The sequence below is a fragment of the Corallococcus sp. AB030 genome (genome assembly GCF_003668965.1).
Lineage (GTDB): Bacteria > Myxococcota > Myxococcia > Myxococcales > Myxococcaceae > Corallococcus > Corallococcus exiguus.
The window spans coordinates 1-54393 of sequence record NZ_RAWQ01000038.1; the positions used below are offsets into that span (position 1 = coordinate 1).

Consider the following 54393-nt stretch of genomic DNA (forward strand, 5'->3'; position numbering starts at 1 on the left):
GGGGAAGCGCTCGGCGAATTCCTTCTTGAGCTCCGTGGGGGACTTCTCCGGGCTCCAGATGCTGTCGCGCAGCGACTTGTATTCCGTGGGGGACAGCTGGCCCCGCTCTTCCGCGTCGGCCAGGACTTCCACCACCTCGAAGGCGGGGGCCTTCTCCGGGAACTCGTGCTGCTGGAGCTCTTCCGGGGCTTCGTGCTTGGCCAGGAAGCTGAACGAGCGCGTGAGCTTGAGCGCCGTCTGCTTCTTGATGTGCAGCTCCTTGAGGCAGTAGGCCTCGAAGGAGGCGTGGCCCCACTCCTCGTACTTCGCTTCGTCCCGGACCTGGACGAGCAGCTTGCCCAGCTCCGCCCAGGTGGACTTGAAGCGCTTGGCGGCGAGCAGGACGGTGTGGCGGAACGTCCCCGGGGGGACGCTCATGGCCTTCTTGGCAATTTCGACTTCGGCGACAGAGGCGGACATGCCTGTTGTATCGGGCACGTCCGGAGGGTGGGCAAGAAAGTCGCCCTACCCTCGCTTGCCGATATTGAACGAAAGCCCCACGGTGGCGCGCTCGCCGTCGTAGGCCTTGAAGGGCCACTTCTTCAGCTCGGCGAAGAGGCACTCGAAGAGTGGGCCCTGCTTGAACTGGGGGTTGTCTACCCACAGCTTGTTCACGCGCCCGTCGTTCCCGATGACGAACTCCATGGGGATCTTCGCGGCCAGACCGGGCGTGCGCTCGGCCTCTTCCTTGAAGCAGCGGAAGAGCTTGGACTGGTTGCCCGCGACGACGCGGTTGATGGCGCCCTGGTCGAACTGCTGGGCCATCTCCAGGCCGTCCGGATCCGTGGAGACGCTGCCCGTGCGGGGCGGCGGCCGGTTGCCCGCGACGGCGGCGCTGGCCACCGCGCCACTTCCCGCGGGCTTGGCGGGGGTGCTGCCCTGCCCCGCGGGGCGATCCGGGCGGCGAGGGTCGTTGGACGGATAGGCGAAGAGGTCTTCGTCATCCCCGCGCGCCTGGGCCAGGCGGATGGTGGGCGGGTCCATGGTGATGCCATCGCCCTCCTCGGTCGCGCCGAACAGGCCATACACGGCGGCGTTGCGCGCCAGGTACCAGCCGGTGACGCCCAGCAGGAGCGCCACGCCCGCGGCGACGCCGGCCAGCACCTTCACCCGCTTCTGGTTGCGGGCCTGTTCGACGAGCATCGTCTGGGCGACGCGGCCCTGCGCCTCGAAGCGCGCGATGTGCACCTGGAAGGTGGCGGTGTCCCGGAGGTTGCGGAACTCCCGCTCTCCGGCCGGAGCCACCTGGCTGTCCGGGGTCAGCTCCCCCGTGTAGAGCTTCTCCACCACCTGGGACGCGGTGATGGGCCCCAGCACCAGGTCGCCCTGTCGGAAAAGCCACTGCCCATCACTGTCCATCGCGAGTTCTTGAGCGGCCAGCATTCGCGCGGGAGTATCGTGTTTCTCCCATCGACACCGCAACGCCGTGGCAAGGACCTCTCTCAGACGAATTCCCGCCGTACTGTGGACTTGGTATCGCGGCGGAAACTTCCGCGGCTTCCAGCGCCAGGTGGAAGGTCCCACGGTCCAGGACGCGCTCGAAAACGCCCTGGAGCAGGCAGGCTCACCGGCCACGGTGATGCCGTCCGGGCGCACCGACCGGGGCGTACACGCGCGGATGCAGGTCATCAGCCTGCGCCTCAATGAGGATGTCCCCCTGGATTCGCTGCCCGCGCGGCTGGCGCCGCACCTGTCCCCGGACGTGGGGCTGTGCATCGCGAAGCGGCCGCCGGGCGCCTTTCACGCGCAATGGAGCGCGAGCGGCAAGGAGTACCGCTACCACCTGACGCTGGGCACTCCGCCCCCGGAAGCCTGGAGGCCGTACGCGCTGGACGTGGCGGCGGATGTCACCCTCCAGGCAGGCCACCGGGTGACGCCGGAGAAGCTGGAGGGACTGCTCGCCCGCGCCGTGGGCACGCGGGACTTCACCGCGTTCCACGAGCGCTCCAGTCCCCAGAAGCCGCGCACGCTTCAGTCCGCCACCCTGCGGGAGCTGGGCGGTGGGCTCTTCGAGGCGCGGCTGGAAGGAGACGGCTTCGCGCGCTACCAGGTGCGGTACCTGGTGGGCAGCGCGCTGAAGGTGGCCGCGGGGCTCCTGTCCGAGGAGCAGTGGCACGCGGCGCTGGATTCGGGAACCGCCCTGCCCGGCTTCAAGGCCCCGGCGCATGGGCTGGTGTTGTGGGAGGTCCGCTATCCTTCCGCGGTGGACCCTTTCGGGCCCGGCGAGCGCCTCCACCCGCCCGGTCTGCCCGACGCGCCACCCTTCACGGGAGCGCCGCCGGGCTGACGTGGCGCTTCAGTCCACGAAGCGCGCTTCGTACTTCGCCAGCAGATCCGAGATGGCCTCCCGGAGGTACTCGCTCTGACGGATGCGCGTGGTGCGCGACAGCTCCTTCAGGGCATCCAACTTCTCGCGGTTGAGACGAAACACGACCGAGGTGAGGCGGGGATTCATGTCCAAGTGCGCAACCTCCGACAGATGCACACACCCTCTCACAATGTCGGACAACCTCAAGAAAACAACCTACGAGGCTGAACCCACCGGGATGATCCACTGCAACCCGGTGAAGAGCTCGGTGTCCGCGCGCAGTCCGGAGCCGAACCCGAACGTGAAGCCGAGCCCGCCGTACAGCGCGAAATGATCCGAGAGGGTGTGTCTGGCGCCGAACCCTATGCGAGGCCCCAGCCACGGCCCAGAAATCGGACGCACGGAAACGCCCAGGTCGAAGAAGGTCCGCCACGACTCGGATCCGAAGACGCTGCGGTAGCCGGTGATCAGCGCCAGATCCTCCCCCGGGCGGCCGGTGCTGCCGCGCGCGAGGAGGAACACCTCGTCCCCTCCGTAGCCCACGGTGATCGCGGCCCCCAGATCCAGGTGCCCGGCGAGTCCGGACACGGCGGAGTCCCCGCTGATCCGTTCGGAGTACGTGGCCCCGGGCCCCACCGTGAGGATCAGCGAGCGCCGGCGCGCGTACGGCCCATCATCCAGGTACTCCACGGCGGCGGCGGGGGTGGCCAGCGCCAGGCCCAGCGCGATCAGGAAACCCGAGGGGAGACCCTTCACCCCACCACCGGGAGCTTGAAGCCCTCGGACTTCCCCTGCCCTGCCCCGGCCGCAGGGGCGATGCCGGCGGCCTCGTTGAGGCGGCCGGAGCGGAAGGGCTCCAGATCCAGGGCCACGAACTTGAAGCCCAGGGACTTGAAGGCGCCGTTGATCCGCTCGCGGATGCCAGCCTCGAAGAAGCGGGGGTACTCCTCGCTGGCCAGCTCGATGCGCGCCACGTCCTGGTGGTAGCGGACGCGGAACTGCTTGAAGTCCAGCGCGCGCAGCTCCGACTCCGCGGCGGCGATCTGCAGGAGCCGGTCGCGCGTCACGGAGGTGCCGTAGGGGATGCGCGACGCCAGGCACGCCATCTGCGGCTTGTCCCAGGTGGGCAGCCCCAGCTTGCGGCTCCACGCGCGGATCTCATCCTTGGTGAGCCCGGCCTGCGCCAGGGGGGACACCACCCGGTGCTCCTTCGCGGCCTTGTGGCCGGGCCGGTGATCCTTGAAGTCGTCCGCGTTGAAGCCGTCCAGCACCACGGACAGCCCCAGCTCCGCGCGCTTCGCCTCGCAGAGGTCGTACAGCTCCGTCTTGCAGAAGTAGCAGCGGTTGGTGGGGTTGGCGGCGTAGCTGGGGTTCGCCAGCTCGTTGCTGGAGACGACGACGTGCCGGGCGCCCAGGCGGCCCGCCAGCTCGCGGGCCTCGCGCTCCTCCTCCGGGGCGACGGAGGCGGACAGCGCGGTGAGCGCCAGGGCGCGCTCGCCCAGCACCTCCGCCGCGATCGCGAGGACGAAGGTGGAGTCCACGCCGCCGGAGAACGCCACCAGCGCGCTGCCGTGGGCGCGCAGGGCTTCGCGCATCGCCTCCAGCTTGGGGCGGGACGCTTCACAGAGGGCTTCAATCCGCTCGGGGCTCAGCATGGGGGACTCCTAAAACGGAAGGGCCCCGGATTGCACGCGCATCGCGCGGGCAACCTGGAGCCCTTCGACAGTCAGGACAGCGGTGGGGACTACCGGGCCTTGCCCTTGGCGGCCTTCTTCTTCGCGGCCGGGGCCGGCTTGCCCACGCGGGCGGCGCGGGTGGCCGGACGCGCCTTGGCGCCCTTGGAGCCCTTGTCCGCCTTGGGGGCCTTGGCGGCCTTCACGGCGGCGACGCGGACCGGCGGGTCCTCTTCGTCGCGGCGGGCCTTCTTCGGCGGCAGCGGGTTGGCCTTCATCTTCTTGCCGGTGATGGTCTTCAGCTCGTCCGTGGACATCAGGCCCAGGTCCAGCAGCGCCTGGAAGATCTTCGTCCCACCGTCCTCCACCGACTCCGAGTCGGAGTAGATGGTCACCTCGGGTGAGGTGGGCGGCTCGTACGGCTCCGTGATGCCGATGAAGTTGGGGATCTCCCCGTTGAGCGCCTTCTTGTACTTGCCGGTGGAGTCACGCTCGATGAGCTTCTCCGTGGGGCAGTCGACGTAGACCTCCACGTACTTGCCCACCGCGCGGCGCACTTCCTCGCGGCTCGACTTGTAGGGGCTCACGCAGGGGACGAGCACCGCCACGCCGTTGCGGGCCATGAGGCCGGCGACGAAGCCCAGGCGGCGCACGATCATGTTGCGCTCGTCCTTGGTGTCGCCGATGCCAGCCCACAGGTCGTTATGGAGTTCGCCCTCGTCGAGGACCTCCACGTTACGTCCGACCTGGCGGAGCCGGGCCGCGATGTAGGCGGCCGTCGTGGTCTTCCCAGTTCCGGACATGCCGGTGAGCCAGAGGGTGAATCCGTTGTTGGTGGCCATAAGGGTTCTAACTCCCTGCGTCCGGAGCGCTTCTTGCACGCGGCGTGGGACGCGGCAGATCCAATAGACCACCGCTTTATAGACGAAAACCCAGTCACTTGACAATTCGGACCCACCTTTCCGCAGGTGGGGTCGGTTGCAGGGCAAGTTCCCGCCCTTACACGGTTTTTTCAAACCTGAAATCCGCCAATGCAAGCGGAACAGTCTGAAAATCGCCCGCGCTCCAAATAGACCGGGAGGCGGAGGCGGCACGGCCTCCGCGTATGGCAACCACGACGTAGGACACCTGGGGCAGCAGTGGGATTCCCGAGGGAGCGGCCTGGCGTCGGTCCTCGGAGGAGAACACGGCGGGCGCGTCCACGTGCGAGTGGAAGACGCAGACCGCCGCCTCCTGTCGCGCGTCCGCGTCCAGGCACACCTGGAGCCACACCTCTGGGGCGAAGGCGTAGGCGACGTGCGGCGTGGGAGAGGTGTTGGGCAGCGGGACGACCCGCCAGGAGTCACCCTCCCCCGCCCCGCTCCGGAGGATCACGCCGCAGCCTTCCTGGGGCCACGCGGCCTCCAGGTGGCGGATCATCGTGGCGAGGACTTCCGGCGGGGCGTGCTGGATCAGGGCTTCGCTTCCGCCGCGGCGCAGCGCGAGCACCGGCGGAGTCCCAGGTCCGTCATCGAGCCCGGAGCGCTCAACCACCGGCCGCCCAGCGACGGGCCCAGTCCCAACCGCAGCCGCTGGAAGACGAGCGCGCCCAGGGCGCCCAGGGCCACGCCCATGGCTCCATCCGGTGGCGTGCCCAGGTGGCGCACCGTTTCACCGAAGCACCAGACGCACCCGTCCGCGCCCCGGAACACCACCGCGCCACGCGCGCCGTCGCCCCCCAGCGCGACCCAGGGGGCCTCTCCGCTCCAGGCCGCTGGCAGTTCCGCGAGCAGCCCGCCGCCGGGAGTGCCCACCGCGTCCGGGTTCACCTCTGGCACCACGCGCGCCAGCACCTCCGCCACGGGCTGGCCCACGTCATGCGCGGACGCGAGGAACCCCGGCGACCAGGGCCCCATGGTCAGCGATCCCACGCCCGTCACGGGAGTACCGCCGCCCGCCAGGTACGCCGTGGCCGTGAGGCCGGAAGCGCCCAGCCCGTCCACGCGCGCGCCGCCGGCCAGCAGGGCCTCCTGCCCGCGCCCACCTACGTCCCTCAGGAGGATCTGCCGGGAGTAGCGGAGAATCTGATCCTCGCGCAGCGCCATGACGGCCCCTTCAGCCCCCCGCCATCGCGGGGATGAGGGTGATCCGGTCCGCGTCCTTCACGGGCGTGTCCAGGGCCTTGAGCGCGCGCACGTCCTCGTCATTGAGGAAGACGTTCACGTACCGGCGCACGGCGCCCTTGTCGTCGAAGAGGCGCGCGCCCATGCCGGGATAGCGCGCTTCCAGGTCGCGCAGCACGTCGCCCACGGTGGAGCCGGTGGCCTGGACCTCGGACTGGTTGCCCGTCAGCGTCCTCATGGGTGTCGGAATGCGAATCGTGGCCATTGGCTCATTTCCCCCGCTTGCGGATGATCAACCGGTGCGTGCCGTCCCCACGTGGATCCAGGGACACCACGTCGTGGCCCTCGTCCTTCGCGCTGCGGGGCACGTTCTTCAAGGGCTCGTCGCCCTTGAGCAGCACCTCCAGCAGCGTATCCGGAGGCAGCGACTCCAGCTTCAGCTTGGTGCGCACGTAGGTCATCGGACACACCTCGCGGGTGATGTCCAACGTCGCCGTCACGTCGGGCATGCGGTGTCCTCCTGGGATGAAGGGAACGGGGGCAGCGTCTGGATGGCGCACCCCGGGCAGTCGGGCGCGCGCGTCACCTTCACCGTGCGCCCCTCCAGCGTCTCGCCGTCGAGCACGTGCAGCGTGGCCTGACCGCGGGGGCCCGTGGCCGCGCCTGCCAGCAGCTCCAGCGCGAGCAGCGCCTGCACCGCGCCGATGAGCCCCGCCATCGCGCCCAGCACACCCGCCTGCGCGCAAGTGGGCACCGCGTCCGGGGGCGGCACGTCCTCATAGAGGCACCGCAGGCACGGGCCGCCGGGGTCGATTCGCAAGGCCTGGCCGTTCATGCGCAGCACGCCGCCGTATACGAGCGGCACGCCGGTGAGCACCGCCACGTCCGACAGGAAGAACTTGGTGGCGACGCCGTCGGTGGCGTCCACCACCAGGTCGTGCTCGCGGAAGAGCGCTTCGGCGTTGCCCGCGTCCAGCCGCTCCGGCAGGGCCTCCACGCTCAAGCCAGGGAAGGCGCGCAGGAGGCCGGCGGCGGCGGACTCCGCCTTGAAGCGGCCCACGTCCTGGGTGCGGTGCCAGAGCTGCCGGGGGAGGTTCGTCACGTCCACCCGGTCCGGATCCACCAACGTCAGGTGGCCCACACCGCCCTGCGCCAGCGCGAGCGACGCCGGACAGCCCAGGCCGCCCGCTCCCACGACCAGCACCCGCGCGCGCTCGATGCGGGTGGCGTGGGGAATGCGTGCGTGATGGTCGGTATCCGGCGAACCGTGCATGGGACTGGTGCTCCGTGAGGAACGAACGAATATGGTGCGGCGACTCCACGTCCTGACTTCAGGACGCTCCCGAAGCCTTCCCTACCCGCCGCCGTCACAAGCGGCCCTCACCAGCCAGGACATATGAAAAACCTGACCGGCGCGCTCGTGTTTTCCACCCTGCTGTCCCTGGCTGTCGGCTGCCACAAGAACACCGGGGAGAGCCCGGACGCGGCCACGCAGACCGGCACCGTGAAGGAGGAGCTCCAGTCGGGCCGCGAGGCCGCTCCCCCGGAGGCCACCGCCGAGGCTGGCACGAAGGACGCGAGCGCCGTGACCTATGACTCGGGTGCCAGCGACCGCCTGGCCCTGGAGGCCTGCGTGGACGGCTGGCTCAAGACCCACAACCTGGACAAGTACGGCAGCCAGAAGGGCACCATGTACGCGGGCGGCACGCCCCTGTTCGACGAGCGCACCGGAGAGACGAAGGACCGCCTGGACTTCGTCCTGGAGCGCCAGCCCGAGGCCAAGAAGGCGTGCGTGGACGAAGGCGCCCCCAAGTAGCGCGTTTCCCCTTCCGCACCCGCCAGGACGCTGACCTGGCGGCTTGCCGGGAATTCCGCTCCCCGGGAAGGTCCCGTAAGCTGCCGCTCGAATGGACAGCGACCTCCGACCCGGCGACGACCACCCGGCCCATGACCTGAAGGCCCGCGTCCGCGCCGTGCTGGAGCGCCGCAACCTCACGGACAACGTGTCCGCGGAGCAGGCGGCGGCCTCCTGGGAGCAGGACCGCTTCGTCGCCCGGGCCCGCGCGCTGTTCTACGCGCGGATGATGTTCCTCACGTTGGGCCTGCTCATCCTCGCGGTGCCCGCGTGGAGCGGCTACTTCGGCTTCAACGGGCCCATCTCGTTCCTGGGCTACTTCGCGATGCTCCTCTACAGCGTCGCGAACCTGCTCGTCATCGACCACCCGAAGGCGGGCCGGTGGGTGACGTACCTGTCGCTGTGCTGCGACCTGCTGATCACCGTGGTGCTCATCGCCCGGCCGCAAGTGGGCGGCGGTCTTCAAAGCCCGCTGCTGGCGACGCAGCTGCTCTTCACCACGCTCTTCGCCATCCTCTTCCCCAAGCCGCTGGCCATCCTGCCGCCGCTGCTGGCGCTGCCCATCACCACGCGCCTGGACCTGCTGCTCAACCGCTCCGTGACGGCGGTGGAGCTGCTCACGCTGCTCTGGTACCTGGGGCTCAACTTCATCATCGTCTACGTGCTCGTGTATCTGAACGAGCGCGAGGCCACTGCGCACCGCGAGGTGGTGTCCCTGCAGGGCGACCTGAAGGAGCTGGCGGTGGTGGAGGAGCGCAACCGGCTGGCGCGCGAAATCCATGACGGCCTGGGCGCGTCCCTGTCCTCGATGATCATCCAGGCGGAGTACATCCTGAACCTCGCGCGCGAGGACGGGCTGCGCACGGAGATCCGCGAGATGAAGGCCACCGCGGAGGAGTCGATTGAGGAGCTGCGCCGCAACCTGCGGATGATGCGCGACGACTTCGAGCTGGCGCAGGGCCTGGAGGACTACATCAAGACCTTCCGCGACCGCACCGGGCAGGACATCCGCTTCGAGCGCACGGGCCTGACGCGCAAGCTGCCCCCGGACGCGCAGCTGGCGCTGTTCCGCATCCTCCAGGAATGTCTGTCCAACGCCGCGAAGCACGCCGAGGCGAAGGAGGTCCAGGTGCGCCTGGACTTCAGCGCGGAGGGCGTGCACCTGGTGGTCCGCGACAACGGCAAGGGCTTCGACCCGGGCCGCACGCCGCGCGGACACTACGGCCTGCTCAACATGCGTGAGCGGGCGATGAAGCTCGGGGGTTCCATCGTGGTGGACTCGGCGCCCGGCGCCGGAGCCCAGGTGGCCTTCTCCCTTCCCTGCCTTTCCGCCTGACACGCACCGGAGCCCGCCCCGTGGACCCGACACCGAATGCCCCCGCCCTCCCCATCCGCGTGTTCGTCGTGGAGGACCAGACCAAGATCTTGAAGAACCAGCTGCGCCTCTTCGAAGGCCACCCGGACATCGACATCGTGGGCACCGCGTTGTCCGGTGAGGCCGCGCTGGTGGAGGTGGAGCGCGAGCAGCCGGACGTGCTGCTGCTGGACCTGGGGCTGCCGCGCATGAGCGGCATCGACGTCACTCGCGAGGTGAAGGCGCGCTTCCCGAAGGTGGAGATCCTGATCTTCACCATCTTCGACGAGGAGGACAAAGTCCTCGAAGCCGTGAAGGCAGGCGCGTCCGGCTACCTGCTCAAGGGCGCCACGGTGGACAAGATCGTGGAGGCCATCAAGGAGGTGCGCGCGGGCGGCACGGTCATCCAGCCGAACCTCGCGCGGCGCCTGCTGCGCCACTTCCGCGTGGAGCCGGACACCGCGCCCGTGCCCACGGAGCCCCTGGCCGTGGCGCCGTCCGCCTCAGAGCCCGCGGCTCCGGCATCCGCGCAGGAGCCGTTGCTCAAGCCGCTGTCGGACCGCGAGCGGGAGATCCTCCAGCTCATCGCCAAGGGCGTGTCCAACAGCGAGGCGGCCCGGCTGCTGTCGCTCTCCAAGGCGACCATCCGCACGCACCTGGAGCACATCTACCGGAAACTCGAAGTGACGAACCGGGTGGAGGCCGTCACCGAAGGCATCCGCAAGGGCCTGATCTCCGTCTAGAAGCGGGCCCTGATGGGCCGGGCCGCTTCTTTTCACGGACGACGCGGTGCGTGGCCTCTATGGTGGGGAGTCTTCGTTCCCCACTCACAGGAGCCCCACCATGGACGTCCGCGCCGCCGTCGCCTTCGAGGCCGGCAAGCCCCTGAGCATCGAAACCGTGCACCTGGAGGGCCCCAAGGCGGGCGAGGTGCTGATCGAGCTGAAGGCCACCGGCCTGTGCCACACCGATGAGTTCACCCGCTCTGGCGCGGACCCGGAAGGGCTGTTCCCCGCCATCTTTGGCCACGAGGGCGCGGGCATCGTCGTGGACGTGGGCCCGGGCGTCACCAGCGTGAAGAAGGGCGACCACGTCATCCCGCTCTACACGCCGGAGTGCCGCGGCTGTAAGTCGTGCCTGTCCCAGAAGACGAACCTGTGCACGGCCATCCGCGCCACGCAGGGCAAGGGCCTGATGCCGGATGGCACCAGCCGCTTCCGCCTGGGCAAGCAGGCCATCCACCACTACATGGGCTGCTCCACGTTCGCGAACTTCACGGTGCTGCCGGAGATCGCGGTGGCGAAGATCCGCGAGGACGCCCCCTTCGACAAGGTCTGCTACATCGGCTGCGGCGTCACCACCGGCGTGGGCGCCGTCGTCTACACCGCGAAGGTGGAGGCCGGCGCGAAGGTCGTCGTCTTCGGCCTGGGCGGCATCGGCCTGAACGTCGTGCAGGCCGCGCGGATGGTGGGCGCGGACATGATCGTCGGCGTGGACCTGAACCCCGCTCGCAAGGAGATCGCGGAGAAGTTCGGGATGACGCACTTCGTGAACCCGAAGGAAGTGGAAGGCGACCTCGTCCCGTACCTGGTGAACCTCACCGGCGGCGGCGCGGACTACAGCTTCGAGTGCATCGGCAACGTGAAGACGATGCGCCAGGCCCTGGAGTGCTGCCACCGCGGCTGGGGCGAGAGCATCATCATCGGCGTGGCGGGCGCGGGGCAGGAGATCAGCACCCGCCCGTTCCAGCTCGTCACCGGCCGCGTGTGGAAGGGCAGCGCGTTCGGCGGTGCCCGCGGCCGCACGGACGTGCCGAAGATCGTCGACTGGTACATGGACGGGAAGATCCAGGTCGACCCGCTGATCACGCACACGCTGAAGCTGGAGGAGATCAACCACGGCTTCGACCTGATGCACGAGGGCAAGTCCATCCGCAGCGTGGTGAAGTACGGATGAGCGCAGTGACGCCCACGCTCGTCAGCGAGCACGCGTGCTTCGGGGGGGCGCAGTCCTTCTGGAAGCACCCGTCCGAGGCCTGCGGCGGTGAGATGCGCTTCAGCGTCTTCACCCCGCCCCAGGCGAAGCACGGCAAGGTGCCCGTGCTGTACTACCTGGCGGGCCTCACCTGCACGGAGGAGACCTTCGTCACCAAGGGCGGCGCGCAGCGCGTGGCGGCGGAGCTGGGGCTGATGCTCGTGGCGCCGGACACCAGTCCTCGCGGCGCGGGCATCCCGGGCGAGGACACGGACTGGGACTTCGGCACCGGCGCGGGCTTCTACCTGGACGCCACCCAGGAGCCGTGGAAGGCGCGCTACCGCATGGGCACGTACATCACCCAGGAGCTGCCCGGCATCATCGGCGCGCACTTCCCCGCGCGCATGGACCGCGAGGGCATCTTCGGGCACTCGATGGGCGGGCACGGCGCGCTGGTGACGGCGCTCCGGAACCCGGGCCGGTACAAGTCCGTGTCCGCGTTCGCTCCCATTGGCGCTCCCATCCGCAGCCCCTGGGGCAAGAAGGCCTTTGGCGGATACCTGGGGCCGGATGAGCAGACGTGGCGCGAGTACGACGCCACGGAGCTCTTGAAGGCCGGCCGGCGCGTGCCGGCGCTGCTCGTGGACCAGGGGACGAAGGACAAGTTCCTGCCGGACCAGCTGCACCCGCACTTCCTCAAGGAAGCCTGCGAGGCGGCGGGCCAGCCCCTCACCCTGCGCATGCAGGAGGGGTACGACCACGGCTACTACTTCGTCTCCACGTTCATGGAAGACCACCTGCGCCACCACGGCGCGGCGCTGAACGCGGGCTGAAAACAGCCCCTGGCGCGCCCCGGGCCTACACGGTCCGGGGCGCTCTCCCCCTCAATCCCCCTTCCCTCTCCGGCCCGGACGTGGGAGGCGTGGGGCATGACTGCTTCCTTCAAGTCCCTGGGCCTGTCCCCCGAAACGCTGGGCGCCGTGAAGCGTGCCCGCTTCGGTACCCCCACGCCCATCCAGGCGCAGGCCATCCCGCCCGCGCTGTCCGGCCGCGACGTCATCGGCTGCGCGGCCACTGGCACCGGCAAGACGGCCGCCTACCTGCTCCCCATGATTGAGCGCTTCGCGGGCGAGAAGGGCACCCGGGGCCTCATCCTCACTCCCACGCGCGAACTGGCGCAGCAGGTGGAGGAGCAGGCCCGCTTCTTCGGTGAGCCCCTGGGCGTCATGCCCGTCCTCATCGTCGGCGGCGAGGACATGAACGCGCAGGTGGATGCGCTGAATTCACGTCCCACCCTCATCGTGGCCACGCCGGGCCGGCTCGTGGACCTGCTGGGCGTGAAGGCCGTGAACCTGTCGCGCATCCAGACGCTGGTGCTGGATGAAGCGGACCGGATGCTCGACATGGGCTTCCTGCCGCAGATCAACCAGATCCTCTACGCGCTGCCCCGCCAGCGCCAGACGCTGCTGTTCTCCGCCACCCTGGGCGCGGACGTGACGCGCTTCGGACAGCGCGCCCTGCACAAGCCGGTGCGCGTGGAGGTGACGCCCAGCGGTACGCCCGCGCCCCGCGCCGAACAGCACCTCTACATCGTGAAGCCCGAGGAGAAGTGGCCCCTGCTCCTCACGCTGCTCTCACAGGATCAGGCCAGCGCGCTCGTGTTCGTGCGCACCCAGCAGCGCGCGGACAAGATGAAGGAACTGCTCGCCGCCGCGGGCCACAAGTCCGCCGCCCTGCACGCGGGCCGCACGCAGGCGCAGCGGCGTCAGGCATTGGAGGGATTCCGCCGCGGGCAGTACCGCTGCCTCGTGGCCACCGACCTGGCGGCGCGCGGACTGGACGTGGATGACATTGGCCACGTCATCAGCATGGACGTGCCTCACGGGCCGGAGGACTACGTGCACCGCATTGGCCGCACCGCTCGCGCGGCGGCCAGTGGACGGGCTTCGTTGTTCGCGCTGGAGGTGGAGCGGCGCACGCTCCAGGACATCGAGCGCATCATCCGCCAGGAGCTTCCGCGCACGGAGGTGCCGCGCAGGGACCCCCTCTTCAAGCGGGAGATGGAGGCGTTCGCGGCGAAGCAGCGCGACCCGGGACCGCCCCAGGCCGACCATGGACGCTCCAAGCGGCCCGAAGGCGCGGCGCCCGGGCGGCATGCCCGGACGCACGGCAAGGGCCGGCCGAAGGGTCCCGCCGGTCAGTGATCGTGGTCGTCGTCGGGGCCGTGCGCGTGGCCGTGCTCGAGTTCCTCGGGCGTGGCGGCGCGCACTTCCTTGATGGAGACCTCGAAGTGCAGTTCCTTGCCGGCGAACGGGTGGTTGAAGTCCACCAGCACCGTGTCCTTGCGCACTTCCTTCACCAGGAAGTCGACCTCGTCGCCCTCCGGATCCGTGGCGCTCAGGATGCCGCCGGCCTTGATCTCCAGGTCCTCGGGGAACTCGGTCCGGGGGACCTCCTCGACGCCTTCCGGATCGTAGTCGCCGTAGCCGTCCGCCGCGGAGACGACCGTCTTCAGCGACTCGCCCGCGGACTTGCCCTCCAGCGCCTTCTCCAGGCCGGGGACGATCTCCTCGTAGCCGTGCAGGTAGACGAGCGGCTCGCCCGCCTCGCTCTCGTCCACGGTCTTCCCGTCGCCGAGGTGCAGCTTGTAGTCAATGGCGACAACACTGTCCTTGCCGATTTTCATGGGGCCCTCATAGCGCATTCAGTCATGTCGCGGTGGAAGGATGATGATCACCGTTACGGCGTGCACAGGGACGTCCTACCAGCGCATGTGCAGCTCGAAACGGCCGAGTCCGTCGTCGGACTCCAGCACCGCGTTGGCATTGGCGGCCCCGGCCTGACGCAGCGCCTCCTCGCAACACCCCGCCGCGGCCTCCGCCGGGAAGGGATAGCCCTGGAAGGTCACCCGCCAGTCCTTGGGGCCCAGCTCCGTGGAGGTGATCTCCACCGGCTCCATCACGGAGCGGAAGCTCAGCGCCACCCGCTTCATCGCGCGGTCCGGGCCCGCGACCTTCAGGGCCACGTTCACGACCTTGCCCACCAGCGTCTCGAAGTAGCCGCGCACCAGGTCCCGGCCCATCTGCCGCAGGGCCTCCTCGCGAGGCCGGCCCGCGTACGCGGCCTGCAGCACCAGGTTCTGGCAGCGCTGGAACACCGACGCCGGATAGCTGGCCCTGGGCCGGTCCGGGTCATAGCCAGCCGCCGCCATCCGCTCGCGCAACGCGTTGTCCAACCGCACGCAGCGCAGCAGCGATTCGAACAGCGTGGACTGGATGACGACCTCGGCCGGGGACATGGACGCTCGAATTGGGGAAACGCGTTGAAACCTGTAAGGCGCGCGACACTACCCTTTCGGGTCCTGGAAGCGAGCCCTCCGGCGATGTCACGTCCAGCGCTTGTCGTTTCAAGGCTTTGGAGCCTCCAAGGAGGCAATCGACCGCCCTTGGAAACGATTTCCGAGCAGGGCCGTCCGTGAGCCAGACGATGGAAGGCGTTACGGACGAAGTGCTCATGGACCAGTTTCGCCAGGGAGACGAGCCGGCGTTCGAGGCGCTGTTCGCCCGGCATGCCGGGCGTGTGCACGGCTTCCTCGCCCGCATGGTGAGGGACGGGCCGCTGGCGGAGGACCTCATGCAGACGACCTTCCTTTCCGTCATCCGCGCCCGGGGCCGCTACGAGCGCGGCACCCGCTTCACCCCCTGGCTGCTCACCATCGCGGCGAACGCGGCCCGGGACGCGCTGCGGCATCAGCAGCACGTGGACGCGCACGCGCACGCGCCGCAGGACGGACCCACGTCGGTGCCCGCGCCGGACGGGGACCCGGCCATGCGCCGGCGCATCGAGGACGCGCTCCAGCAATTGCCCGTGGAGCAGCGCGAGGCGGTGGTGCTGAGCAAGATGGAGGGCTGGTCCTTCGAGGAGATCGCCGAGATGCGCGGCATCCGCGCGGGCGCGGCCCGGCTCCGGGCACACCGGGGCTACGAGAAGCTGCGTGAGTTGCTGGGCGGACTGGAGGACGTGTCATGAGCCCTCCGAACGACCCATGGCGGTCCACCCCGCCCCGCCTGGACCCGAAGGCGATGGAGCGCGCGCTGGCGGCATCGCGCGCGGAGCTGGCCCTGAAGCGGCCGGTGCGGGGGTGGCGTTCGCAGGCGTTGGGCGTGTTCGCGGCGTCCGCGGGCATGGCGCTCGCGGTGATGGGCGTGTTCCTGGCGCTGGGGCGCACCACGGGCTCGATGCTGATGGGCCGCGCGCCCCTGCTGGCGATGCTGCTGTCCACGAGCGCGGTGTGCTCCTGGGGAGCGCTGTCCCCGCGAGGGCGCAGGCTGCGCTGGGTGGGCGTGGGCATGGCGCTGGTGAGCTCCGCGCTGCTGGTGCTGACGCGGGCCACCCCGCGGGGCCCTTCCAGCCTCCCCGAGTGGGTGTGCACAGTGAGCCACGTGGCGCTGGCGTTGGTGCCCCTGGTGGTGGCGCTGGTCGCGTTGCGGTCGGCGGTGTTCGACCCGCTGCGCGCGACGGTGGCGGGGCTGGCGGTGGGGACGGTGGGCGCGGTCGTGGGCGAGCTGGCGTGTGAGCAGGGCCCCGGCCACGTGGCCACCTATCACCTGGGGGCATGGGCGCTGTTGACGCTCGTGACCTGGGCGCTGTCGAAACGACTCAAACCCCGGACCTACGCACCATGAAGCACGACCCCTCGCTCATCTTGATGGAAGACGTGGACGGCGCGCCGGTGCGCATGGGCGCGGCGGTGATGATCGTCCGCACGGAGCCGGATGACTCCGTGTCGGAGCGCTTCCTGGGCCGCGTGGGCGTCGTCGTGGCGCTGGTGTTCGACGATCCGCCCATGCAGTACCCGAGCGACCCGCTCATCCAGGTGCGCGTGGCCGGCGTGGGCGAGGACCTGTTCTTCGCCCGGGAGATCGTCGAGGTGCCCCAGGGTCACTTCGTCGCGTTCGGGTCGTCCAGCTCCGGGTAGTGCCGGAAGATGCCGTGCGGGTTGAAGGGCTGGGCGCGCGGGGATTTCTTGTAGGCAGCGATGCGAGGGCGCTCCGCGACGCGCTGACGCAAGGCCATCACGCCGGGAACCTCCGGGGCGACGCGGCGCATGGCATTGGGAAAGGCATACAGCAGGCCTTCCACCAGTTGGTATAGCGCCAGTTCCGGATAGGAGAAGTCGCGGCCCAGGAGGAACTTCCCGCCGCCCTGCGTGTTTGCCTTCAACACGCGTTCGAAATAGCCCAGGAACTTCGGGATGCGCTGGGTGCGGAAATCCTCGGCGCGCTGCTTCGCGGCGTCCTTCTGCTCGTCGTAGTACTTCATCACGGCGAGCGGGTGGTGCGTGTCATGTGCTTCCGCGACCGCGTCCGCGACGGTGAGCTGAAATTGACGGGCATGGAGACGCGAGGCTTCGTCCGCGGGGACCAGGCCGAAGCGCTCACCCAGGTAGGAGCAGATGTTGGGCGCCTGGGAGAAGACGACGTCGCCCACCTTGAGCACGGGCGGCGCGTACGCGGGCACGGAGCCCTTGGAAATCATCGCCGTGATGGCCTTGGCGCCGCCGCCCTGGGCTTCGGGCAGGAGGCCCACGTCGACCCAGTCCGCGCCCGCCTCCTCCAGCACCAGCCGCACGAACTCGCCCCGGCCGGGGATGCCGGGCCAGTAGTACAGCTCGAACTTCGCGTCGCTCATCGCCGTCACCTCGCGTGATGGGAACCGGCGCGCATCCTGTGCTCGGGGGATGCGCGCTTTGGAAGCCCATCTACGAGGAGGGTTCACTCCCCCACGGTCTTGAGGTCAGTGCGTTCCGCTGGTGACCTTCAGCCCGATGATGGCGACGATCATCAGGACCAGGAAGAACAGGCGCGAGGGCGTGGCGGGCTCATGGAAGAGCACCATGCCCGCGATCGCCGCGCCGGCCGCGCCGATGCCCACCCAGACGGCGTAGGCCGTGCCGATGGGGAGCTGCTTCACCGCGAGGCCCAGGAGGCCCATGCTCGCGATGATGGCGGCCACCGTGAGCACGCTGGGCAGCGGTCGGGTGAAGCCCTGCGTGTACTTGAGGCCCAGCGTCCAGCAGACCTCGAGAAGGCCCGCGATGATGAGGAGGATCCACGACGGCGACATGACGCACGACTCCCGTTAAGGCGTCGTCTTGTCGTGACCGGGTACGGCGCACCTCGTCCGGGCTCAGAGGCCCCACCCTGGGGCTTCCGCACGCGACTCGAAAGCTAACCGGGATGGTCGCCGACCGCTACTCCTTCAGGCTTGCTCGTCAGGCAGCAACGTGAGGAGAAGCTCGTCGTTGGGACCGAGGGGACGCCAGCCTGGCGGGGGTGGATTGGCGCGGAGGGCTCGAATGGCCCGCTCGACCCGCTGCTCGTAGTTATCAGGAGCGTCAGTGGACCAGTAGGCGAGCGCCTTGGCGAGCTGAAATCGGGATTGATCATCCATCTCGGATGGCCATCCCTTCGGAAGGCTGTAGGCGAAGTGACGAACGAACACGTCGCGTACGAACCGTGTGACCTGCTTGCTCCGCTCCGCCTCTACAAGCAGTCCACGGAGGACCTGGACACCCGCGACATCGTCCTTCCCAAGCTCCTCCGCCAGCTCCACGAACGGCATGGCCGGATGCGCCTCTGCGAACGCGGTGAGCGACTTGAAACCACGCTCCTGAAGCCGCTCATGGATGCGAACCTTCCAGTTGCCATTCCAGGAACGCCCGTCCGTCATCGTCTGCTCCCTCGAACGAAATTCATGGAGATGTCGTAGGTCCTCATCCAGTCCGCCACGATGTCCAGGACCTCGTGGCGGGTCAACCTCTTGCCCGCTTCGACTTCAGCTTTGCGAAGCGCCTTCATGATCAGCTGATTCCATTCACCGGGCCAGGTGCGCCCCAGCCTCCAATCACCGCCACCATGTATGGCCTCATGGTGCGAACGCTCCAGGCGGACGCAGAACTGGTCGATGTCCATCGCCCCTTTGAAGCCGCGCTTCTCGAACCACTCCCGGTGCTCTCGCGGCATCACGTGGTGCCGCGGCGCATCCGACATTCCGGCCCCTGCCCTGCCGGTCTCGCGCATGCCACGGACCTCTGGCCCATCACCGAGCGCTTCGCGGACGCCCTTGGGCAGGTCCTGACCGCCCTGCGACATCAGCAGCTGTCCGGCGTGGACGCGGACCGCCGCGCTGACGACTGGCGCGGAGAGGACACCTGCCTGGACGAGCGCCCGCATCCGCTCCACCCACTCCGCAGAGACGACAATCCGGGAGCCCATCATCACGCCGCCCGACCCCATCACGAGCCCTACGCCAATGGTCGCGGGAGCCGCTGGCGGCAGTCGTGGCAGTGACGCCTTCAGGGACGACACCAGCGTGAGCATTTCCAGGAACCGCGCCGCCGCCACGACCTTCCCGCCCAGCTCCGCCGATGCACGGACACCTTCGCGGATGGACTGGAACTCACGCGTGAGGGCCCCCATCTGCCCTGGCAGCGCGACCGACGCGGACTCCACCTGCTCCGGATCCAATGACTGGAGCCGCTTCAGGCTCGGATCGATCCGCCCCTGCACACGGGCCAGGTCCACGAAGAGCTGCTCGACGCTGTAGAAAGGGCACTGCTCAAGCACGGCATCCGCGAGTTGGAGGAAGTCGAGCCACGCGGCCAACAGCATCGCGCTGGCGAGTGCGGCTTCGATTCGCTGGCCCGACATCCGGAGGAGCCCCTGCGCCAGCTCCGCGTCCGTTACCGCCTCCGAAGCCTCCTCAAGCAACGTGGCGTCCTCGATCAGACCGCGGATCCCGGCCAACTGCCCCGAGCCGTGTTCGAGGTAGCGCGTGAAGACACCGCCGTGCCCGCCGATGCCCGCGCCCCGGTCCTCCAGCCTGGCGAGCCCCCGGGCGATGCCATCCAGTGAGTCCGACACCTCCTGGATGGCATTCCGGACCGCCCGGAACTCCAAGGGAGCCGCCGTCTCTCCTCCCCTGGACCGGCCCTGCCACCCGAGACCCGCGCTCACTCGCGAGCCCTGATGCAGCTCACGCCCCCGCACGGGCGGCCCGGAGGCACACGCCAGGGACATCATCACGACACCCAGCAGCCATCGCATCGCTGTCATGGAGCCTCCTGGAAAGGGGAGCTCCACTCTAACGAGACAAACGAGGCACGAACCTGCTAAGCTTGAAAAACAAGCAATAGTGACAAAGCCGTAAAATTTCAGTGGAGGCTTTTCAATGCAGCCCAAGCATTTCGCCGTCGCCGCTAGCGTGTCGCTGTTCGCGCTGGGGCTGAGCGCGCAGGCGGCGGAGATCTTCCGCAACACCGGAACACTCACCGGATGGAACTCCATCAACCGCGAGCACAACGGCTCCGTGAACGAGGTCACCAACGTCACCTATGAGGGCCCCACCGCCATCAAGGTCACGCAGATCTACGACCCGAACTACACGGGCCGGTACCACTCGGAGGTGGTGAGGAACAACGTCTACCGCCGCGGCGACACGGGCTTCTATGGCTTCACGTTCCGCCTGCAGCAGGACTGGCAGTTCCAACCCCAGTCCTACAACATCGCGCAGTTCATCGCGGACTTCTCCAACACCGGCTGCGACGACTACATGCCGTCCACCATGGTGTGGCTGTCCGGCAACCAGCTCTACACGCGCGTCAAGCAGGGAACCGTCTGCAACCAGAAGACCGTCACCTTCCCCAGTCTGGCCACCGTGAGCGCGGGGGAATGGCACAAGGTCATCCTGCAGGTGAAGTGGGCCAGCGACAGCACCGGCTACATCAAGCTCTGGTTCGACGGCGTGAAGGTCCTGGAGCAGTTCAATCTGGCGACCACCGTGGCTGACGACCGCTACTTCCAGTTCCGCGTCGGCCTCTACGCCAATGGCTGGCACGACAGCGGCTCCATGCAGGGCTCCCAGCCCAACCGCAGCATCTGGTTCGACGAAATCGCCGCCGGCACGACGTTCGCCGACGCCGACCCTTCGCAGTGGTAGTCCCGGTGGGCGCGGCGAGGTCCTCCCCCCGCCGCGCCGCCAACCTCACGGCAGCTGTGACTGGAACGCGCCCCACCGCGTGTGCACCCACTGCCGGATGTATTCCACCTCCTCCGCGTGGGTCTTGAAGTCCTGGCGCAGGTGCCAGTCCGGGAAGTTGCCGTACCCTCCGTCGCTCCCCGCCTCCGGCTTCGCGAAGTCGCGGTACTCCGTTGCCCACCGCGCCTCGTCTCGCTGCGCGTTCGGCCCCAGCTCCTGCACGTAGCCGTCAATCAGGGCCTGCACCGCGGCCTCGCTCAGCTCGTTCTTCAGGGCCTGGCGGTAGCGCTCGCGCACGGGGCCCGCGATGGTGGGCTCCGCCAGCATCCGCTTGAAGAGCAGGTTGTCCGACGCGTAGGTGGGCCGCGCCGTGGCGCTGGTGCGCGTGGTGTCGTAGTTCTGCCCGAAGCTCGCGTCCAGGTCCCACGGGATGAAGCGCCACGGTCCGCCCGCCTTGGGGTCATACGCGTGATAGGCGTTCTTCCCCTGCGAGTCATTGCCCTGGATGAGCGTATTGAAGATCCACCAGTCCTCGTAGTCCCGCGCCTTCAGCTTCGTGCCGAACTCCTGGCGGAAGCCATCCGCGCTGGAGTCCGCCACCCACGCGACGAAGGCGTCCAGCGTGTCGAAGGCGTGGGCCTGGTTCTGCTCGGGCGTTCCCTCGTCCTTTTCGAAGCCGACGTGGAGGTGCTCCTTCGTCTGTCCATTGCGCTTGAGGCGGGAGAAGTTGGCGTCCGCGTCCACGCCCTTGAACAGGTCCGAGTCGTTGTCGATGCCGTTCCACCCCATCAGCCGCCTGTCCACGTGGTCCGCCGCCGTGTAGAGGCCGCGGTACTTGTTGTTCGCGTACACCACCACGCTGAAGGTGCGGATGCGCACGGCGTCGGGCGACAGCCGGTTCCACAGGTCGAACGCGAGCCGCGAGCGCAGGTATGAGTTGTCATTGAACGGGGTGATCAGCACCAGGCGCTTGCGGTCCTTGAAGCCGTCGCCGAAGACGGGCTCGGAGAACAGGTCGTCCTCCGCGAACTTGAAGGTCAGGCTGCGCTTGGGAAACACGCTGGACGTGGCCCCGCGGTACTTCGCTTCCATCGTGAAGCGGTGGCCCCGGTACACCACCTCCGCGGGCCGGTAGCCTCCGGACGTCAGGCCCACGGCCGGGTCGAAGAACAGGTGCACCACGGGCAGCCCGTACTCCTCCGTGTAGGCCGCGGGGTCGACGATGTCGACCTTACCCGGCGCGTTGTCATTGTTGGCCACGCCCACCTTGAGCGTGCCCGTCTCGTCGGTGGTGCGCTCCTCCAGCGTGAGCATCCACACCGCGCCCTGGTTGAGCGCGGGCGTCCAACGCAGCGTGGCGGTGGACTCGTCGAACGTGGCGCCCTGAGGCAGGTTCTTCACCCCGAAGCGCAGCCCGGCCTCCTTGAGGCCCGTCGCGCACGTCACCTGCGCGGTGAAGGCCTCGCCCTCCAGCACCCAGCGCGTGTCGCCCGCCGTGGGTGCGCAGGCCCGCGGTGCCGTCCCCGCGTCCGGCGTCACGGTGCCCGCGTCGGACTGCGAACCCGTTCCCGCGTCGGAGGACGGCTGCGTGCCCCCATCCATCGTGCCCGCGTCGGACTGCGGGTGCGTGCCCGCGTCGGAGTCCGTGCCGGAAGGCGTGTCGTTCGTGGGCGATGGGGTGTCACCGCCGCCGCACGCCACCAGAGCGAAGCACGCCAGCCCCGCCAGTCCCCGCGTCCACCATCGCCTTGTTCGCACCGAGCAGCGTCCCCCTTGCGTCACGGGCCTGTGACAGGCCGTGGAGGCAAGGGGTAGTCATCGTTCCGGAGTGCCGACACCCGCGCTCCGGGGCGATGTCGCACGCCCGACAGCGTCAACGTCAGTACGTCACGATCAAGCCAGCGTGCAGGCTGGAGTACGTCTCCTCGGCCGCTCCTCCGTTGTTCCAACCAGTGAGCGTGCCGGGCCCGGAGAAGCTGTCCTTGAAGTGCTCCAGGTGCCAGGCCACCTCGTAGCCGAACGGTCCCCAGATGTCCCCGGACACGCCCAGCTCCGCGCTCCAGCCGAAGCTGGACACGGACGTGCCGTAGTCGCGGACCTCCAGCGCCCGCCGGCCCCCGTCCGCTTCCGGCGAGTGCCCCGGCTTGGGCGACAGCAGGAGCCCGCCCGACGCGTCCAGCCGCACCGAGCTGAACAGCGGCACGGACAGGTCCACCGCCACGGACGGGAACACGCGGTGCGTGCCGGTCAGCGGGTTGTCCGTGGACTGCTCCACGTCGAACGCGCGCGTCTGGATGCCGGCGCGCGCGCCCACGTAACCCTGCTGCGGCCGCGTCGTGCCAAAGCGGAAGTAGTAGCGATACATCGCCTGCGCGGTGAAGGCCGTGTCCGTGGCGGACACCTCGCGCACCGGCGTCTGGCCGCCGTCCCCGGTGAGCGTCACGTCGGAATTGGAAAAGCCCCGCTGCACCCCCAGCTTGAACCCCAGCCCGCGCAGCACCGACGGGGTGGCGCGCGCCAGGGGCAGCACCTCCACCTCCAGCGCCAGCCCCAGGTACGGATACGACGACCTGAAGTCCGACGTGTCCCCGAGCTGATCCTCCTCCGGCAGCCTGTCGTACGCGCCGCAGCTGTCCACGCCGGGCCGCGCGCAGTAGCGCCGCCACGTTGCCGTCAGGGACAGGTTGAGCCGCACCCAGGTGGGCGCGCCCACCTCCGGCTCCGCCTTCGACTGCGCCTTGCCTGACGGTCCGGTGCCCAGCCGCAGCGACAGCCACGCGGGGGACTCCCGGGTGCCATGGAAGGCCGGCGGCGTCAGGACGTCGGAGGCCGCCGCGGCCGGAGCCGACAGGGCTCCGACGAGGGCCAGGGTCCGCGGCAGTCCCGAGAGGACCCTCGCGCTTCGGGTGGTCGTCATGCTCCGGTCAGGTTCACCCAGCGCCGGGGCGAAGTCCAGGCTCGGGGCTCAGGCGTTCATCACGTGACCCACGCTGGCCGTGGAGGGCACCGGCGCGGGCTGCGGGGTGAGCGAAGGCGAGGAATCCTGGGACACCACGGGTGCAGGCTGGGATTCCTGCGCACGACCCAGGAAGTCGCGCCGGTAGATGCGCACCATGGCCATGAAGATGGACGCGATGAGCGGCCCCACCAGCAGGCCCATCATCCCGAACACCGCCAGCCCGCCGAACATGGACAGGAAGACGAGCAGCGGGTGCAGCGCCATGCGCGAGCCGCACAGCCTGGGGCGGATGACGTTGTCGATGCTGCCCACCAGGAACGTGCCCCACGCGAGCAGGAACACGCCCTCGCTCACCCGGTTCGCCGCGATGAGGATGACGCCAATGGGCCCCCACACGAGCGCGGTGCCACCCACCGGCACCAGCGCCACCAGCACCATGGCCGCGCCCCACACCCCGGCGTGCGGCACGCCCGCGATGAGCAACCCCACGAAGCCCACCGCGCCCTGCACCAGCGCGGTGACGGTGTTGCCGTAGATGATGGCGTACGCGACGTCCGTGAACTCGTGGGAGAAGGCGTCGAAGTAGCGGCGCTCCAGGGGAATCAGCCGCGCCACCTCGTTCACCAGACGACGGCCGTCCAGGAAGAAGTAGTACATGGCGACCGTCATCAGGAACATGTTGACGAGGAGCTCCGTGCCGGCGCCCACCACGTCCGCGAGCAGCCCCGCGCCGCCCGACACCGCCGTCATCAACAGGCGCTCCGTCTCCGAGCTCTCCGGATCGAAGTGCACGTAGCGGGCAAGACCCCGGGGCAGGCTGTTGAGGAAATGGTGACGCAGGTCCACCTGATCCAACAGGTCCTGCGCCTGGCCCACGAACTGGAGCACCTCCCGGGCCACCATCCAGCCCACCAGGGCCAGCGGGGCGAGAATCAGCAGGAACACCGCGAGGGTGGACAGTCCGGCCGTCAGGGACTTGCGGCCCTGGAGCCGCCGGTCCAAGGAGTCCTGGATGGGCATGAACAGGACGACCAGGAAGCCGCCCAGCAGCACCGGCATCAGGAACGGCAGCAGGATGCGTGAAAAGAGAATCAGCGCGAGCGCGAACAGCCCCGCGAAAATGAAATTGGACCACCGCTTCGAATCGCCCGCCGTCACCGCCCCACCCCGTCCCCCAGAACGACTGCACACAACGTAGGAATGGTTATTCCCACCAGGAAGTCCGCTCCTCGCTTCACCAAGAGGCCATCCATGACTTCTGGACGTTTCGTTCCCCTGGCAGCCGTCGCCACCGCGGTGGTGTCCAGCACCTTCCTGATGCTCGCTCCCGCTGGCTGCGACGAGAGCCAGAGCGTGGCATGCACCGACAACTGCCCCGCCGTGGAGGGCGCGTATCCGCTGACGTTCCTGGGGGACGCGGGCCTGTCCGCCGAGTGCGTGAACCTGAACGTCCAGCCGCTGGCGGACGGCGAGGTGCTGAACATCCAGCGCACCGGGGGCAACGCACTCACGGCCTCACTGGCGGGGGTGGCGCTGACGGGTCAGGTGTACGCGACCGGCGACCTGACGCTCATCGGCACGCCGCTGCCCAGCGGTGACGGCGGGGTGAGCGCCACCTACACCCTCACCGCGACCCACACCGGCGGAGCCGAGGACGGCGGCCTGGGCCAGAGCAACCTGACCGGGAACTTCAGCGGCCAGTTCTCGCGCGTCCAGGGGACCAGCGCCCAAAGATGCAACGTGGCGCGCCCCTTCACGGCGACCCGGCAGTGAAGCCAGGGCCGCCGGGAGCGGCGCCAGGGAAGACGAACTACTTCTTCTTGCCTTCGGCGGCGGCGGCCTTGGCGGCTTCCTTCTGCTTCTTGATCCGCTTCTTCCAGTGCTGACGGATCTTCATCTGCACGCGGCGGTGCTTGCTCTTGCTGTTGGCCATGTGGGTGGCTCCTGGTCTCCGGAATGGAGCAAAGGGGAGCTTACCTATCAGAAGCCTACGGGCTCCCGGAAGAGGAACCCTCGGGGTCCCCCGGGACAGGCGCCGCGTTCGCTTCCGGCGAGGGCCCTGGCGCCCCGTCCGGAGGGGGTTCGTTGGGGGCCGGACGGGTCGGGAAGGGAATGCCCTCCGCGCCGCGGACCTGGGTGGGCAGGGCGCTGCCCAGCGTCACCTCCCCCTCCCGGTCCTCGTCGCTGGGGCGCTCCTTGGAGGCCGGGGCGCTCGTCTGGTGGGGGCGCTTCTTCACCGAGGCGAAGATGGGACGGCAGGCGTCCACGAAGCGGCGGACCTCGTCCAGGGGCAGCGCCGGCGAGTAGTTGTCGTTCACCCCCGTCATGGGCTCCGCCATGCACATGGCGTTGAGGATGGCCTCCTCCGTGGCCTCCATCACGGCCTCGTAGAGGGGGTCCAGACGCTGATCCAGGAGGATCTTCATCTTGTAGACCATCTTCTGGGTGCGCCTGGGGATGATGTTCGCGGTGGAGAAGCCCACCACGATTTCACCCGAGCCGTGCGCCGCGTAGCTGCCCACCCGGCCAATGCCCAGGCCCACGCGCTTGCAGAGGCGGTTGATCTGATGGCTCAGGAGCGGCGCGTCCGTGGCGACCACCGCGATGATGGAGCCGTAGGACTTGCCGCGGTGGGGGGTGTTCTTGAACTTCTCCACCAGCACTTCGCCCACGGGCAGGCCGCCCACGCGCAGGTTGTGCATCTTCCCGAAGTTGGACATGACGAGCACGCCCAGCGTGTAGCCGCCCAGCACCTCCGGCAGCTTGCGCGACGACGTGCCGATGCCGCCCTTGAAGTCGCACGTCACCATGCCGGTGCCGCCGCCGACGTTGCCCTCCTGCACCGGCCCGGACTTCGCGGCGTTGATGGCGGCGAAGACGTGCTCCTGGCGCACGTGGCGGCCAGAGACGTCGTTGAGCCACGAGTCGTCGCACTCGCCCACCACGGGGATGATGACGTCGTGCTCGTCACCGATGCCCGGGTAGCGCTGGACCAGGTAGTTGGCCACGCCGTCGGACACGGCGCCCACGGCCATGGTGTTGGTGAGGAGGATGGGCGTTTCGATGAGGCCCCACTCCATGAGCTGAGTCATGCCGGAGACCTCGCCCGCGCCGTTGAGCACGAAGCCGCCTCCACTCATGCGCTCCATGAAGATGTTGCCCAGGTTGGGCAGGATGGCCGTGACGCCCGTGCGCACCGGGCCGTAGCCGGGGCGCAACGGCCCCGAGCCTTCGATGATGGTGGTGTGGCCCACCAACACGCCTTCCACGTCGGTGATGGCGTTGTACTTCCCCGGCTTGAAGCGCCCCAGCGGAAGTCCCAGCTCCCGCGCCCGGACCCTCGGCCCATTCTCTTCCGGTATCCGCACCATGGCGCCGACCGTACCCGACAATCTCCTACGGTCAACCCTGCTTTCCCTACCAACTGTCCCGAAGGTTCAGCCGCGTGCGGGTGGCTTCAGCCCCTCGACGAGCAGCCGCGTCTGCACGCGGGCGAGCGCCTCCGCGGCCTCCGCGCCCTGCTGCGACTCACCGAGTTGCTGATCCACGAACAGCGAGGCGAGCCCGTGCACGAGCGACCACGCGGTGAGCGTGAGGGGCCGCGACTCACCGGGGCGCAGGAGGCCCGCCGCCTGTCCGGCCTCGATGCTGTTCACCAGCAGCGTGAAGGCACCCTGCTCTCCTTCCGGCTCCGGGGGCGGTGACATGGGCCGGGTGAAGTGCGGGCCGAACATCACCCGGAAGTGCGGAGGGTGGCGCATGGCGAACAGCACATAGGCCTCGCCTGCCGCGTACAGCCGCTCCAGGGGTCCGGTGTGCGGGGCCATGCGCTCGCGCATCTCGCGCGCCATGGCGCGGAAGCCCTCGTGCGCCATCGCCTCCAGCAGCGCCTCCTTGTCCGCGAAGTGCCGGTACGGCGCCGCGTGGGTGACGCCCGCCCGCCGGGCCACCTCCCGCAGGGACAGCGCGCCGAAGCCCTCCTCGGCGATGAGCGCCACCGCCGCGTCCACCAGCGCCTGGCGCAGGTCTCCATGGTGGTAGCGGCCCTTGTCCTCGGGTGCCTCCGCCGCCTGCCTCCGCTTGCCCCGCGTCGCCACCGTCCGTGCCTCCTCATGCGCCCACTGTCGCCCGCGCGACTTGACCATCCGCCGCGCGAAGTTGCCAGCGTCAACATCCATGTTGACACCGACAACATGCGATGTTTACAGTGTCTACAAGATGGGCGGCGCGGGGTTCTCTCGCGCCCTACGTTGCACTGGAAAGGGAGCCGTCATGACGACCGCGACGAAGCAGACGATGTCCTCCTCCGCGCCGGGCTGGCTGCGGGCGTTCCGCACGCTCCCCCGCCAGCACGGCTTCGAACCGCTGCGGGTGGAGGGCCAGGTGCCGGAAGGGCTGCGGGGCTCGCTGTACCGGGTGGGGCCGTGGACGTTCGACGTGCATGGCCGGGCGTACCAGCACTGGTTCGATGGGGACGGCGGGATGCTGGGCGTGCGCTTCGGCGCGGACGGGGTGACGGGCGCGTCGCGGCTGCTGGATACGCCCACGATGGTCGCGGAGCGCGAGGCGCACTCGCAGCGCTACGGCGCGTACGGCACGCCCACGCCGCTGCTGCACAAGCTTCGCAACGTGCGAAAGAACTCCGCGAACACGTCCGTGATGGCGTGGAACGGCAAGCTGTACGCGCTCTTCGAGGGCAGCATCCCGGTGGAGGTGTCCCAGGACGACCTGTCCACGCTGGGTGAGACGGACTTCGACGGCACGGTGGTGGAGACGTTCTCCGCGCACCCGCACCGCGTGCCGTCGCGCAAGGCGTCCTACAACTTCGGCATCCGCTACGGCCGCGAGACGCTGGCGGACCTCTACGCGCTGCCGGATGGCGGCAAGGCGCAGCGGCTGGGCGCGGTGAAGCTGCCGGGCGCGACCATGGTGCACGACTTCATCGCCACGGACCGCTACCTCGTCTTCTTCCTGTCACCGCTGCGCCTGAACCTCTTCCGCATGCTGCTGCGGATGGGCACGTACTCGGAGAACCTGCGGTGGAAGCCGGAGGCGGGCACGGAGGTGCTGGTGGTGCCCATCGATGACGTGGCGCACCCGGTGCGCATCACCACGGACGCCTTCTACCTGTGGCACTTCGGCAACGCGTACGAGCAGGGCGACACGCTGGTGGTGGACTACGTGCGCTATCCCGACTTCACGACGAACCAGTGGCTGGGCGAGCTGGTGCACGGCGCCACGTCCCTGGACGCGAAGGGCATGCTGCACCGGGCGGTGGTGGACCTGAAGGCACGCACCTTCCGCACGGAGCAGCGGCTGGACGTGAGCTGCGAATTCCCCCGCGTGGCCCCCGGCGTCGTGAACCGCGAGAACCAGACGGTCTACGTGGGCACGCACCGCAGCGACGAGGCCCGGCGCGGCCTCTTCGACGGCGTGGCGCGCGTGGACGTGGCCACGGGCCGCATGACGACGGCGTCCCTGGGCGAGGGCACCTACCCCTCCGAGCCCATCTTCGTCCCCCGCCCCGGCGGAAGCGCCGAGGACGACGGCTGGGTGCTCACGCAGGTGTTCGACGCGAAGTCGGGCACGTCCCACATCGCCGTGCTGGACGCGCGCCACCTGGAGGACGGACCCGTGGCGCGCTGCCACTTCGATCACGCCCTGCCCCCGACGTTCCATGGCGGCTTCGCGCCGACCAAATGACACTGACTCCCGCTTTCTCCGCTTTCCATACCATTTCAGCTTAAATGGTCGGAGGCGGGAAAACGGAGGCAGGACATGAGAAGGCTGTTGGCGGTGGCAGGACTGGTGGTGCTTGCGCTCACCGGGTGTCAGCCCGAGGCGCAGACGGATCCGAACCTGGCGGAGCAGGCCCAGGGCGCGACGAACGTGCCCGGGCTCTACGCCGTCTTCAACCAGCCGGACAACACGGGCACGCGGGACTACCGCATCAAGGACGAGGTTGCCCGGCTGATCCAAAACAGCCCCAAGGGTTCATACATCCGCATCGCCATGTTCCTGTGGACGACGGACCACCTGAACGCGGACATCAAGGCGGCGCTGTGCCGGGGCGTCATCGTGCGGCTGGTGGTGGACGAGCAGAACGGCGGCGCCGCTTCGGAGTTCTCCGCGGGCGGCGTCATCCATGACCTGAGCAGCTACGTGCCCCCGGCGGCTTCGTGCCCGGACGGCTTGAGGCTGGAGCTCACGCGGTGCAACGGCACGGGCGCGGGCAGTGCGTGCATCGCGGGCTTCGACCGCGAGGGCACCATCATGCACGACAAGATCTTCACCTTCTCCACCACCACGGATCCGCAGGGCAACCGCATCCAGCGCGTCGTGGTGCAGGGCTCCTGGAACAACACCTACTCCCAGAACAACTACTGGAACGACATGGTCGTCAGCTACGAGGACTGGGACTGGTACGACTACTGGGTCGGCTACCACAACGACCTGCGCGGCGGCTCGAAGACGACGGACTACTACAACCCCACCACGGGCCAGGGTTACTACAGCTCCCCCAACGCGCCGTGGACCGCCTACTTCTTCCCGCGCACGGGCAACGACAACGAGCTGTCCAGCGACACCGTGACGAACAACTTCACGGACTACATCAAGACGTACGTGTCGGGCTGCACGCTGGACGTGAACCAGAACCACTTCAACGACAGCCGCGTCATCGTGGCCACGGAGCTGGTGCGCATTGGCAAGCTGGGCTGCCGGGTGCGCGTGCTCTACACGGACATGGACGCGGGCATCAAAACGAAGCTCACCGGTGCGAAGAACATCACCCTGCGCCAGCTCTACGACGTCTCCGCCAACAACGTGAAGACGAGCGACGGCACGCCGCGCGAGGTGCTCACGCACAGCAAGCACTTCGTCTACTCGGGGAACTTCAACGGGACGGTGCGCAAGATGGTGCTGACGGGCTCGCACAACCTGTCCAAGAACTCGCTGCGCTACAACGACGAGAACCTGGTGAAGTTCTACTCGGACGCGCTGTGGCAGGCGTACCACGACAACTTCGAGAAGGGCTGGGCCCAGTCCCTCAACGACGGCTGAAATGAAACGGGGACGGCGCCTTTCGGGCACCGTCCCCTTCCCTGCCCGCGCTTCAGCGGACGCTCAGGACTTGAGCTCCGGACGCGGCGGAGGCGTCGGCTCCTGCGGTGAGGCCGAGGCGGCGGCAGTGGCGTTGGCCCGCGCGTTCTGCTCCTCGATCCGCTGCACGACCTTGTTGAGCGGCGGCGCGTGGGTACCAGCCGGGTTCTCCGTCTGGGCCCGGCGCGCCTCGCGTTCCTTGTAGCGGCGGATGGCGGGGGCCATGATCTCGCCAATCAGCGTCCGGTAGTCCATGCCGGCACCCGCCGCGATGAGCACCAGGTCGCTCCAGCCGGGCGTGAGGCCGGGCAGCGGGTTGCACTCGATGAAGTAGATGCGCCCCTTGTCATCCATGCGGAAGTCGATGCGCGCCACGTCGCGGCACCCCAACGCCATGAACGAGTTGCGCGCCGCCGTGCGCAGCTTCTCCAGCAGCGCGGGTTCGATCTTCGCGGGCGCGTCGTAGCGGATGCGGTCCGTCCAATCCAGCTTGTGCTGGAAGCTGTAGACCGGGTTCTTCTCCGCCTTGTCCAGGAAGACGATCTCCATGGGCGGCAGCACGCGCGGACGACGCTCGCCCAGCAGGCCCACCGTGAACTCGCGGCCGCCGATGTACTCTTCAATCAGCGCGGGCTGCTGGTACTTGCCGGCGATCTCCTTCACCACGTCGCGCAGCTCCGTCTCGGAGTAGCAGACGCTCTTGGTGACGACGCCCTTGGAGCTGCCCTCCGCCACCGGCTTCACGATGAGCGGGAAGGAGGTGAACTCCTTGTTGAGGCGCTCCTTGCCCGTGACCATCAGCTGGAAGTTGGGCGTGAGGATGCCCGCCTGACGGACGATCTTCTTCGCCAGCGCCTTGTCCAACGCGAGCGACAGCGTGGCCGGATCAGAGCCCGTGTACGGGATGTCCAGCAGCTCCAGCATCGCTGGCACCTGGCTCTCGCGGTTGCGGCCCTTGAAGCCCTCCGCGATGTTGAAGACGACGTCCAGCGGCGTGCTGGAGAGCACCGTCGGCAGCTCCGCCGTGGCCTCCAGGTCGATGACCTCGTGGCCCCAGGAGGCAATCGCTTCACGGATGGCCTGGAGGGTGTTGGGCGAGTCGTACTCGGCCTCGCTGTCCTCCTGCACCGTCTCCGCCGTGGCGCTGGGTTTCACGCGCTTCACGTTGAAGCTGAAGCCCACGCGCAGCGGACCGGACTTGCGCGCGGGCCGGCCCTGGCGGCTCTTGGAGTCGCGGATCTTGTGGCGCTTGCCCGCGCTCTGGATGATGGAGTTGATGACCCCGTCCAGGTGCAGCCCTTCCAGCTCCGCCGCGGCGTAGATGCCCGCGCCCGGCTCCAGGCTGGGCAGCGCGTTGATCTCCAGGAAGTACGGCACGCCCGCGTCGGACACGCGGAAGTCCAGCCGGCCCAGGTCGCGGCAGTCCAGCACCTGCAAGATTTTCTGCGCCATCTTGCGGACGTCCTCGGACATCTTCGCCGGGATGTTCGCGGGGGCGCGCACGGAGACGGACTTCTCCCGGCGCGTCTTCAGCTCGTAGTCGTAGATGGCGTACTTGCGGCCCTGGGACGCCTCCGGGTCGATGACGTACTCCACCGGCGCGAGCACGCCGTCGAAGTCGTTGTCCACCGCGGCTAGGAACGGCACCGTGAGGTCGCGCCCGCTGATGTACTCCTCCACCAGCACGCCCGCCGGGTACTTCTCCAGCGCCTTCGCCACCTTCTCGCGCACCTGCTCCAGCGTCTCCGCGACGGAGTCCTGGGTGATGCCCTTGGAGGAGCCCTCGAAGTTGGGCTTCACGATGACGGGGAAGCGCAGGTTCTCCGCCTGCAGCTCGCTGAGCTTCTCCACGTACTGCCAGCCCGGCGTGCGGATGCCGTGCTTGGAGAGGATGAGCTTGGTGAGCTGCTTGTCCAACGTGAGCGCCAGCGCGTACGCGTCCGAGCCCGTGTACGCGAAGCCCAGCTCGTCGAAGAGCGCCGGGTAGAACGCCTCACGGAAGCGGCCGCGGCGGCCCTCCGCCGTGTTGAAGATGAGGTCCGGGCTGTACGCCTCCAGGCGGGCGACGGTGCGCGACGCGGGGCCGCTCACCTCGAAGCGCTCCAGGCGGTGGCCCAGCCGCTCGATGGCTCCCGCCAGCGTGTTCACCGTCTCCTGCGTGTCGAACTCCGCCTCTTCTTCCGAGTCCGAAAGCCGCAGGTTGTAGGTCAGCGCGATGCGCATGGCTTACCCCGTCTCCCTTTCCTGAATGCCTTGCCGCGGCGCACTTTCGCCGCTGACATCAAACGACCCGGGGCGCGCGTGGCGGCCACCGGCGTGCGGGCTGCAACCGTCGCGCCCGCGACAACCTTCCCGTCCACCACCTGCGTCTGCGCCCAGGTGTCCCCCAGCCGCAGGCCCAGCGGGTCGCGCAGCACGCGCCACGCCTCCACTCCGCCCATCACGACGAAGCCCGCCAGGGCGGCCACCACGCCATGCGGCGCGGGCATCATCCCCAGCAGCACCACCAGCGCGAGCGGCGCGTTGCGAAGCGTGCTGTCACGGTGCCGTGCGGCCGAGCGCGTGGGCAGGTGCATCACCTTCACGCCGAAGATGCGCTTGCCCACGCTCTGCCCCTGGAGCATCCCGTCCGCGAGCAGCAGGAACAGCAGCGCCACCACCGCGCCCGCCGCCCCGCACACCACGTACAGGCCCCAGGCCACCGCGCAGTCCACCACGCGCGCGCCCAGCCGCAGCAGCAGCGACGCCTTCGGGTACGGTGAGTCCGGCCCAGCGTCCTCCTGCACCAGCCGCAGCACGCGGCCCGCGCTCCGGCCTTCCGCCATGAGACTGCGATCGGGGGCGGTGCTCACTCCTCGGGCTCCAGCGTGAGACCCTCTTCGGTGGGCTCCGGCTCGTCCAGTCCCGCCAGCTTCGCCAGCCGCTCGTGCGCGGACAGCGGGTGGACGAAGGGCACCACCGTCTGCGCGTGCTCTCCGGCGTGCTCCGCCGCCAGCCGCGCCGTGGGGCTTCCGCCTTCCGACATGCGCAACAGCTTCTGCCGCGCGTCGTCCTCGTCGTGCCGCGCGGCCTCGCCCTCGCGGGTGAAGAAGACGAAGGCCATGGCCGGGCGCTTGGAGGACTCGCGCATCGCGAACTGCACGCCGTCCAGGTTCCAACCCTTGGCCGTCCACTCGTTCAAGGCGCGCTCCAGCGCTCCCTCGTCCACCGTGGACAGCTCCACCACTTTGTACTGCAACGGCCCGGGTTCACGGACCACCGGAGCGCGACCCTTTCCGGGGCGCTGGCTCGACGGGGTGCGCGGCGCCGGGCCCTTACGGACCTTGGACGTCGCGCCACGTCTGGGCGGAGGCTTCTCGGTTCTGCGTCCCGGCCGCTTCTTCTGGGTGGGCATCGTTGTGGGGACCATTTGGGCGCAAGCGGCGGAAGCGATCAAGCCTTCCGCCGAACACGGGCGCCCGGGTGTCGCCTACAGGAGCTTGGCCGCTTCCAGGGCGTGGTAGGTGATGACCAGGTCGGCGCCCGCGCGCTTGATGGATGTGAGGACCTCCAACATCACGCGCTCGTAGTCCACCCAGCCGTTCTGCCCGGCGGCCTTGAGCATCGCGTACTCGCCGGAGACGTTGTACGCGGCGAGCGGCAGGTCGAAGTTCTCACGCAGCGCGCGGATGACGTCCAGGTACGACAGCGCCGGCTTCACCATGATGAAGTCCGCGCCCTCCTCCACGTCCAGCGCCGTCTCGCGGATGGCCTCGCGCACGTTGCCAGGGTCCATCTGGTAGCCGCGGCGGTCGCCGAACTGCGGCGTGCTCTGCGCGGCCTCACGGAAGGGACCGTAGAAGCCGGAGGCGTACTTCGCCGAGTACGCCATGATGGGCGTGTCCTGGTGCCTCACCTCATCCAGCGCCTTGCGGATGGCGCCGATGCGGCCGTCCATCATGTCCGACGGAGCGATGATGTCCGCGCCCGCCTGCGCGCAGGTGACGGCCATCTGGGCCAGGAGCGGCAGCGTGGCGTCATTGGCCACGTGGTTGCCGTCCAGCACGCCGCAGTGGCCGTGGTCGGTGTACTCGCACAGGCACACGTCCGCGATGACTTGCAGGTCCGGCTCCGCGGCCTTGATCTCCCGGATGGCGCGCTGGACGATTCCGTCCGTCGCGTACGCCTGGGTGCCGCGCGCGTCCTTGTGGTCCGGGATGCCGAAGAGGATGACGGAGGGCACGCCCAGCGACTTCGCGAGCTTCGCCTCCTTCACCGCGTGCTCCAGCGAGAAGTTGAAGACGCCCGGCATGGAGGAGATGGGACGGCGAACGTCCCGGCCTTCCACGACGAACAGCGGATAGATGAAGTCCGTGGGCGAGAGACGCGTCTCTCTCACCATGTCACGGAGGGCCGCCGAGCGGCGCAGCCTGCGGGGACGGTGGACGGGGTGGGCCATGGGTCGCCGGTATAAACCGCCGGGCCCCGCGCTTCACCCCTTCCGCGTCCTGAATCCGCCTGCTCAGCCGGCGACGGGGCGCCAGGTCAGCTGCTGGCGGCGGGAATCGCGCGCCATGCGGTCGGCCCGCCGCCCGGCCAGGTCCGCCTCGTACAGCGCCCGGGCGTAGCGCACCCGCGCCGCCTCGGTCCCGGTGTTCAGCTCCCGCTCGGCGGCCTCCAGCTCACGGCGCGCGTCCTGGAGCTGCTGCTCGGTCCCGTTTGCCCACGTCATGCCCATGTCTCCCGTGTGGTGTGTCCGCGAGGGTTGGCGTTTCGTCCCGCGGGTCGATGACTGGCATTGCAGGGTCTGGACCAGGGGCACCGTTGGAACTCCCAGGAGTGCAACGCCCGGGAAAGACGAGGTGTCGCGTCGCGCCACGCGCTCTCCGGGTGCGCAATGACTTTCCCAGCGGCGCGAACAGGGGAACGCGGAGGGGCAACCCGCATGCAGGGCCGCCCGTCCCTCCCCTGAGGGCACTGGTTTCCATGCGGGTGCAATCATCCGCCCAGCGGGTCGTCTACAGTCGTAACCGTGACGACTCCTCCTCCCGCCCTTGAAGTGCAGGGCCTGCGAAAAACGTATCGCCGAGCGTTCGGACGCGGCGGCCATGAAGCCCTCCGGGGCATGGACCTCCACGTCCCGGCGGGCAGCGCGTTCGGGCTGATTGGCCCCAACGGCGCGGGCAAGACGACCTTCATCAAGAGTGTGCTCGGCATCGTCCGGCCCACCGCGGGCACGGTGCGCGTGCTGGGCGGGTCGCCGGAGGATCCCGCCATCCGCGCGCGCATCGGCTACCTGCCGGAGCGGCTGCACCTGCCCGGCACGTGGAAGTCGCCCGCGTTCCTGGCCACCGTGGCCCGGCTCAAGGGGCTCAAGGTCGACGCGGCCGCGCACGCGCGACTGCTGGAGCGCGTGGGGCTTTCAGACGCGGTGGACCGGCGCATCGGCGGCTACTCCAAGGGCATGCGGCAGCGGCTGGGGCTGGCGGCGGCGCTGTTGGGAGACCCGGCGCTGCTCGTGCTGGACGAGCCCACGGACGGAATCGATCCCATGGGCCGGCTGGAGGTGCGCCGCATCCTCCAGGAGGAGGTCCGGAAGGGCGTGACGCTGTTCCTCAACTCGCACCTGCTGGCGGAGACGGAACGCGTGTGCGATCGCGTGGCCATCCTCGCGGACGGGCGCGTGCTGCGCGAAGGCAGGCTGGAGGAGCTGGCGAAGGCGGGGGCCCGCTGGCGCGTGCGCTTCGCGCCCGGCGCGGACACCCAGGCGCTGACGGCGGCGGGCTTCATGGCCGTGGCGGATCCAGCGCGGGGTGGAAGGACTGGCGCGGTGGTGGGCGGTGACGCGCGGGCGGGCGTGGCGCCCATGGTCGGTGGCAGGGAGGACGGCGTGTACACGGTGGAAGCGGCGGACGTGGCGGTGCTCAACGCGGCGCTGGACCGGGCGCGGGCCTCGGGCGCGCTGCTGATGGAGCTCAAGCGCGAGGGCGCGGACCTGGAGGCGGTGCTCCTGGGCGCCGTGGGCGGGCCGGGGGTGGCGGCGTGAAAAGCCCTGTCTTCGTCATCGCCGGCTACGTGCTGCGCGAGGCGGCGTCTCGCAAGTTCATCATGGCCTTCATGGTGGGGCTCACGCTGGTGCTGGCCACCGTGGCGCTCAGCCTCAAGCTGGAGGTCGTGGACGGAGCGCTCGCGGCGACGCGCCTGTTCGGCGAGGTGATGCGCTCCAACATCATGTCCGTGGACGTGGCGCTGCGGCCCATGTACCGCGCGGCGGCGTACCTGGTGTTCTACGGCGGCATCCTCTTCGGCATCGTCGCGTGCTCGGACTTCGCGCCGGGGCTCCTGTCTCCCGGCCGCATCGAGCACCTCCTCTCCCTGCCCCTGCAGCGCTGGCACCTGCTGGCCGGCACGTTCCTGGGGGTGATGACGCTGGCCCTGGGCGGCACGGTGTACGCCGCGGGCGGGCTGACGCTCATCTTCGGAGTGAAGACGGGGTACTGGACGGTGGGGCCGCTCATCGCGGGAGGCCTGGCGTGCGTGGGGTTCGCGGCGGTGTACGCGGTGATGCTCACCACGGCGACGCTGGTGCGCAGCGCGGCGCTGTGCTCGGCGGCGGGCTTCGTGCTGCTGGTGGGCGGCATCCTCGCGGGCTTCCGCGCGGACGTGTCGCGCTACCTGGAGTCGGGCTTCGGCCGCACGGCGTTCGACGCGGTGACGCTGGTGCTGCCCCGGCTGTCCGCGCTGGCATCGCGCGCGGCGGACCTGGCCAGCTCCACGCCGCTGGAGAAGGGTTCGCTGGGCATGCTGCTGGGCGGCGTGCTGGTGTTCGGATTGGGGGCCCTCTCCGTGGGCTTCTGGCACTTCGAAGGAAAGGACTGCTGAACCATGGATTCGCGCGGGCGCAGGAGGGTGTGGCTGGTGGGGGCGCTGCTGTTGTTCGCCGGAGGCGCGGTCCTGATGTTCACGGGCCAGGGCGACAAGCCGGCAGCGGAAGCTCCGGACGTGGAGTTCCCCCGGCGCATGCGGGGCACGGACCTGGAGCGCGCGGAGAAGCGGCGCACCTGGGTGATGCCCGCCGTGGTGGACGCGGGCGTGGCCGCGCCAGCGAAGCCGAGGGACCCGCTGCTCGCGGCGCTGCCCCGCGGCCCGGGCCGCACGGCGGTGGTCATCGAGGCGAACGCGCTCCGTTACTCGCCCGTGGGCGAGCTGCTCATGGACTGTCTCTTGCGCGATGGCGGCAAGAACCTGGAGCAGTTCAAGGCGCTGAGCGGCGTGGATCCGCTCCAGGACCTGGACCGGCTGGTCGTCACCGACGAGGGCGTCATCCTCTCCGGCGACTTCAGCAAGGCGAAGTACCAGGAGCTCCTGGGCGAGCGCGTGGCGTCCGACCACGGCCCGGGCGCGCGCGTGTACGAGCCGGGGGACACGACCTTCGCCCTGCCGGACGGCGGCACGCAGCGCGGGCGCATGGACAGCGCGGTGGGCACCTGGAACAACCAGATGCTGGTGTTCGGCAAGTCGCCGGACTCCGTGAAGACGGTGTTGGACCGCATGGACGGGCGCGGCCAGGAGGAAGGCGCGCCGCTCCTGGATGAGAACAGCACCTACGGCGAGATGTACGGCGTGCTGGCGGTGGAGACCCTGGCGAAGCTGCTGGGGCCGGGCCAGGAGGAGCTGGCGCGGCGGCTGACGGACGTGGCCCAGAACGTGGAGCTGCACCTGGACACCAGCGGCGACGTGGCCATGGTGGCCAACGTGACGGGCCTGGACGCGGAGAAGATGACGGACCTGGGCAAGTCCCTGGGCGGCGCGCTGTCCATGGCGCGCATGAAGGCGCAGGCGGACGGCAAGGACGACCTGGCGCAGCTCCTGGACTTCGCGAAGGTCCGGCCGGACGGCTCGTCCTTCAAGCTGGAGCTGGCCGTGCCACTGGCCACCCTCCAGGAGCAGCTCGCCTGGTGCCGCCAGGAGCGCCAGGCCGCCGAGCGCGCGAAACCGGCGCCGTAGGGGCAGGCAGGCCCCGCTTCACTGTTTTCAGCCGGACAACTCGTACGAGATACTAGGACCCGGCAGGGAGCCGCGACCCGTCATGAAAAGGACGGGCGCCGGCTCCCCGAGGGTTCGATGAACACACGCGTCTGGAGGGTGGCTCCCCTCCTCTTCGGTTCGGGGCTTTGCGCACTCGTCTATCAGACGGTGTGGGTGCGGGAGTTCCGCCTCATCTTCGGGGCCTCGACCGCCGCTTCGGCCGCGGTGCTCGCCATCTTCATGGCGGGGTTGGGTCTGGGCAGCGCGCTCCTGGGCGCTCGGGCGGACCGGCAGGCGCGGCCGCTGGGCTTCTACGCGAACCTGGAGCTGCTCATCGCCGCGAGCGCCGCGCTGAGCCCCTTCCTCGTGGAGGCGGTGCGCGCCATCTACGTCGCCCTGGGCGGCACGCCGGTGATGGGCCTGGGCCTGGGCACCGTCGTGCGGCTGGTGCTGTCGCTGCTGGTGCTCGCGGTGCCCACGGTGCTCATGGGCGGCACGCTCCCGGCCGCCGCGCGCGCGGTGCTCTCCGACGCGGATCCGCACCGCCGCGACCTCGCCCTGCTCTATGGCATCAACACGCTGGGCGCCGTGACGGGCGCGGTGGCGTCCACGTTCCTGCTGCTGGAGGTGCTGGGCAACCGCTCCACGCTCTGGTGCGCCTGCCTGCTCAACGCGCTCGTGGCCATCACCGCGCGCTCCGTGAGCCGTTCGATGGAGTCCGACGCTCCGGCCACGCCCGGGCCCGCCGAGGCGGCGCCCGCCACCGGGCCCGTGGCCAACGCGAGCGCGCTGCCGCCCCAGGGCTTCGTGCTCGTGGCCGCGGCCGTGGTGGGCTTCGCGTTCCTGCTGATGGAGCTGGTCTGGTACCGGATGCTGGGACCGATCCTGGGCGGCACGACGTTCACGTTCGGGCTCATCCTCGCCCTGGCGCTGCTGGGCATCGGGTTGGGCGGCACCGCCTACACCGTCTTCTTCCGCCACCGCCCGGCCACGCTCCAGGGCTTCGCGCTCACCTGCGCCGCGGAGGCCGTGTTGATGGCGCTGCCGTTCGCGCTGGGGGACCGGCTGGCCATCCTCGCCGCGCTGTTGCGCCCCCTGGGCGGCATGGGCCTGGCGGGAATGGCGCTGGGCTGGACGTTCATCACCTCCATCGTGGTGTTGCCCGCCGCGTTCGTGTCCGGCGTGCAGTTCCCGCTGCTGCTCGCCCTCATCGGGCGGGGCAGGCAGGACGCGGGCCGGCAGGTGGGCCAGGTGTACGCGTGGAACACGGGCGGCTCCATCGTGGGCTCGCTCGCGGGCGGCTTCGGGGTGATTCCGCTGCTCACCGCGCCAGTGACGTGGCAGGCCGTGTCCGGACTCCTCGCTGCGCTGGGTCTGGGCGCCGCCCTCCTCTCCTTCCAGCGGGAGCGCCAACGCAGCGCCCTGGTGGCGCCGGTGCTGACCACCGCGCTCGCCGTGCTGCTGCTCACCGCGCAGGGCCCCACCGCCGCGTGGCGCCACTCCGGCGTGGGCGCGGGCCGGGCGGGGTTGGAGAACGCCAACAACCAGCGGATCGACGGGTTCCTGCGCACCATCCGGCGCGACATCGCCTGGGAACACGAGGGCGTGGAGAGCAGCGTCGCGCTGGGGGATGACGACGCCCTGCACTTCATCGTCAACGGCAAGGTGGACGGCCACACCATTGGCGATGCGACCACCCAGGTCATGGCGGGCCTCGTCGGCGCGATCCTGCACCCGGCGCCGCGCACGTCGCTCGTCATCGGGCTGGGCACGGGCAGCACCGCGGGCTGGCTGGGCCGGGTTCCGGAGATGGAGCGCGTGGACGTGGTCGAAATCGAGCCCGCCATCCTGGAGGTCGCGCGCCGCAGCCACTCGGTGAACGCGGACGTGATGAACAACCCGAAGGTGCACACCGTCTTCGGCGACGCGCGCGAGGTGCTGCTCACCACCCGCCAGCGCTACGACATCATCTTCTCCGAGCCCTCCAACCCGTACCGCGCCGGCATCTCCAGCCTCTTCACGCGCGAGTTCTACCAGGCGGCGAAACAGCGCCTGTCCGAGGGCGGCCTGTTCCTGCAGTGGCTCCAGGCCTACGAAGTGGATTCCCTCACCGTCCAGAGCGCCTATGCCACGCTCGTCTCGGAGTTCGCGGAGGTGGACACCTGGCAGACGCAGTCCGGAGACCTGCTGCTCATCGCCTCCACGAAGCCGCAGTCACTCGATCTGCAAGCGCTGCGCACCCGCATCACCCAGGAGCCCTTCCGCACCGCGCTGGCCGCCGTGTGGCGGACGGACGAACTGGAGGGCGTGCTCGCGCACTTCATCGCGAACGCGGGGCTGCCGAAGGTGGCGGCGGAGCGCGGCGCGGACATGATCAACACGGACGATCTGTCCTCCATGGAGTTCGCCTTCGCGCGCGGCCTGGGCCAATCCATCTACTTCTCCACCGCGGACATGGGCCGCCTGTCGCGGCGGCTCGGGGCGGACCGGCTGGCGTTCACGGGGGGAAGCCCGGACTGGGGGCGCGTGGAAGAGCTGCGGTTGTGGCTGGGGACCACGCTCCCTGACCAGGTGTCCGAACAGGCCCGTCCCTACAAGGCCTTCGTCGACGCCGCACAGGCGGGCCAGGACGCCGCGGCGCTGAGACACTGGACGCGCATGAAGCGGGAGCCCCGCGGCCCCCTGGAGCAGTACCTGGTGGCACGCGCGCTGGTGATGACCCGCAACCCCAAGGCGCTCGAGGCCGTGCAGGCCTTGAGGACGATCCTCCCCGTCGAAGCGGACTTCCTGGAGGCCCTGCACCTGGAGTCCCAGAAGCAGGATGCTCCCGCCACGGCGTTGCTCGAGCGCGCGTTCACGGCCCTGCGAGAGGATCCATGGCCGACGCGGGAGCTGACGCGCACGGCGCTGGGCGCCGCGGTCCGGGTGGGCCAGCGCTCTCCGGAGTTGGCCCGGCGGCTCTACGTGACGCTCGAGCAGCCCTTCGCGGCCAGCGCGGCCACGGAGCGGCGGAAGCTGGTCCGCGCGAGGCTCGCGGTCGCGGCGGGAGGCATGGCGATGTGCGTGGAGGGACTCTCGCCCCTGGAGCCGCATTTCCCATGGAACCGTGAGCTGTTGATGGAGCGTGCCGCGTGCTACGCCCAGCATGGCGACGCCCGGGCGGAAACGGCGCGGGAGGACCTGGAGCGCTTCCTGGCCCAGGCGCCCCCTCCCTTCCTGGAGGACGCCCTCCCGGAAGAGCCCCCGAGGAATGAGGCGCCGAAACAAGAGGCGCCGCAGGCCACGGACGTCCCGGAGGGACAGTAGGTCCGCCCCGCTCCGCGGTGCTCAGGGCGCCGGGCGCGGGCTCTTCGCCTTCGCCTGGGGCCGTCCGGGCCGCCAGCCCAGGACAACGCGCGCGTACGGAGCGGGCCCCATGTCCAGCCCGCGGACGTTCAGGCTTTCGCGCTGGCGGTCCAGCAGCGCGTAGTCGTTGATCAGCGACAGGCCCACCGACGAGCTCAGCCACAGGTCGCGGCCCAGGTGGACGTTCACGGTGGGGCCCACGCGGACCTGCGTCTCGCGCAGGTAGCTGGCGTTCAGCGCCCGGAGCTCCGGGTCGAAGCGGGTGCGGAGCACCTGCATGTCCAGCGCGCCCACCAGCCCCAGCTCCACCGTGTCGCCCAGCTTGCGCAGCAGCGTGAGCCGGGGCAGGCCCACCTCCAGGACGTACGGGCCCCGGTTGTAGGTCAGGCTCAGCATGGGCACCACCGGCAGCTTGTCGAACGGCCACAGCGCCACCACTCCGAACGTCACCCCGAGCCCCGGCGTGTCCTCGAACTGGTAGTTGGCCATCGCGAACGCCACCCACGACGTGTCCAGCGCCATGTCGAAGGAGGACTGGAAGTCCGTGCGGGTGCTGGCCATCACGCCCGTGACGAGCAACCAGCGCCGCACCAGGGGCCGGACGACCGTGAGCCCCAACTGGATGCGGTGGAACTGCCGATCCACCGCGTCATCGCGCACGGCGGGCACGTCCACGCCCATCCACCGCGTCTCGTAGCCCACCGACGGCAGCAGGTACGTGCGCCCCAGGACGAGTGGCGGCAGCGGCACGCGCAGCTCCAGGGTCCGCCGCTCCTTGATGCGGGCGCCTCCCGCTTCCAGCGAGCCGCCGCCGGAGAGGCCGTAGCTCAGATAGAGCCGGTCCGCCTGCGTCTGCGCCAGCACGCGGGTGCCCATGAGCAGCAGCAGCGCCACGACCCAGCCGCTCAAGCCCGCGGCCATCCGAGCCCGGAGTCGCCATTGCACGGCGCGGCGGAAGTCCACGCGCATCACACCCTGCCTTCGCAAAGACGGAGCGGCCGGACCCCGCCCCGAGGCCGGGGAGTCTACCCTGCCCCGCCGCACCCAGGGTGCAGCGAAAGGCGTGTGGCTGTGTCAGCCCACCATGGCCAGTCCTGCGCGGTGCCGGTCAGCGCACGCACACAGGGGGCCGTCAGGCTTCGGGATCCATGAAGAGCAACCCCGCGGGCACGCGCGGCTCCACGCGCAGGGTGCGCGGAGGCAACGTGGCCTGGGCCTCCATCACCGCCCTCACCTCCCACACCGGCGGAGGGTTGAGCGCGAAGCCCGCCTGGAACGTGCCGGCCTCCACGCCCGCCACCAGCGCGCCCAGGCCGTGCACCGGGAACACCTGCGGATGTCCGGACGCCTCCGGCTCCTGGATGCCCAGCACCGTGCGCAGCACCAACGCGTTGAGCAGCGCCAGGTCCAGGCTGCGCAGCGTGGGGTTTCGAGGCGCGCCCTTCAGGTGCGCCAGGTCCAGGCCCTGACGGAAGCGCAGGATGCGGCCCCGGCCTCCCGGCAGCACCAGCAGCACGGCGTGCTGTCCGGGCACCAGCGTGGCCAGGCGCTCGCGCGCCGCGGAGAGTCCCTGCGGCGTGGTGAGGGGCGCGTCCAGCTCCGTCACGCGCGCGTACGCGGCCACCAGGGTGAGGAAGGTGTCCTCCTGGAACGTCTCCACGCCCTTCAGGGCACGGTGGATGGGGCACAGCTCCAGGCCCGGCTCGGACAGCGGCACCACCGCGGCCAAGGTCTGGCCCTGCTCGCTCAGGGCCGCCAGGGGCCGCATGGGCGCCTCGTCCAGCACCGCCTGCAGGCGCTTGGACACCGGGGACGGTTCGATGCGCAGGAGCGACACCGGGCTGCCGTCGTACTGCCCCTTCCAGACGGAGATGCCGCGCTCGGCGGCTTCGGCCAGGAGGGCGCGGAGGGCGCCGTGGTCATCCGCCACCAGGGTGACGGCGGGCTCCACCTCCCACGCGCGGGGCCGGTACGGGTCCTGCTCCAGCGACGGCACCGCGTCCGGCGTCAGCGCGCACAGCAGGTAGCGCACGGGTGGACCGGAGAAGCGGCCCGCGGGGCCGTGCAGCTCCACCACGTAGAGAGCGGGACGTGCGTCCTTCAACAGCCCGCCCGAGTCGCGCAGCCGGCGCAGCTCGGCGCTCGGGTTCGCGGCCTCCAGCAGGGGCCGCACATGCGTGGGCAATGGGGCCGCGTTGCCGCGAGGAGGACCGTCATCGGGCTCCAGCGAGGAGCCCAGCGAGGTCAGGAGGGCCGAGAATGGAAGGACGCGCGCCATACCGGGGAAAGGTGATGCCGCCCTTCCCCGCGTGCCATCACGCCTGCTCGCCCGTCCGCCTGGCCGTCTACCACCAGACGTTCTTGTAGGGCCGGTCCTTGGCGCTGCGCAGGGAGGACCGGTCCACGCTCTCCTCCCACAACAGGCTCACGGTGGTGATGGCGCCCGCGGAGCCCAGGAAGGACAGCACGTAGGGGGTGGACTGGTTGAAGCCGCCCAGCACCAGGCCGGAGATGAGCAGCACCGCCGCGCCCACACCGCCGCCGAAGAGGTCCGCACGCAGAATCTGCGACGCCGTGGGGTTGTAGCGCATGGTCGCCAGGGCCAGCACGCCCGCGCCCACGCCCGGGGAGATGAGCAGCAGGTCCTTCCACGTCTTGCCGGAGATGGCCGTGCCGGAGAAGTGCACGATGGCGAGGAACAGCGCGCTGTACGCCGCCGCCCAGCCCGCGCCGGACGCCACCAGCAGGCCGTCCGAGAGCGGCAACTGCCCGCCGCCGATGCCCGCCGTCAGCCACGCGGCCAGCTCCGCGCCCAGGAACGCGGACCAGGTGAGCACACCCGCGTCCTGGGTGATGAGGTCCATGAAGCCCGCGAGCGCCATGCCGCCAATGCCCGAGTTGAGGATGGTGAAGTTCGCCATGGGGGTGTCCACCCAGTTGTTGAACTGCCACCACGCGGAGGCGCCGAAGCCCAGGCCCGCGCCAATGAGGGTGCCCGCGAGCATGGACTCGCGCGAGGTGCGGTCGAAGTTGAATTCCTTCGAGAACGCCTGCGTGAAGAAGCCGCCCAGCGCCCCCAGGGCCGTGTGGTGCAGCACGAAGCGCGTGCTGCCAGGACCGGACAGGAACGGCCCCCGGCGGCGCTGGCCATCCAGGAACACGCCGTTGTCCTCCGGCGGCGGTCGGAGCCGCGAGGCGGCCGTCGCGGTCTCGTCGCGGATGGACTCCGGGCGAACCTCGCGCGTGCCTTCCGTCAACGGCGCCTGAGGCTCGGTGCGCAGGCGGTCCGGATCCGGCGGCGCGAGCGGCGCGTCGCTCGCGCGGGGAGGCACGTCATCCGGGTTCGCCTGCGTGGACCGCGGATACGCGTCGATGTCCGACGGCCGCGAGGGAGACATCTGCCCGTCAGCGTCGCTGGAGGGCGACACGGGCCGCGGCTCTTCCGCCTGGGGCTCGGCCTGCGAGGACGGCGCCGGGTACATGCCCGGCGCGGGCGGAGGCGGCGGCTGCGGTGCCGGATAGACGCCCGTGCCACCCGCCTGCGCGAGTGCGAGGCCCGGCAACATCAGCGCGACCGCGAGGACGGTGACAGGGAGGTTCCAGGTTCGACGGTGTGACACGCGAGGCGCTCCTTGGGTCCGGCCGTCCGGCAGAAAACCACAACCGGTGCGCGCGTGTTGGTTTTCCGCCGCGTGTCGAAGATTCTCGCGCGCCCATGCCCGAAGGCATCTCGTGGTCCGAACTCGGCGTCGACTCCGCCCGCGTGCAGGCGGTGAACGAAGCCCCCTTCCCTCCTGGTCAGCGCGACTTCGTCCTCTACTGGTGCATGGTGAACCATCGGTGGGAGGAGAACCACGCGCTGGACGCCGCCATCGCGCTGGGCAACCACCTGGGCCTGCCCGTCGTCGTCTACCAGGCCATCCGCCCGGACTACCCCTACGCATCGGAGCGGCTCCACGCGTGGGCCCTGGAGGGCATGGCGGACATGGCGAAGGGCTGCGCCCCGCGCGGCCTGCAGTACTGGCTGGAGCTGCCGCGCACGAAGAAGGAGCACAAGCCGCGGCTCGCGAGCCTGGGCCGGCGCGCGGCGGCCGTCGTGTCGGACCTGTTCCCCACGTACATCATCCCGGGCCACCTGCGCGGCGCGGCGAAGGCGCTGCGGGTGCCGCTCATCGCCGTGGACGCCTCCTGCGTGGTGCCCATGCAGCGCATCCCCGCGGCCCAGGTGGGCGCGTACGCGCTGCGCCCCAAGCTGCGCAAGCTGTGGCCGGAGTACCTGGAGCGCACGCTGCCCCAGCGAAAGCCCCGCGTGTCGGGCGCGAAGCTGCAACCGGACTTCGAGCTCTCCGACGCCGTGAAGGCCCGCGCCGAGCTGGACACGTTCGCGTTGGATCATTCCGTGAAGCCCGTCTCCGAGCGCGGTGGACGCAAGGCAGGCCTCAAGGCCCTGGATGCGTTCCTCCACGAGCGGCTGGAGGGCTACGACACCGGCCGGAATGATCCAGGCCTGGGCCAGCAGTCCAACCTGTCGCCCTACTTCCATTGGGGCAACCTCTTCCCCGGCGAGGCAGCGCGAGCGGCCATCGCGGCGAAGGGCAAGGACCACCCCGCCGTGCAGTCCTTCGTGGAGGAGTTGCTCGTGCGCCGTGAGCTGGGCTTCAACTACTGCTTCCACACGCCCGGCCCGAAGCAGCTGAGCACGGACTCCCTGCCCGGCTGGGCGCGCGAAACGCTCTCACGCCACCGGAAGGATCCGCGCCCGCACCTCTACTCGTTCGAGGATCTGGATCAGGGCCGCACGCAGGACGCGCTCTGGAACGCGGCCCAGCGCGAGCTGCGGGAGCGAGGGCGGATCCACAACTACCTGCGCATGCTCTGGGGGAAGAAGATCCTGGAGTGGAGCCCCTCGCCGGAAGAAGCGCTGGCCCGCATCGCGCGGCTCAACGACACCTACGCGGTGGACGGACGCGACCCGGCGAGCGTCTCCAACTTCATGTGGGTCCTGGGGCTGCACGACCGGCCCTTCCAGGAGCGCGCGGTGATTGGGAAGGTGCGGCCCATGAGCTCGCTCCGCACCGCGGAGAAGTTCGACCTGGACCCGTACTTGGAGCGCTGGGGCCCCCCGGCCGAGCAGCCCGAGGCCCCCGCGACCGTGAAGAAGTCCCGCCGGAAGACAGCCCGGTAGGCCGCCGGTGGACATCCCCCTGAAGACGGCGGTTCACTTTCCGGCCCGGGGTCACTAAACCGGACGGACGCACCCGCTTTCGCGGAATGAATCAGGAGTCAGCCATGGGCACGATGAAGTTCGAGGTCCCCCACAACCTTCCCAAGGACGAGGTCAAGAAGCGCGTCGAGCAGCTCCTCCACTACTGGGGCTCCAAGTACGGCGTGAAGTCCGACTGGCAGGGCGACGAGGGCGCGAAGCTCGTCGGCAAGGTGATGGGCATCAACCTGGACGCCAGCTTCGTCATCACGGACAAGGCCATCTCCGGCGAGGGCACCGACCCCGGAATGCTGCTGCGCAGCCAGGCCAAGACGTACATCCAGAAGAAGTTCGGCGCGGTGCTGGATCCGTCCAAGAGCCTGGATCAGGTGAAGGGCAACCTGGACTGACGTCGTTCCGCCGTGCGCCGGGCTGTGCTGCTTTCAGCCCGGCTGCTCCTCCAGCGCGGCCAGCGCATAGCGGGCCGCGCGGGAGATGGCCTCCGCGGAGTCGAGCATCTCCGGGTAGTGCCCCGCCAACGGGCGCTGCGGATACTTCAGCTGAGCAACGGCGTTGCGGTAGCTGCGCCGGGCCGCCTCGAAGTCCTGCGTGCGCTCCTGTACCTGGGCCAGCAGGTAGTGGCCAATGGCCAGCGTGGGCTCCAGGAACAGGGCCTTGGCCAGCTCGGAGCGAGCCTCGGTCAGGCTCCCCGCCTGCATCGCCGCCACCCCGCCGAAGACGCGCGCCTCCACGCACAGCGGCTCGCGCTGGAGCGCCTGACCGAAGGTTTCGCGCGCCTCGTCGATGCGGCCGGTGAGCGAGTACAGGTTGCCCAGCGTCAGGAGCGCGTCCAGGTCGGAGGGCTCGTCCACCAGCAGGCGCTTCACGCCGTCGATGGCGCCAGGGAAGTCGCCCTGCGCCATCTTGCGCACGGCCATGTTCAAGCGCTCGGCGGGCGGCAGCAGCTGCGGCCACGAACCGCTGGGGCGCGCGGGCACCGCTTCCGTCAGCGGCCGGGACGCGGGCGGATCCACGCGCACCGCCGCGAAGGAACCAGTCGTCGCGGTCCGGCGCGGAGGCTCTCCGGGACGGGTCGGATCCTCCTTGATGGCGGGGAACTCCCCGGTGCGGGCCGGTTCCGGGCGGACGGCGGGGAACTCCCCGGTGCGGCGCCCCGCCAGCGCGCCCAACGCGGGCATCTCCAGGGTGGGCCTGCGCACGGGCGCGTCCGGAGCCTTGGCACCCGCCGCGTCGGTGCGCAGCCTGGCCGCGGTCTCCGCGCTGGCCTGCATCCGCTGGCGCAGCTCCACGGCGAAGGACTCCGGGCTGCCCGGCCGGAGCTCCGACGCCATGGGCGCCAGCGGCGGCGGCGGACGGGGGCGCTCGCCCAAGGGGCGCCGGTACACGAACGCACCGTCCACTTCGATCATCTCGAAGCGGTCATAGACCTTGAACAGGCTCTCCGAGTACCCCAGGAAGAGCAGCCCGCCCGGACGCAGCGCCGCGAGGAAGCGGTCCATCAGCGCGCGGATGGTGGGCAGGTCGAAGTAGATGATGACGTTGCGGCAGAGGATGAGGTCCAACGACGCGGGCGCCACCTTGTCGAACACCGGCACGGCCAGGTTCTGACCGTCGAAGCGGATGTACTCGCGCAGGATGGGAGACGCCTCGTAGCCGTCCTCCACGGGCCGGAAGAAGCGCTTGAGCCGCTCCGGTCCAATGGCCATCGCGCGACGCGTGGTGAAGCGCCCCTGCCGCGCGGCCTCCACCGCGGCCAGGTTCAGGTCGGTGGCCCACAGGTCAACCTCCACCGCGAGCGCCCCCAGCTCCGCCATCACCAGCGCCAGGCTGTAGGGCTCCTCGCCGGTGGCGCAGCCCGCGGACCAGATGGTCACCTTGCGCATCTCGCGCCGGGCCCGCGCGAGCAGCTCCGGCAGCACGCTCTGCTCCAGCGCGCGGAACTGCTTCGCGTCGCGGAAGAACTCCGTGTGCCCCACCGTCACCAGCGGCAAGAGCGCGCGCAGCTCCTCCTCGCCGCTCACGCTCATCAGCTTCTGCAGGTACTTCTCAGGGTCGCTCAGCCCCAGCACGGGCATGCGCGTGGACAGGGCGAGCCGCAGGCTGTGGTAGCCATCCAGGGTGATCTTCAGCCCCGCGCGTTCCAGGAGGAGCGCGGCCAGCTGCTGGAGCACCTTGTTGCCCACGTTCAGCACGCGTCCACCCACTGGACGAGCGTCGGCGCGATGACGTCCAGCGGCAGCACCTGCTGCGCCGCGCCCAGGAGCACGGCCTCGCGAGGCATGCCGTAGACGACGCACGTGGCCTCGTCCTGCGCGATGGTGCGCCCGCCCCGCTCGCGAATCTCCTTCAACCCCCTGGCGCCGTCGCGGCCCATGCCCGTCAGGATGACGCCAATGCACCGCCGGCCGAAAGACTCCCCGGCCGAAGTGAGCAGCATGTCACACGAGGGCCGGAAGCCCCGCAGGGCAGGTCCTGTATCCAGTTCCAGACGGCCGTCCGGCTTCACCAGCAGATGTCCTCCCGAAGGGGCGATGTACACCGTGCCCGGCTCCATCCACGCGTCATGCGTCGCCTCGACGACGCGCAGCGCCGTCTCCGTGGAAAGCCAGTGCGCCAGACCTTCCGTGAAGCCCTGGCTGATGTGTTGACAGTAGGCGATGGGCGCGGGGAAGCCCCGCGGAATCATCCGCAGCACGGAGGCGACGGCCTTCGGCCCGCCCAGCGAGGCAGCCAGCGCCACCAGGGGAAACGGCGCGGTGGGCCCCTCCTGCACCGGCTGTTTGGCCTTGGGCGAGGAAGGCGGCGAGCGCACGCCCTTCACCTGCGCCAGCATCACCAGCTTGCGGTTCACCGCGTGCCAGAAGTCCGGCCCCGGAGTCATGGGCCGGTCCATCACGTCCAGCGCGCCCATGGCCAGCGCCTGGAACGCCTGCTGGCCGGTGAGCACGCCCGGGTGCAGCGCGAGGATGGGCGTGGGGCGCTGGGCCATGATGCGCTCGATGGCGCCCAGCGCCTCCGACGACACCAGGTCCACCAGCAGCACGTCCGGGAAGTGCCTGCGCACCACCGCTTCCGCGCCCACGAAGTCCGCCTCTGGCGGGCCCACGGCGACCAGAGACTCGCCCTCGAAGAGCCCGCGCACCAGCCCGCGCAGGCCCCGCCCCACCAGGAGTACCCGGAACGCCAGTCCCATCACCGCCGTGCCGCCGCCCACGAGAGGCTCCTCAGGTCAGCCTATCGATGGACTGCGCCAGGATCTCCACCCCCAGCTCGCCCTTCACCAGGTACGCATCCGCGCCCGCATCCAGGCCGCGCCGCTTGTCCTCCGGCGACGCGAGCGACGACAGGATGATGACCGGGATGCGCGCCACGGCGGGCGTGCCCTTCAGCCGCCGCGTGAGGGAGAAGCCGTCCAGCTTCGGCATCTGCACGTCGGTGAGGATGAGGTCGTACGTGTTGTTCTGCACCTTCACGTACGCCTCCTCGCCGTCCTGGGCCTCCTCCACGGAGTGGCCCAGCGCCTTGACGAGCGCGCCTTCCGTCGCACGCGCGATGGGCGAGTCATCCACCAGGAGCACGCGCAGCCGGCGGCTGGCGGGCGCCTGGGTGACGGGGCGGGCCATGCGGCGCACCTCCGTCATGATGTCCGGCACGTGCAGCAGCACCGCGATGCGCCCGTCCTCCAGCGCCGCCGTGCCCGCGATGAACGGCGCGCCCTTGAGGAACTCTCCTCCACAGGGCTTCACCGCCACCTCGCGCTCGTCCACGAAGCCGTCCACCACCAGCGCGGCGTAGTCGTCGCCGTGGCGCACCACCACCGCGGGGGGCTTGTCGAAGCGGTTGCCGCCGTTGAGGCCCAACAGCGGCCCCAGCGCCACGAGCGCCGTGGGCTTGCCCCGGTGCCGCACCGCCAGCGTGCCGAACACCTCCATGCGGTCATCCGGCTTGATGCGCATGACGGCCACCACGTCCGCGGCGGGCATGCCGTAGACGTCGTCGCCCAGGCGCACCAGCAGCACCTTCATGAGGGCCAGCGACTGAGGCAGGCGCAGCGTGATGGTGGTGCCGCGGCCCTGGCGGCTCTGCACGCCCACGGACCCGCCCAGCGTCTCCACCTTGCGCTTCACCACGTCCATGCCCACGCCGCGGCCGGACAGCTCACTGACCTGTTCGCGCGTGGAGAAGCCGGGGCGGAAGATGAGCTCGATGGCCTCGCGCTCCGACAGCGCGGCGGCCTGCACCGGTGACAGCAGGCGCTTGTTGATGGCCACCTGCTTGAGCCGCTCGGTGTCCATGCCCCGGCCGTCGTCCTCCACCTCGATGTGGAGCATGTCGCCGTCCACGCGCACGCGGATGCGGATGCGGCCCGTGTCGGGCTTGCCCATCTGCTGGCGGAAGTCCGAGGACTCCAGGCCGTGGTCCACGGCGTTGCGCAGGAGGTGCACCAGCGCGTCGCGCACGTCCGCCAGCATGGACCGGTCCACGCCGATGTCGGCGTTCTCGATGATCAGGTCCACTTCCTTGTTCTGCGTCTTCGCGATGTCGCGCACCGCGCGAGGGAACGCGTCGAACACGGTGGACAGCGGCACCAGGCGCGCCTCGGCCACGTGGTCCGCCAGCTGGGCCAGGTTGCCGTGCAGCGTGTTGATGCCGTCCCCGTTGCGGCGCACGAAGCGGAACGCGTCGTCGCGCAGCATGTGCAGGTCCGCCTCCGCGCGCTCCAGCTCCGTGCGGATGACGTCCGGGACGTCCACCTCCTCGGAGATGCGCAGGAAGCGGTCGCCCAGGCGGCTGAAGCGCTCGAAGAGCTGCGCCGTCTCCGTGCTGCGAAGCCGGCCGCGCGCGCTCTCCACCAGCAGGTCGCCGGCGAGCAGGCCCAGCGAGTCCAGCACCTCCACGTTCACGCGGATGCTGCGGTCCGCGATGGAGTTGCTCTTCGCGGTGTTCGGAGCCTCCTCCTCCTTCGCGGCCGGAGCGGGCGCGGCCACGACGACAGGTTCCGCCGCACGGGGCGTGGCCTGCGCGGGCGCCGGAGCAGGCACGGGGGCCTGCACCATGGCGGCGGGAGGCGCCACCGGAGCCTGCACCGCGGGCTTGGGCGGCGCGGCGGAGGGCTTGCGCACCGGGCCCAGCGCGGGCACGGGGTGGCCGGACACGTCCGACAGCGCCTTCACCATCTCCTCGGTGGCGGACGAGCCGGTGTGGGCCGCGTCCAGGTCCTCGATGAGGTCCGACAGCACGTCGCAGGCACGGAGCATGACGTCCGTGGCCGTCTCGGTGGCGGTCTTGCCTTCGCGCTCGGCGCGCAGGACGTCCTCGGCGGCGTGCGCGAGCTGCCCGATGGCGGCCAGGCCCAACATGCGGGCCTCGCCCTTCATCGTGTGCAGTTCGCGCGCGACGTCCTCCGCGGCCTGCTCCGCGGTCTCCTTCTCCAGGTCGATGACTCCCAGTTGGATCTTCTGGAGTCGGTCGGCCGTGACCTCCTGGAACTTCTTCAGGAGGGATTTCTTGAGGGCCTCGGTGTCCATGGGTCGCGGGCGTCAGGGCGCTATGCACGCCCCTCGTCCCCTTTTCTCCCCTCAGGAGAACGCCTGCTAGTCGGCCTTGAAACGCTTGATGAGCTCGGCGAGCCGGGCCGCGAGCTGGGTGAGCTCGGCGGCGGCCCCGGTGGCCTGCTTCGACGCCTGCGTCGTCTGGCGCGTCACGTCTTCAATCTCCGCCATGGACGCCACCACCTGCTCGGTGGCCGTGCGCTGCTGCTGGGTCGCCAGGTTGATGACCCGGGCCGCGTCGCTCGTCTCCTGCACACCGGAGAGGATGCCTTCCACGGCCTGCGCCGCCACCGCGCCCAGCTTCTCGCCGGACTCCGTGGCGTGCTTGGACGCGTCCGCGGCGCCCGCGGCGGCCTGCGTGGCCTCGCGGATCTCGGTGATCAGGTTCTTGATCTCCTTGGTGGACTCCAGGACGTTCTCCGCCAGCCGGCGCATCTCCGCCGCGACGATGGAGAAGCCCTTGCCCGCCTCGCCCGCGCGGCTGCCTTCCAGCGCCGCGTTGAGCGCCAGCAGGTCGGAGCGGTCCGCGATCTCGTCAATCACCTCCACCACCGTGCCAATGCGCTCCACGCGCTTGGACAGCTTGGAGATGGAGTCCGCCACCGCGACGCCGTCGCTGCGGATCTGCTGCATGGCCTGGATGAACTCGCCAATGGCGCCACGGCCCGCGCGGGCCGCGCCCAGCGTCTCCTCCGCCACGCGCGCCACGCTGCCCGCGTTCTCCGCGATCTGCGCGGACGCGTGCTTCAGCTCCTCCATGGTCGCGGTCGTCTCGTGGATGGCCGCGGCCTGCTCGGTGGAGGACGTCTCATGCTGCGTGGACGCCGCCAGCACCTGGTTGGCGGAGGACGACAGCCGCAGCGCGGCCTCGTTGATCTCCCGCACGAAGATGCGCAGCGTCTCGATGACCTTGCCGAAGCCCTCCAGCAGGGGCCCGAGCTGGGGGTCTTCGGTGGACGTGTTCCAGCGCGACAGGTCGCCTTCACGCACCAGGATGATGAGCGAGTCGAGCGCCTGATCGATCTCCTGGGCCGCCACCTGCTTGCGGTGTTCGGCGGAGGAGAACTGCTCCAGCACCTGGTTGAGCAGGTGGCCGAAGCCGGTGGCGTCCGCCTGCACGCGGTCCTGCGGCACTCGCGCGTTCAGGTTGCCGGCCAGCACCGCCATCAGCGTGTCGGTGAAGGGCTTGAGCGGATCCGTCACGGTGTTGGCGATGACGGACTCCGCGCCGGCCTTCACGCCCGGGGACTTCCTCGCGCCGCGGGACTTCGCGGGCTTCTCGTTGGGGCTCTCCAGGGACATGTGTGTCAGTGCCTTCCTTGCGTCTTCAAGGTTTCCGCCAAATCAATGAGCAACACGGGACGGCCCGCCTCTTCATCCAGGCAGATGCCCACCGCATACGAAGCCGCCGAGGCGGCGGCCGGCATGCGGCGCAGCCCGGCGACGGGGATGGTGCGCACCCCGTTGACGGCGTCCACCTTCAGGTGGCCCTCGCCCTCGGGGGTGTCGAACACGAGCGCGCGGTGCCCCCTGTGGGGCAGTCCCAGGTCGCGCACGGTCAGGTCGTCCGGGAGCGCCCGGTCGATGCGCAGCACGGACGACGCGTCCGTGCCGTACTCCGAATCACCAATTTGGAAGAAGAGGACGTCCACCTCTCCCAGGACCCGTTCCTGCTCGGGGGCTTCCTCATCCAGGAAGACGTCGCCGCTCATCGCACCACCGCGCGCTGACGGGCCGTCTGAAGGAGCTTGGAGAAGTTGAGCAGGTTGAGGCCATCCGCCGGGCCCGACCCATGCACCACGCCCAGCAGGTGCTCCGCGGCCTGATCACCGCCCAGGGGCGGCGGCACGATGTCCGCCAC

Annotated in this window: 57 protein-coding genes and 1 riboswitch (1 of these 58 only partly in view); of the genes, 20 read left to right on the forward strand and 37 right to left on the reverse strand. The window is 69.8% G+C overall.

The genetic code is table 11. The features are described 5' to 3' along the window. Positions 1 to 477 (reverse strand): hypothetical protein (locus D7Y15_RS12340; RefSeq protein WP_169849696.1); only part of this gene is annotated, 477 nt, incomplete at its 3' end. 27 nt (positions 478 to 504) lie between these two features. After that, positions 505 to 1422 (reverse strand): AgmX/PglI C-terminal domain-containing protein, encoded by a 918-nt coding sequence (locus D7Y15_RS12345; RefSeq protein WP_121752681.1) that lies wholly within the window; start codon positions 1420 to 1422, stop codon positions 505 to 507. Between the two features lie 43 nt (positions 1423 to 1465). On the opposite strand from D7Y15_RS12345, the gene D7Y15_RS12350 reads away from it, so the two are divergent. Beyond that, on the forward strand, positions 1466 to 2326 hold the full coding sequence (locus tag D7Y15_RS12350) for a tRNA pseudouridine(38-40) synthase TruA (RefSeq protein ID WP_120581048.1): 861 nt from the start codon (positions 1466 to 1468) through the stop codon (positions 2324 to 2326). 9 nt (positions 2327 to 2335) lie between these two features. Here the strand turns inward: D7Y15_RS12350 and D7Y15_RS12355 are convergent, their stop codons facing one another. The 9 genes from D7Y15_RS12355 to D7Y15_RS12395 form a co-directional block, all read right to left on the reverse strand. Further along, positions 2336 to 2500: a ribbon-helix-helix domain-containing protein gene (locus tag D7Y15_RS12355; protein ID WP_014396701.1), complete on the reverse strand. Its 165-nt coding sequence runs from the start codon at positions 2498 to 2500 to the stop codon at positions 2336 to 2338. Between the two features lie 63 nt (positions 2501 to 2563). Then, the gene (locus D7Y15_RS12360) at positions 2564 to 3103 is read right to left on the reverse strand and encodes a hypothetical protein (protein ID WP_233604912.1); all 540 of its coding nucleotides are present in this window, start codon (positions 3101 to 3103) and stop codon (positions 2564 to 2566) included. Then, on the reverse strand, positions 3100 to 4002 hold the full coding sequence (gene larE, locus D7Y15_RS12365) for an ATP-dependent sacrificial sulfur transferase LarE (protein ID WP_121752682.1): 903 nt from the start codon (positions 4000 to 4002) through the stop codon (positions 3100 to 3102). The genes D7Y15_RS12360 and larE overlap by 4 nt, the downstream gene beginning before the upstream one ends. An 89-nt stretch (positions 4003 to 4091) precedes the next feature. Further along, positions 4092 to 4862, reverse strand: a complete 771-nt coding sequence (cysC, locus tag D7Y15_RS12370) for an adenylyl-sulfate kinase (protein ID WP_120581050.1) — start codon at positions 4860 to 4862, stop codon at positions 4092 to 4094. 157 nt (positions 4863 to 5019) lie between these two features. Further along, positions 5020 to 5508, reverse strand: coding sequence for a Mov34/MPN/PAD-1 family protein (locus tag D7Y15_RS12375; protein WP_120581051.1), 489 nt, complete (start codon positions 5506 to 5508; stop codon positions 5020 to 5022). Further along, entirely contained in the window at positions 5472 to 6104 is a 633-nt protein-coding gene (locus tag D7Y15_RS12380) for a ThiF family adenylyltransferase (protein ID WP_120581052.1), read from the reverse strand. The genes D7Y15_RS12375 and D7Y15_RS12380 overlap by 37 nt, the downstream gene beginning before the upstream one ends. A gap of 10 nt (positions 6105 to 6114) precedes the next feature. Further along, complete coding sequence (locus D7Y15_RS12385; RefSeq protein ID WP_121752683.1) at positions 6115 to 6387, reverse strand: ubiquitin-like small modifier protein 1; 273 nt, start codon at positions 6385 to 6387, stop codon at positions 6115 to 6117. A gap of 4 nt (positions 6388 to 6391) precedes the next feature. Beyond that, a complete protein-coding gene (locus D7Y15_RS12390; RefSeq protein WP_014396694.1) occupies positions 6392 to 6631 on the reverse strand; it encodes a sulfurtransferase TusA family protein in 240 nt (79 codons plus the stop codon). Next, entirely contained in the window at positions 6619 to 7395 is a 777-nt protein-coding gene (locus D7Y15_RS12395) for a HesA/MoeB/ThiF family protein (RefSeq protein WP_120581054.1), read from the reverse strand. Before D7Y15_RS12395 ends, D7Y15_RS12390 begins: the two co-directional genes overlap by 13 nt. A 123-nt stretch (positions 7396 to 7518) precedes the next feature. Here D7Y15_RS12395 and D7Y15_RS12400 point away from each other — a divergent pair, with 123 nt between their 5' ends. The 6 genes from D7Y15_RS12400 to D7Y15_RS12425 all read left to right on the forward strand — a co-directional run bounded on the left by D7Y15_RS12400 (position 7519) and on the right by D7Y15_RS12425 (position 13509). Further along, a complete protein-coding gene (locus D7Y15_RS12400) occupies positions 7519 to 7938 on the forward strand; it encodes a hypothetical protein (protein ID WP_121752684.1) in 420 nt (139 codons plus the stop codon). Positions 7939 to 8029: 91 nt separating this feature from the next. Further along, positions 8030 to 9313 (forward strand): sensor histidine kinase, encoded by a 1284-nt coding sequence (locus D7Y15_RS12405; protein WP_120581056.1) that lies wholly within the window; start codon positions 8030 to 8032, stop codon positions 9311 to 9313. Between the two features lie 20 nt (positions 9314 to 9333). After that, a complete protein-coding gene (locus D7Y15_RS12410; protein WP_121752685.1) occupies positions 9334 to 10074 on the forward strand; it encodes a response regulator transcription factor in 741 nt (246 codons plus the stop codon). A 100-nt stretch (positions 10075 to 10174) separates the two neighbouring features. Beyond that, positions 10175 to 11287 carry an S-(hydroxymethyl)glutathione dehydrogenase/class III alcohol dehydrogenase gene (locus D7Y15_RS12415; protein ID WP_014396689.1) on the forward strand — a complete coding sequence of 371 codons (1113 nt, stop codon included), beginning with the start codon at positions 10175 to 10177 and terminating at the stop codon, positions 11285 to 11287. After that, entirely contained in the window at positions 11284 to 12138 is an 855-nt protein-coding gene (gene fghA, locus D7Y15_RS12420) for an S-formylglutathione hydrolase (RefSeq protein WP_121752686.1), read from the forward strand. Before D7Y15_RS12415 ends, fghA begins: the two co-directional genes overlap by 4 nt. A gap of 96 nt (positions 12139 to 12234) precedes the next feature. Next, positions 12235 to 13509, forward strand: a complete 1275-nt coding sequence (locus D7Y15_RS12425) for a DEAD/DEAH box helicase (protein ID WP_121752687.1) — start codon at positions 12235 to 12237, stop codon at positions 13507 to 13509. Here D7Y15_RS12425 and D7Y15_RS12430 read toward each other — a convergent pair. Then, positions 13503 to 13991, reverse strand: a complete 489-nt coding sequence (locus tag D7Y15_RS12430; RefSeq protein ID WP_120581329.1) for a peptidylprolyl isomerase — start codon at positions 13989 to 13991, stop codon at positions 13503 to 13505. The two genes, D7Y15_RS12425 and D7Y15_RS12430, sit on opposite strands and share 7 nt — an antisense overlap. 75 nt (positions 13992 to 14066) lie before the next feature. Then, on the reverse strand, positions 14067 to 14603 hold the full coding sequence (locus D7Y15_RS12435) for a DUF2378 family protein (protein ID WP_121752688.1): 537 nt from the start codon (positions 14601 to 14603) through the stop codon (positions 14067 to 14069). A 188-nt stretch (positions 14604 to 14791) separates the two neighbouring features. Here D7Y15_RS12435 and D7Y15_RS12440 point away from each other — a divergent pair, with 188 nt between their 5' ends. The 3 genes from D7Y15_RS12440 to D7Y15_RS12450 are packed head-to-tail and all read left to right on the forward strand — an operon-like array spanning position 14792 to position 16283. Then, complete coding sequence (locus tag D7Y15_RS12440) at positions 14792 to 15334, forward strand: RNA polymerase sigma factor (RefSeq protein ID WP_014396684.1); 543 nt, start codon at positions 14792 to 14794, stop codon at positions 15332 to 15334. Then, positions 15331 to 15990, forward strand: a complete 660-nt coding sequence (locus D7Y15_RS12445; RefSeq protein ID WP_121752689.1) for an NrsF family protein — start codon at positions 15331 to 15333, stop codon at positions 15988 to 15990. Before D7Y15_RS12440 ends, D7Y15_RS12445 begins: the two co-directional genes overlap by 4 nt. After that, the gene (locus tag D7Y15_RS12450; protein ID WP_120575497.1) at positions 15987 to 16283 is read left to right on the forward strand and encodes a Carotenogenesis protein CarS; all 297 of its coding nucleotides are present in this window, start codon (positions 15987 to 15989) and stop codon (positions 16281 to 16283) included. Before D7Y15_RS12445 ends, D7Y15_RS12450 begins: the two co-directional genes overlap by 4 nt. Here D7Y15_RS12450 and D7Y15_RS12455 read toward each other — a convergent pair. The 4 genes from D7Y15_RS12455 to D7Y15_RS12470 all read right to left on the reverse strand — a co-directional run bounded on the left by D7Y15_RS12455 (position 16247) and on the right by D7Y15_RS12470 (position 19422). Further along, on the reverse strand, positions 16247 to 16996 hold the full coding sequence (locus tag D7Y15_RS12455; protein WP_121752690.1) for a glutathione S-transferase: 750 nt from the start codon (positions 16994 to 16996) through the stop codon (positions 16247 to 16249). The genes D7Y15_RS12450 and D7Y15_RS12455 overlap by 37 nt on opposite strands. A 105-nt stretch (positions 16997 to 17101) precedes the next feature. Continuing rightward, on the reverse strand, positions 17102 to 17431 hold the full coding sequence (gene sugE, locus D7Y15_RS12460) for a quaternary ammonium compound efflux SMR transporter SugE (protein WP_120575499.1): 330 nt from the start codon (positions 17429 to 17431) through the stop codon (positions 17102 to 17104). A gap of 17 nt (positions 17432 to 17448) precedes the next feature. Continuing rightward, a riboswitch (guanidine-III (ykkC-III) riboswitch) is annotated at positions 17449 to 17518 on the reverse strand. A 48-nt stretch (positions 17519 to 17566) separates the two neighbouring features. Further along, positions 17567 to 18037, reverse strand: a complete 471-nt coding sequence (locus D7Y15_RS12465; RefSeq protein WP_120575500.1) for an NUDIX hydrolase — start codon at positions 18035 to 18037, stop codon at positions 17567 to 17569. Further along, the gene (locus D7Y15_RS12470) at positions 18034 to 19422 is read right to left on the reverse strand and encodes a DUF2380 domain-containing protein (protein WP_121752691.1); all 1389 of its coding nucleotides are present in this window, start codon (positions 19420 to 19422) and stop codon (positions 18034 to 18036) included. The genes D7Y15_RS12465 and D7Y15_RS12470 overlap by 4 nt, the downstream gene beginning before the upstream one ends. 115 nt (positions 19423 to 19537) lie before the next feature. On the opposite strand from D7Y15_RS12470, the gene D7Y15_RS12475 reads away from it, so the two are divergent. Continuing rightward, a complete protein-coding gene (locus D7Y15_RS12475) occupies positions 19538 to 20305 on the forward strand; it encodes a polysaccharide lyase (RefSeq protein ID WP_121752692.1) in 768 nt (255 codons plus the stop codon). Positions 20306 to 20350: 45 nt separating this feature from the next. Here the strand turns inward: D7Y15_RS12475 and D7Y15_RS12480 are convergent, their stop codons facing one another. From D7Y15_RS12480 to D7Y15_RS12490, 3 genes are all read right to left on the reverse strand, one after another. Continuing rightward, entirely contained in the window at positions 20351 to 22102 is a 1752-nt protein-coding gene (locus tag D7Y15_RS12480) for a CotH kinase family protein (RefSeq protein WP_121752693.1), read from the reverse strand. A 121-nt stretch (positions 22103 to 22223) separates the two neighbouring features. Beyond that, positions 22224 to 23261: a hypothetical protein gene (locus tag D7Y15_RS12485; RefSeq protein WP_121752694.1), complete on the reverse strand. Its 1038-nt coding sequence runs from the start codon at positions 23259 to 23261 to the stop codon at positions 22224 to 22226. Positions 23262 to 23309: 48 nt separating this feature from the next. After that, positions 23310 to 24461: an AI-2E family transporter gene (locus D7Y15_RS12490; protein WP_120575505.1), complete on the reverse strand. Its 1152-nt coding sequence runs from the start codon at positions 24459 to 24461 to the stop codon at positions 23310 to 23312. Between the two features lie 93 nt (positions 24462 to 24554). Between D7Y15_RS12490 and D7Y15_RS12495 the strand changes: the two genes are divergently transcribed. After that, entirely contained in the window at positions 24555 to 25076 is a 522-nt protein-coding gene (locus D7Y15_RS12495) for a hypothetical protein (protein ID WP_121752695.1), read from the forward strand. A 37-nt stretch (positions 25077 to 25113) separates the two neighbouring features. Here D7Y15_RS12495 and D7Y15_RS12500 read toward each other — a convergent pair whose 3' ends face one another. The 3 genes from D7Y15_RS12500 to D7Y15_RS12510 form a co-directional block, all read right to left on the reverse strand. Next, on the reverse strand, positions 25114 to 25236 hold the full coding sequence (locus D7Y15_RS12500; RefSeq protein ID WP_014396669.1) for a hypothetical protein: 123 nt from the start codon (positions 25234 to 25236) through the stop codon (positions 25114 to 25116). Between the two features lie 55 nt (positions 25237 to 25291). Beyond that, positions 25292 to 26674: a P1 family peptidase gene (locus D7Y15_RS12505; protein ID WP_120575507.1), complete on the reverse strand. Its 1383-nt coding sequence runs from the start codon at positions 26672 to 26674 to the stop codon at positions 25292 to 25294. A gap of 66 nt (positions 26675 to 26740) precedes the next feature. Next, a complete protein-coding gene (locus D7Y15_RS12510) occupies positions 26741 to 27481 on the reverse strand; it encodes a TetR/AcrR family transcriptional regulator (RefSeq protein ID WP_233604913.1) in 741 nt (246 codons plus the stop codon). Between the two features lie 94 nt (positions 27482 to 27575). Between D7Y15_RS12510 and D7Y15_RS12515 the strand changes: the two genes are divergently transcribed. Together D7Y15_RS12515 and D7Y15_RS12520 are read left to right on the forward strand one after the other, a co-directional pair. Then, a complete protein-coding gene (locus tag D7Y15_RS12515; protein ID WP_121752696.1) occupies positions 27576 to 29006 on the forward strand; it encodes a carotenoid oxygenase family protein in 1431 nt (476 codons plus the stop codon). Positions 29007 to 29081: 75 nt separating this feature from the next. Then, entirely contained in the window at positions 29082 to 30365 is a 1284-nt protein-coding gene (locus D7Y15_RS12520) for a phosphatidylserine/phosphatidylglycerophosphate/cardiolipin synthase family protein (RefSeq protein ID WP_121752697.1), read from the forward strand. Between the two features lie 63 nt (positions 30366 to 30428). Here D7Y15_RS12520 and D7Y15_RS12525 read toward each other — a convergent pair whose 3' ends face one another. The 5 genes from D7Y15_RS12525 to D7Y15_RS12545 form a co-directional block, all read right to left on the reverse strand. After that, a complete protein-coding gene (locus D7Y15_RS12525; RefSeq protein ID WP_121752698.1) occupies positions 30429 to 32627 on the reverse strand; it encodes an ATP-grasp domain-containing protein in 2199 nt (732 codons plus the stop codon). Next, a complete protein-coding gene (locus tag D7Y15_RS12530; RefSeq protein ID WP_120575513.1) occupies positions 32612 to 33229 on the reverse strand; it encodes an RDD family protein in 618 nt (205 codons plus the stop codon). The genes D7Y15_RS12525 and D7Y15_RS12530 overlap by 16 nt, the downstream gene beginning before the upstream one ends. 23 nt (positions 33230 to 33252) lie before the next feature. Continuing rightward, the gene (locus D7Y15_RS12535) at positions 33253 to 33663 is read right to left on the reverse strand and encodes a hypothetical protein (protein WP_233604914.1); all 411 of its coding nucleotides are present in this window, start codon (positions 33661 to 33663) and stop codon (positions 33253 to 33255) included. Between the two features lie 210 nt (positions 33664 to 33873). Next, complete coding sequence (gene hemB, locus D7Y15_RS12540) at positions 33874 to 34842, reverse strand: porphobilinogen synthase (protein WP_121752700.1); 969 nt, start codon at positions 34840 to 34842, stop codon at positions 33874 to 33876. Between the two features lie 63 nt (positions 34843 to 34905). Next, entirely contained in the window at positions 34906 to 35115 is a 210-nt protein-coding gene (locus D7Y15_RS12545) for a hypothetical protein (protein ID WP_120563278.1), read from the reverse strand. Between the two features lie 393 nt (positions 35116 to 35508). Here D7Y15_RS12545 and D7Y15_RS12550 point away from each other — a divergent pair, with 393 nt between their 5' ends. The 4 genes from D7Y15_RS12550 to D7Y15_RS12565 all read left to right on the forward strand — a co-directional run bounded on the left by D7Y15_RS12550 (position 35509) and on the right by D7Y15_RS12565 (position 41717). Beyond that, positions 35509 to 36429 carry an ABC transporter ATP-binding protein gene (locus tag D7Y15_RS12550; protein ID WP_233604915.1) on the forward strand — a complete coding sequence of 307 codons (921 nt, stop codon included), beginning with the start codon at positions 35509 to 35511 and terminating at the stop codon, positions 36427 to 36429. 62 nt (positions 36430 to 36491) lie between these two features. Beyond that, on the forward strand, positions 36492 to 37265 hold the full coding sequence (locus D7Y15_RS12555; protein ID WP_233604917.1) for a hypothetical protein: 774 nt from the start codon (positions 36492 to 36494) through the stop codon (positions 37263 to 37265). A 3-nt stretch (positions 37266 to 37268) separates the two neighbouring features. Then, positions 37269 to 38390 (forward strand): hypothetical protein, encoded by a 1122-nt coding sequence (locus D7Y15_RS12560; RefSeq protein ID WP_120575516.1) that lies wholly within the window; start codon positions 37269 to 37271, stop codon positions 38388 to 38390. 138 nt (positions 38391 to 38528) lie between these two features. Next, complete coding sequence (locus D7Y15_RS12565; protein WP_233604916.1) at positions 38529 to 41717, forward strand: fused MFS/spermidine synthase; 3189 nt, start codon at positions 38529 to 38531, stop codon at positions 41715 to 41717. 21 nt (positions 41718 to 41738) lie between these two features. Here the strand turns inward: D7Y15_RS12565 and D7Y15_RS12570 are convergent, their stop codons facing one another. The 3 genes from D7Y15_RS12570 to D7Y15_RS12580 all read right to left on the reverse strand — a co-directional run bounded on the left by D7Y15_RS12570 (position 41739) and on the right by D7Y15_RS12580 (position 45376). After that, positions 41739 to 42725: a DUF6268 family outer membrane beta-barrel protein gene (locus D7Y15_RS12570; RefSeq protein WP_121752703.1), complete on the reverse strand. Its 987-nt coding sequence runs from the start codon at positions 42723 to 42725 to the stop codon at positions 41739 to 41741. A 163-nt stretch (positions 42726 to 42888) separates the two neighbouring features. Continuing rightward, positions 42889 to 44034 carry a DUF1015 family protein gene (locus D7Y15_RS12575; RefSeq protein WP_120594969.1) on the reverse strand — a complete coding sequence of 382 codons (1146 nt, stop codon included), beginning with the start codon at positions 44032 to 44034 and terminating at the stop codon, positions 42889 to 42891. A gap of 67 nt (positions 44035 to 44101) precedes the next feature. Then, positions 44102 to 45376, reverse strand: coding sequence for a hypothetical protein (locus D7Y15_RS12580; protein ID WP_199745919.1), 1275 nt, complete (start codon positions 45374 to 45376; stop codon positions 44102 to 44104). Between the two features lie 95 nt (positions 45377 to 45471). On the opposite strand from D7Y15_RS12580, the gene D7Y15_RS12585 reads away from it, so the two are divergent. Continuing rightward, on the forward strand, positions 45472 to 46941 hold the full coding sequence (locus tag D7Y15_RS12585) for a deoxyribodipyrimidine photo-lyase (protein ID WP_121752705.1): 1470 nt from the start codon (positions 45472 to 45474) through the stop codon (positions 46939 to 46941). A gap of 104 nt (positions 46942 to 47045) precedes the next feature. Further along, positions 47046 to 47369, forward strand: a complete 324-nt coding sequence (locus tag D7Y15_RS12590; RefSeq protein ID WP_120575522.1) for a polyhydroxyalkanoic acid system family protein — start codon at positions 47046 to 47048, stop codon at positions 47367 to 47369. A gap of 33 nt (positions 47370 to 47402) precedes the next feature. Here D7Y15_RS12590 and D7Y15_RS12595 read toward each other — a convergent pair whose 3' ends face one another. The 6 genes from D7Y15_RS12595 to D7Y15_RS12620 form a co-directional block, all read right to left on the reverse strand. Then, entirely contained in the window at positions 47403 to 49172 is a 1770-nt protein-coding gene (locus tag D7Y15_RS12595) for a CheR family methyltransferase (protein ID WP_120575536.1), read from the reverse strand. Beyond that, on the reverse strand, positions 49166 to 50167 hold the full coding sequence (locus D7Y15_RS12600) for a chemotaxis protein CheB (RefSeq protein WP_120575537.1): 1002 nt from the start codon (positions 50165 to 50167) through the stop codon (positions 49166 to 49168). The genes D7Y15_RS12595 and D7Y15_RS12600 overlap by 7 nt, the downstream gene beginning before the upstream one ends. 37 nt (positions 50168 to 50204) lie before the next feature. Next, a complete protein-coding gene (locus D7Y15_RS12605; protein WP_121752706.1) occupies positions 50205 to 52508 on the reverse strand; it encodes a hybrid sensor histidine kinase/response regulator in 2304 nt (767 codons plus the stop codon). 66 nt (positions 52509 to 52574) lie between these two features. Further along, entirely contained in the window at positions 52575 to 53834 is a 1260-nt protein-coding gene (locus tag D7Y15_RS12610) for a methyl-accepting chemotaxis protein (protein ID WP_121752707.1), read from the reverse strand. A 5-nt stretch (positions 53835 to 53839) separates the two neighbouring features. Beyond that, positions 53840 to 54244 carry a Frizzy aggregation protein FrzB gene (locus tag D7Y15_RS12615; RefSeq protein WP_120575525.1) on the reverse strand — a complete coding sequence of 135 codons (405 nt, stop codon included), beginning with the start codon at positions 54242 to 54244 and terminating at the stop codon, positions 53840 to 53842. After that, on the reverse strand, positions 54241 to 54393 hold the 3' portion of the coding sequence (locus D7Y15_RS12620; protein WP_120575526.1) for a chemotaxis protein CheW. The gene runs 330 nt beyond the window's last position; 153 of the gene's 483 nt are visible here — the last part of the coding sequence; the start codon falls outside the window, past its right edge — the gene reads right to left on this strand; it ends in the stop codon at positions 54241 to 54243. Before D7Y15_RS12620 ends, D7Y15_RS12615 begins: the two co-directional genes overlap by 4 nt.

Coding starts and splice junctions, on each gene's coding strand:
- D7Y15_RS12345 (WP_121752681.1), bottom strand. CDS start 1,422: ATGCTGGCCGCTCAAGAACTCGCGATGGACAGTGATGGGCAGTGGCTT.
- larE (WP_121752682.1), bottom strand. CDS start 4,002: ATGCTGAGCCCCGAGCGGATTGAAGCCCTCTGTGAAGCGTCCCGCCCC.
- cysC (WP_120581050.1), bottom strand. CDS start 4,862: ATGGCCACCAACAACGGATTCACCCTCTGGCTCACCGGCATGTCCGGA.
- D7Y15_RS12380 (WP_120581052.1), bottom strand. CDS start 6,104: ATGGCGCTGCGCGAGGATCAGATTCTCCGCTACTCCCGGCAGATCCTC.
- D7Y15_RS12385 (WP_121752683.1), bottom strand. CDS start 6,387: ATGGCCACGATTCGCATTCCGACACCCATGAGGACGCTGACGGGCAAC.
- D7Y15_RS12390 (WP_014396694.1), bottom strand. CDS start 6,631: ATGCCCGACGTGACGGCGACGTTGGACATCACCCGCGAGGTGTGTCCG.
- D7Y15_RS12395 (WP_120581054.1), bottom strand. CDS start 7,395: ATGCACGGTTCGCCGGATACCGACCATCACGCACGCATTCCCCACGCC.
- D7Y15_RS12400 (WP_121752684.1), top strand. CDS start 7,519: ATGAAAAACCTGACCGGCGCGCTCGTGTTTTCCACCCTGCTGTCCCTG.
- D7Y15_RS12405 (WP_120581056.1), top strand. CDS start 8,030: ATGGACAGCGACCTCCGACCCGGCGACGACCACCCGGCCCATGACCTG.
- D7Y15_RS12415 (WP_014396689.1), top strand. CDS start 10,175: ATGGACGTCCGCGCCGCCGTCGCCTTCGAGGCCGGCAAGCCCCTGAGC.
- fghA (WP_121752686.1), top strand. CDS start 11,284: ATGAGCGCAGTGACGCCCACGCTCGTCAGCGAGCACGCGTGCTTCGGG.
- D7Y15_RS12425 (WP_121752687.1), top strand. CDS start 12,235: ATGACTGCTTCCTTCAAGTCCCTGGGCCTGTCCCCCGAAACGCTGGGC.
- D7Y15_RS12430 (WP_120581329.1), bottom strand. CDS start 13,991: ATGAAAATCGGCAAGGACAGTGTTGTCGCCATTGACTACAAGCTGCAC.
- D7Y15_RS12435 (WP_121752688.1), bottom strand. CDS start 14,603: ATGTCCCCGGCCGAGGTCGTCATCCAGTCCACGCTGTTCGAATCGCTG.
- D7Y15_RS12440 (WP_014396684.1), top strand. CDS start 14,792: ATGGAAGGCGTTACGGACGAAGTGCTCATGGACCAGTTTCGCCAGGGA.
- D7Y15_RS12445 (WP_121752689.1), top strand. CDS start 15,331: ATGAGCCCTCCGAACGACCCATGGCGGTCCACCCCGCCCCGCCTGGAC.
- D7Y15_RS12450 (WP_120575497.1), top strand. CDS start 15,987: ATGAAGCACGACCCCTCGCTCATCTTGATGGAAGACGTGGACGGCGCG.
- D7Y15_RS12455 (WP_121752690.1), bottom strand. CDS start 16,996: ATGAGCGACGCGAAGTTCGAGCTGTACTACTGGCCCGGCATCCCCGGC.
- sugE (WP_120575499.1), bottom strand. CDS start 17,431: ATGTCGCCGTCGTGGATCCTCCTCATCATCGCGGGCCTTCTCGAGGTC.
- D7Y15_RS12465 (WP_120575500.1), bottom strand. CDS start 18,037: ATGACGGACGGGCGTTCCTGGAATGGCAACTGGAAGGTTCGCATCCAT.
- D7Y15_RS12470 (WP_121752691.1), bottom strand. CDS start 19,422: ATGACAGCGATGCGATGGCTGCTGGGTGTCGTGATGATGTCCCTGGCG.
- D7Y15_RS12475 (WP_121752692.1), top strand. CDS start 19,538: ATGCAGCCCAAGCATTTCGCCGTCGCCGCTAGCGTGTCGCTGTTCGCG.
- D7Y15_RS12485 (WP_121752694.1), bottom strand. CDS start 23,261: ATGACGACCACCCGAAGCGCGAGGGTCCTCTCGGGACTGCCGCGGACC.
- D7Y15_RS12495 (WP_121752695.1), top strand. CDS start 24,555: ATGACTTCTGGACGTTTCGTTCCCCTGGCAGCCGTCGCCACCGCGGTG.
- D7Y15_RS12500 (WP_014396669.1), bottom strand. CDS start 25,236: ATGGCCAACAGCAAGAGCAAGCACCGCCGCGTGCAGATGAAGATCCGT.
- D7Y15_RS12505 (WP_120575507.1), bottom strand. CDS start 26,674: ATGGTGCGGATACCGGAAGAGAATGGGCCGAGGGTCCGGGCGCGGGAG.
- D7Y15_RS12510 (WP_233604913.1), bottom strand. CDS start 27,481: ATGGATGTTGACGCTGGCAACTTCGCGCGGCGGATGGTCAAGTCGCGC.
- D7Y15_RS12515 (WP_121752696.1), top strand. CDS start 27,576: ATGACGACCGCGACGAAGCAGACGATGTCCTCCTCCGCGCCGGGCTGG.
- D7Y15_RS12520 (WP_121752697.1), top strand. CDS start 29,082: ATGAGAAGGCTGTTGGCGGTGGCAGGACTGGTGGTGCTTGCGCTCACC.
- D7Y15_RS12525 (WP_121752698.1), bottom strand. CDS start 32,627: ATGCGCATCGCGCTGACCTACAACCTGCGGCTTTCGGACTCGGAAGAA.
- D7Y15_RS12530 (WP_120575513.1), bottom strand. CDS start 33,229: ATGGCGGAAGGCCGGAGCGCGGGCCGCGTGCTGCGGCTGGTGCAGGAG.
- hemB (WP_121752700.1), bottom strand. CDS start 34,842: ATGGCCCACCCCGTCCACCGTCCCCGCAGGCTGCGCCGCTCGGCGGCC.
- D7Y15_RS12545 (WP_120563278.1), bottom strand. CDS start 35,115: ATGACGTGGGCAAACGGGACCGAGCAGCAGCTCCAGGACGCGCGCCGT.
- D7Y15_RS12550 (WP_233604915.1), top strand. CDS start 35,509: ATGGACCTCCACGTCCCGGCGGGCAGCGCGTTCGGGCTGATTGGCCCC.
- D7Y15_RS12555 (WP_233604917.1), top strand. CDS start 36,492: ATGGCCTTCATGGTGGGGCTCACGCTGGTGCTGGCCACCGTGGCGCTC.
- D7Y15_RS12560 (WP_120575516.1), top strand. CDS start 37,269: ATGGATTCGCGCGGGCGCAGGAGGGTGTGGCTGGTGGGGGCGCTGCTG.
- D7Y15_RS12570 (WP_121752703.1), bottom strand. CDS start 42,725: ATGCGCGTGGACTTCCGCCGCGCCGTGCAATGGCGACTCCGGGCTCGG.
- D7Y15_RS12575 (WP_120594969.1), bottom strand. CDS start 44,034: ATGGCGCGCGTCCTTCCATTCTCGGCCCTCCTGACCTCGCTGGGCTCC.
- D7Y15_RS12585 (WP_121752705.1), top strand. CDS start 45,472: ATGCCCGAAGGCATCTCGTGGTCCGAACTCGGCGTCGACTCCGCCCGC.
- D7Y15_RS12590 (WP_120575522.1), top strand. CDS start 47,046: ATGGGCACGATGAAGTTCGAGGTCCCCCACAACCTTCCCAAGGACGAG.
- D7Y15_RS12605 (WP_121752706.1), bottom strand. CDS start 52,508: ATGGACACCGAGGCCCTCAAGAAATCCCTCCTGAAGAAGTTCCAGGAG.
- D7Y15_RS12610 (WP_121752707.1), bottom strand. CDS start 53,834: ATGTCCCTGGAGAGCCCCAACGAGAAGCCCGCGAAGTCCCGCGGCGCG.
- D7Y15_RS12615 (WP_120575525.1), bottom strand. CDS start 54,244: ATGAGCGGCGACGTCTTCCTGGATGAGGAAGCCCCCGAGCAGGAACGG.